The organism is Streptomyces sp. NPDC055239, assembly GCF_053606205.1.
In genome coordinates, this window is the sequence record NZ_JBSGRD010000005.1 from 114,470 (window position 1) to 170,269 (window position 55,800).

52 protein-coding genes (1 of these 52 running past the window's edge) are annotated in these 55,800 nt (G+C 70.1%); 27 read left to right on the top strand and 25 right to left on the bottom strand.

Annotation, left to right across the window (positions count from 1 at the left end; genetic code table 11):
- Window position 1: 1 nt before the first annotated feature.
- Window positions 2–997, bottom strand: coding sequence for a helix-turn-helix transcriptional regulator (locus ACWFRJ_RS18705; RefSeq protein WP_453531489.1), 996 nt, complete (start codon window positions 995–997; stop codon window positions 2–4).
- Between the two features lie 107 nt (window positions 998–1,104).
- Between ACWFRJ_RS18705 and ACWFRJ_RS18710 the strand changes: the two genes are divergently transcribed.
- Window positions 1,105–1,533 carry a VOC family protein gene (locus tag ACWFRJ_RS18710; RefSeq protein WP_453531492.1) on the top strand — a complete coding sequence of 143 codons (429 nt, stop codon included), beginning with the start codon at window positions 1,105–1,107 and terminating at the stop codon, window positions 1,531–1,533.
- 74 nt (window positions 1,534–1,607) lie between these two features.
- Here ACWFRJ_RS18710 and ACWFRJ_RS18715 read toward each other — a convergent pair whose 3' ends face one another.
- Complete coding sequence (locus tag ACWFRJ_RS18715; protein ID WP_453531495.1) at window positions 1,608–2,297, bottom strand: response regulator; 690 nt, start codon at window positions 2,295–2,297, stop codon at window positions 1,608–1,610.
- Window positions 2,297–3,286, bottom strand: a complete 990-nt coding sequence (locus ACWFRJ_RS18720) for a HAMP domain-containing sensor histidine kinase (RefSeq protein WP_453531498.1) — start codon at window positions 3,284–3,286, stop codon at window positions 2,297–2,299. The genes ACWFRJ_RS18715 and ACWFRJ_RS18720 overlap by 1 nt, the downstream gene beginning before the upstream one ends.
- Window positions 3,287–3,613: 327 nt before the next feature.
- On the opposite strand from ACWFRJ_RS18720, the gene ACWFRJ_RS18725 reads away from it, so the two are divergent.
- Genes ACWFRJ_RS18725 through ACWFRJ_RS18740 form a run of 4 tightly spaced genes read left to right on the top strand, consistent with a single transcriptional unit; the run spans window position 3,614 to window position 5,765 of the window.
- Window positions 3,614–3,967 (top strand): TraR/DksA family transcriptional regulator, encoded by a 354-nt coding sequence (locus tag ACWFRJ_RS18725; protein WP_453531501.1) that lies wholly within the window; start codon window positions 3,614–3,616, stop codon window positions 3,965–3,967.
- A 31-nt stretch (window positions 3,968–3,998) separates the two neighbouring features.
- Window positions 3,999–4,355, top strand: coding sequence for a TraR/DksA family transcriptional regulator (locus ACWFRJ_RS18730; RefSeq protein WP_453531504.1), 357 nt, complete (start codon window positions 3,999–4,001; stop codon window positions 4,353–4,355).
- The gene (locus tag ACWFRJ_RS18735; protein ID WP_453531507.1) at window positions 4,352–5,107 is read left to right on the top strand and encodes a rod shape-determining protein; all 756 of its coding nucleotides are present in this window, start codon (window positions 4,352–4,354) and stop codon (window positions 5,105–5,107) included. Before ACWFRJ_RS18730 ends, ACWFRJ_RS18735 begins: the two co-directional genes overlap by 4 nt.
- Before the next feature lie 52 nt (window positions 5,108–5,159).
- On the top strand, window positions 5,160–5,765 hold the full coding sequence (locus tag ACWFRJ_RS18740; protein WP_453531510.1) for an Rv1733c family protein: 606 nt from the start codon (window positions 5,160–5,162) through the stop codon (window positions 5,763–5,765).
- Here ACWFRJ_RS18740 and ACWFRJ_RS18745 read toward each other — a convergent pair.
- From ACWFRJ_RS18745 to ku, 3 genes are all read right to left on the bottom strand, one after another.
- Window positions 5,762–7,117: a DUF1254 domain-containing protein gene (locus ACWFRJ_RS18745; protein WP_453531513.1), complete on the bottom strand. Its 1,356-nt coding sequence runs from the start codon at window positions 7,115–7,117 to the stop codon at window positions 5,762–5,764. The genes ACWFRJ_RS18740 and ACWFRJ_RS18745 overlap by 4 nt on opposite strands.
- 136 nt (window positions 7,118–7,253) lie before the next feature.
- Window positions 7,254–7,541: a type B 50S ribosomal protein L31 gene (locus ACWFRJ_RS18750; protein ID WP_453531516.1), complete on the bottom strand. Its 288-nt coding sequence runs from the start codon at window positions 7,539–7,541 to the stop codon at window positions 7,254–7,256.
- A 179-nt stretch (window positions 7,542–7,720) separates the two neighbouring features.
- Window positions 7,721–8,710, bottom strand: coding sequence for a non-homologous end joining protein Ku (gene ku / locus ACWFRJ_RS18755; protein WP_453531519.1), 990 nt, complete (start codon window positions 8,708–8,710; stop codon window positions 7,721–7,723).
- A gap of 73 nt (window positions 8,711–8,783) precedes the next feature.
- Here ku and ligD point away from each other — a divergent pair, with 73 nt between their 5' ends.
- The 3 genes from ligD to ACWFRJ_RS18770 all read left to right on the top strand — a co-directional run bounded on the left by ligD (window position 8,784) and on the right by ACWFRJ_RS18770 (window position 11,068).
- Window positions 8,784–9,686, top strand: a complete 903-nt coding sequence (gene ligD, locus ACWFRJ_RS18760) for a non-homologous end-joining DNA ligase (RefSeq protein ID WP_453531522.1) — start codon at window positions 8,784–8,786, stop codon at window positions 9,684–9,686.
- On the top strand, window positions 9,683–10,573 hold the full coding sequence (locus ACWFRJ_RS18765; RefSeq protein WP_453531525.1) for an ATP-dependent DNA ligase: 891 nt from the start codon (window positions 9,683–9,685) through the stop codon (window positions 10,571–10,573). The genes ligD and ACWFRJ_RS18765 overlap by 4 nt, the downstream gene beginning before the upstream one ends.
- Window positions 10,574–10,639: 66 nt before the next feature.
- Window positions 10,640–11,068, top strand: a complete 429-nt coding sequence (locus tag ACWFRJ_RS18770) for a nuclear transport factor 2 family protein (protein WP_453531528.1) — start codon at window positions 10,640–10,642, stop codon at window positions 11,066–11,068.
- A gap of 27 nt (window positions 11,069–11,095) precedes the next feature.
- Here ACWFRJ_RS18770 and ACWFRJ_RS18775 read toward each other — a convergent pair whose 3' ends face one another.
- Window positions 11,096–11,899, bottom strand: a complete 804-nt coding sequence (locus ACWFRJ_RS18775) for a nuclease-related domain-containing protein (protein WP_453531531.1) — start codon at window positions 11,897–11,899, stop codon at window positions 11,096–11,098.
- Window positions 11,900–12,168: 269 nt separating this feature from the next.
- Here ACWFRJ_RS18775 and ACWFRJ_RS18780 point away from each other — a divergent pair, with 269 nt between their 5' ends.
- The 7 genes from ACWFRJ_RS18780 (at window position 12,169) to ACWFRJ_RS18810 (ending at window position 18,785) form a co-directional block, all read left to right on the top strand.
- Window positions 12,169–12,540, top strand: a complete 372-nt coding sequence (locus tag ACWFRJ_RS18780) for a hypothetical protein (protein ID WP_453531533.1) — start codon at window positions 12,169–12,171, stop codon at window positions 12,538–12,540.
- Between the two features lie 79 nt (window positions 12,541–12,619).
- Window positions 12,620–13,243, top strand: a complete 624-nt coding sequence (locus ACWFRJ_RS18785) for a class F sortase (RefSeq protein WP_453531536.1) — start codon at window positions 12,620–12,622, stop codon at window positions 13,241–13,243.
- Between the two features lie 42 nt (window positions 13,244–13,285).
- Window positions 13,286–14,041, top strand: a complete 756-nt coding sequence (locus tag ACWFRJ_RS18790; RefSeq protein WP_453531539.1) for a hypothetical protein — start codon at window positions 13,286–13,288, stop codon at window positions 14,039–14,041.
- Complete coding sequence (locus ACWFRJ_RS18795; RefSeq protein WP_453531542.1) at window positions 14,038–15,339, top strand: ATP-binding protein; 1,302 nt, start codon at window positions 14,038–14,040, stop codon at window positions 15,337–15,339. Before ACWFRJ_RS18790 ends, ACWFRJ_RS18795 begins: the two co-directional genes overlap by 4 nt.
- Before the next feature lie 153 nt (window positions 15,340–15,492).
- The gene (locus tag ACWFRJ_RS18800) at window positions 15,493–15,876 is read left to right on the top strand and encodes an SH3 domain-containing protein (protein WP_453531545.1); all 384 of its coding nucleotides are present in this window, start codon (window positions 15,493–15,495) and stop codon (window positions 15,874–15,876) included.
- A gap of 63 nt (window positions 15,877–15,939) precedes the next feature.
- The gene (locus tag ACWFRJ_RS18805; protein WP_453531548.1) at window positions 15,940–17,328 is read left to right on the top strand and encodes an FtsW/RodA/SpoVE family cell cycle protein; all 1,389 of its coding nucleotides are present in this window, start codon (window positions 15,940–15,942) and stop codon (window positions 17,326–17,328) included.
- On the top strand, window positions 17,325–18,785 hold the full coding sequence (locus tag ACWFRJ_RS18810; RefSeq protein ID WP_453531551.1) for a penicillin-binding transpeptidase domain-containing protein: 1,461 nt from the start codon (window positions 17,325–17,327) through the stop codon (window positions 18,783–18,785). The genes ACWFRJ_RS18805 and ACWFRJ_RS18810 overlap by 4 nt, the downstream gene beginning before the upstream one ends.
- A 24-nt stretch (window positions 18,786–18,809) precedes the next feature.
- Here ACWFRJ_RS18810 and ACWFRJ_RS18815 read toward each other — a convergent pair whose 3' ends face one another.
- Window positions 18,810–19,922, bottom strand: coding sequence for a ferritin-like domain-containing protein (locus ACWFRJ_RS18815; RefSeq protein ID WP_453531554.1), 1,113 nt, complete (start codon window positions 19,920–19,922; stop codon window positions 18,810–18,812).
- 218 nt (window positions 19,923–20,140) lie between these two features.
- On the opposite strand from ACWFRJ_RS18815, the gene ACWFRJ_RS18820 reads away from it, so the two are divergent.
- The 4 genes from ACWFRJ_RS18820 (at window position 20,141) to ACWFRJ_RS18835 (ending at window position 23,540) form a co-directional block, all read left to right on the top strand.
- The gene (locus ACWFRJ_RS18820; RefSeq protein ID WP_453531556.1) at window positions 20,141–21,079 is read left to right on the top strand and encodes an AurF N-oxygenase family protein; all 939 of its coding nucleotides are present in this window, start codon (window positions 20,141–20,143) and stop codon (window positions 21,077–21,079) included.
- 95 nt (window positions 21,080–21,174) lie between these two features.
- Entirely contained in the window at window positions 21,175–21,903 is a 729-nt protein-coding gene (locus tag ACWFRJ_RS18825; protein ID WP_453531559.1) for a TetR/AcrR family transcriptional regulator, read from the top strand.
- 24 nt (window positions 21,904–21,927) lie between these two features.
- Window positions 21,928–22,206, top strand: a complete 279-nt coding sequence (locus tag ACWFRJ_RS18830; protein WP_453531562.1) for a hypothetical protein — start codon at window positions 21,928–21,930, stop codon at window positions 22,204–22,206.
- Window positions 22,207–22,355: 149 nt separating this feature from the next.
- The gene (locus tag ACWFRJ_RS18835; protein WP_453531565.1) at window positions 22,356–23,540 is read left to right on the top strand and encodes an NlpC/P60 family protein; all 1,185 of its coding nucleotides are present in this window, start codon (window positions 22,356–22,358) and stop codon (window positions 23,538–23,540) included.
- A gap of 27 nt (window positions 23,541–23,567) precedes the next feature.
- On the opposite strand, the gene ACWFRJ_RS18840 is transcribed toward ACWFRJ_RS18835, so the two are convergent.
- Both ACWFRJ_RS18840 and ACWFRJ_RS18845 read right to left on the bottom strand, forming a co-directional pair.
- Entirely contained in the window at window positions 23,568–23,834 is a 267-nt protein-coding gene (locus ACWFRJ_RS18840) for a DUF7848 domain-containing protein (protein WP_453531568.1), read from the bottom strand.
- On the bottom strand, window positions 23,831–24,181 hold the full coding sequence (locus tag ACWFRJ_RS18845) for a hypothetical protein (RefSeq protein WP_453531571.1): 351 nt from the start codon (window positions 24,179–24,181) through the stop codon (window positions 23,831–23,833). The genes ACWFRJ_RS18840 and ACWFRJ_RS18845 overlap by 4 nt, the downstream gene beginning before the upstream one ends.
- Window positions 24,182–24,479: 298 nt before the next feature.
- On the opposite strand from ACWFRJ_RS18845, the gene ACWFRJ_RS18850 reads away from it, so the two are divergent.
- Window positions 24,480–25,814, top strand: a complete 1,335-nt coding sequence (locus ACWFRJ_RS18850) for an XRE family transcriptional regulator (RefSeq protein ID WP_453531573.1) — start codon at window positions 24,480–24,482, stop codon at window positions 25,812–25,814.
- Between the two features lie 4 nt (window positions 25,815–25,818).
- Here the strand turns inward: ACWFRJ_RS18850 and cutA are convergent, their stop codons facing one another.
- From cutA to ACWFRJ_RS18865, 3 genes are all read right to left on the bottom strand, one after another.
- Window positions 25,819–26,151, bottom strand: a complete 333-nt coding sequence (gene cutA, locus ACWFRJ_RS18855; RefSeq protein WP_453531576.1) for a divalent-cation tolerance protein CutA — start codon at window positions 26,149–26,151, stop codon at window positions 25,819–25,821.
- A gap of 495 nt (window positions 26,152–26,646) precedes the next feature.
- The gene (locus tag ACWFRJ_RS18860) at window positions 26,647–27,129 is read right to left on the bottom strand and encodes a DUF4231 domain-containing protein (protein WP_453531578.1); all 483 of its coding nucleotides are present in this window, start codon (window positions 27,127–27,129) and stop codon (window positions 26,647–26,649) included.
- A 45-nt stretch (window positions 27,130–27,174) separates the two neighbouring features.
- A complete protein-coding gene (locus tag ACWFRJ_RS18865; RefSeq protein ID WP_453531581.1) occupies window positions 27,175–28,227 on the bottom strand; it encodes an HNH endonuclease in 1,053 nt (350 codons plus the stop codon).
- Window positions 28,228–28,731: 504 nt separating this feature from the next.
- On the opposite strand from ACWFRJ_RS18865, the gene ACWFRJ_RS18870 reads away from it, so the two are divergent.
- Window positions 28,732–28,917 (top strand): hypothetical protein, encoded by a 186-nt coding sequence (locus tag ACWFRJ_RS18870; RefSeq protein ID WP_453531584.1) that lies wholly within the window; start codon window positions 28,732–28,734, stop codon window positions 28,915–28,917.
- A gap of 267 nt (window positions 28,918–29,184) precedes the next feature.
- Here the strand turns inward: ACWFRJ_RS18870 and ACWFRJ_RS18875 are convergent, their stop codons facing one another.
- Genes ACWFRJ_RS18875 through ACWFRJ_RS18895 form a run of 5 tightly spaced genes read right to left on the bottom strand, consistent with a single transcriptional unit; the run spans window position 29,185 to window position 34,949 of the window.
- Complete coding sequence (locus tag ACWFRJ_RS18875) at window positions 29,185–30,420, bottom strand: styrene monooxygenase/indole monooxygenase family protein (protein ID WP_453531587.1); 1,236 nt, start codon at window positions 30,418–30,420, stop codon at window positions 29,185–29,187.
- Window positions 30,421–30,459: 39 nt separating this feature from the next.
- Window positions 30,460–31,089 (bottom strand): GTP-binding protein, encoded by a 630-nt coding sequence (locus ACWFRJ_RS18880; protein ID WP_453531590.1) that lies wholly within the window; start codon window positions 31,087–31,089, stop codon window positions 30,460–30,462.
- Window positions 31,070–31,474 carry a DUF742 domain-containing protein gene (locus tag ACWFRJ_RS18885; RefSeq protein WP_389903243.1) on the bottom strand — a complete coding sequence of 135 codons (405 nt, stop codon included), beginning with the start codon at window positions 31,472–31,474 and terminating at the stop codon, window positions 31,070–31,072. Before ACWFRJ_RS18885 ends, ACWFRJ_RS18880 begins: the two co-directional genes overlap by 20 nt.
- The gene (locus ACWFRJ_RS18890; protein ID WP_453531593.1) at window positions 31,471–32,007 is read right to left on the bottom strand and encodes a roadblock/LC7 domain-containing protein; all 537 of its coding nucleotides are present in this window, start codon (window positions 32,005–32,007) and stop codon (window positions 31,471–31,473) included. Before ACWFRJ_RS18890 ends, ACWFRJ_RS18885 begins: the two co-directional genes overlap by 4 nt.
- Window positions 32,004–34,949, bottom strand: a complete 2,946-nt coding sequence (locus ACWFRJ_RS18895; protein WP_453531596.1) for a nitrate- and nitrite sensing domain-containing protein — start codon at window positions 34,947–34,949, stop codon at window positions 32,004–32,006. The genes ACWFRJ_RS18890 and ACWFRJ_RS18895 overlap by 4 nt, the downstream gene beginning before the upstream one ends.
- Before the next feature lie 356 nt (window positions 34,950–35,305).
- Here ACWFRJ_RS18895 and ACWFRJ_RS18900 point away from each other — a divergent pair, with 356 nt between their 5' ends.
- A complete protein-coding gene (locus ACWFRJ_RS18900; protein WP_453531599.1) occupies window positions 35,306–36,151 on the top strand; it encodes a protein phosphatase 2C domain-containing protein in 846 nt (281 codons plus the stop codon).
- A gap of 110 nt (window positions 36,152–36,261) precedes the next feature.
- Here the strand turns inward: ACWFRJ_RS18900 and ACWFRJ_RS18905 are convergent, their stop codons facing one another.
- Window positions 36,262–36,786 (bottom strand): MarR family winged helix-turn-helix transcriptional regulator, encoded by a 525-nt coding sequence (locus ACWFRJ_RS18905; RefSeq protein ID WP_453531602.1) that lies wholly within the window; start codon window positions 36,784–36,786, stop codon window positions 36,262–36,264.
- 247 nt (window positions 36,787–37,033) lie between these two features.
- Here ACWFRJ_RS18905 and ACWFRJ_RS18910 point away from each other — a divergent pair, with 247 nt between their 5' ends.
- On the top strand, window positions 37,034–37,876 hold the full coding sequence (locus ACWFRJ_RS18910; protein WP_453531605.1) for a lysozyme: 843 nt from the start codon (window positions 37,034–37,036) through the stop codon (window positions 37,874–37,876).
- Between the two features lie 70 nt (window positions 37,877–37,946).
- Here the strand turns inward: ACWFRJ_RS18910 and lon are convergent, their stop codons facing one another.
- Entirely contained in the window at window positions 37,947–40,361 is a 2,415-nt protein-coding gene (lon, locus tag ACWFRJ_RS18915) for an endopeptidase La (protein WP_453531608.1), read from the bottom strand.
- A 137-nt stretch (window positions 40,362–40,498) separates the two neighbouring features.
- The gene (locus ACWFRJ_RS18920; RefSeq protein WP_453531611.1) at window positions 40,499–41,326 is read right to left on the bottom strand and encodes a rhomboid-like protein; all 828 of its coding nucleotides are present in this window, start codon (window positions 41,324–41,326) and stop codon (window positions 40,499–40,501) included.
- Between the two features lie 180 nt (window positions 41,327–41,506).
- Between ACWFRJ_RS18920 and ACWFRJ_RS18925 the strand changes: the two genes are divergently transcribed.
- The 4 genes from ACWFRJ_RS18925 to ACWFRJ_RS18940 all read left to right on the top strand — a co-directional run bounded on the left by ACWFRJ_RS18925 (window position 41,507) and on the right by ACWFRJ_RS18940 (window position 48,167).
- On the top strand, window positions 41,507–42,211 hold the full coding sequence (locus ACWFRJ_RS18925) for a spermidine synthase (protein ID WP_453531614.1): 705 nt from the start codon (window positions 41,507–41,509) through the stop codon (window positions 42,209–42,211).
- 65 nt (window positions 42,212–42,276) lie between these two features.
- Window positions 42,277–43,017, top strand: coding sequence for a response regulator transcription factor (locus ACWFRJ_RS18930; protein ID WP_383269477.1), 741 nt, complete (start codon window positions 42,277–42,279; stop codon window positions 43,015–43,017).
- A 13-nt stretch (window positions 43,018–43,030) separates the two neighbouring features.
- Complete coding sequence (locus tag ACWFRJ_RS18935; RefSeq protein ID WP_389903260.1) at window positions 43,031–44,116, top strand: HAMP domain-containing sensor histidine kinase; 1,086 nt, start codon at window positions 43,031–43,033, stop codon at window positions 44,114–44,116.
- Between the two features lie 259 nt (window positions 44,117–44,375).
- Window positions 44,376–48,167 (top strand): multifunctional oxoglutarate decarboxylase/oxoglutarate dehydrogenase thiamine pyrophosphate-binding subunit/dihydrolipoyllysine-residue succinyltransferase subunit, encoded by a 3,792-nt coding sequence (locus ACWFRJ_RS18940; protein WP_453531618.1) that lies wholly within the window; start codon window positions 44,376–44,378, stop codon window positions 48,165–48,167.
- Between the two features lie 91 nt (window positions 48,168–48,258).
- Here ACWFRJ_RS18940 and fxsT read toward each other — a convergent pair whose 3' ends face one another.
- From fxsT to ACWFRJ_RS18960, 4 genes are all read right to left on the bottom strand, one after another.
- Complete coding sequence (fxsT, locus tag ACWFRJ_RS18945) at window positions 48,259–51,291, bottom strand: FxSxx-COOH system tetratricopeptide repeat protein (RefSeq protein ID WP_453531621.1); 3,033 nt, start codon at window positions 51,289–51,291, stop codon at window positions 48,259–48,261.
- Between the two features lie 53 nt (window positions 51,292–51,344).
- The gene (locus tag ACWFRJ_RS18950; RefSeq protein WP_453531624.1) at window positions 51,345–52,598 is read right to left on the bottom strand and encodes an aKG-HExxH-type peptide beta-hydroxylase; all 1,254 of its coding nucleotides are present in this window, start codon (window positions 52,596–52,598) and stop codon (window positions 51,345–51,347) included.
- An 11-nt stretch (window positions 52,599–52,609) separates the two neighbouring features.
- Window positions 52,610–52,912 (bottom strand): hypothetical protein, encoded by a 303-nt coding sequence (locus ACWFRJ_RS18955; RefSeq protein WP_453531627.1) that lies wholly within the window; start codon window positions 52,910–52,912, stop codon window positions 52,610–52,612.
- Window positions 52,913–52,984: 72 nt separating this feature from the next.
- Window positions 52,985–55,800 carry the 3' portion of an SAV_2336 N-terminal domain-related protein gene (locus ACWFRJ_RS18960; RefSeq protein ID WP_453531629.1) on the bottom strand. Its footprint extends 334 nt past the window's final position, so only the last 2,816 of its 3,150 coding nucleotides appear in the window; its start codon lies off the right edge, out of view; its stop codon occupies window positions 52,985–52,987.

Consider the following 55,800-nt stretch of genomic DNA (forward strand, 5'->3'; position numbering starts at 1 on the left):
GCTAGCGAGTCGGGGGTGGCGCGCCCGCAGCCTTGGCGTAGCGCTCGGCCAGTTCGGCGAACGCGCTGGTCAGTTGGGGTGGGCCGATGACTTGGATGTCGGTGTCGAAGCGGCCGATGGTTGCGGCGAGGCCGGTCCACGACCAGGAGCCGAGCGTGAGGCGGCAGCGGTCGGGGGCGAGTTCCTCGACGATTCCGTCCTGCACGAAGGGGGCCACGGCCCGCGCCGGGAGGTTGAGGAGGACTTCGCCCCGGCAGGGCCAGTCGGCAGTGGCGCCGTCGGTTCCTCGGAATCGGCCGGTGACGAACGCGGCCACGTCGTCGCCGGGGAGGTCCCGTGGGGTGAAGCGCGGGCCCGTGGGGGTGCGGGGGCGTATGCGGTCGGTGCGGAAGGTGCGCCAGTCGTCACGGTCCAGGTCCCAGGCGATCAGGTACCAGTGGCCGTGCCAGGTGATGAGGTGGTGGGGTTGCGTCCTGCGGGGGTGCTCGGCGGGAGTGGGGGGCGCGTCTTCCAAGTGGCCGTAGTCGAAGCGCAGTTCCTCGTGCGCGTGGATGACTCGGCTCAGTTCCATGAGGAGCTGTGTGCCCATCGGAGGTGCGTTGCCGGGCTCGGGTGGGTGGACGGCCGTCACCTGCAGCATTTCTATGCGCTGGCGCAGACGGGGCGGCATGACCTGGCGAACCGTGGACAGGGCCCGTACGGCATCTTCGCCGATCGCGCTGTTGGTGGCCACGGACTGCAGCGCGAGAGCCAGGGCGACGGCTTGGCCGTCGTCGAACAGGAGCGGGGGCAGTTGCGATCCTGCGTCCAGGCGGTAGCCACCGAAGGGGCCCTTGAAGGCTCGGATCGGGTAGCCCAGTTCCCGTAGGCGGTCGACGTCTCGGCGCACCGTGCGCGGGGTGATGTCGAGCCGCTCGGCCAGGTCGTCACCCGACCAGTCGCGATGCGCCTGGAGCAGGGAGAGCAGCGCGAGCAGCCGTGAGGACGTCTTCTGCATACGTACCACTCTGCCTGAAGTACAGGACACAACCTGTCCGCTACCCCTGGAATGGTGCGTTTCAGATCAAGATCCCGATCTGCCAGACCGCACACAAGGAGTAGGCCATGTCCGTCACGACCACCACCCACCTGAACTTCCGGGGCGACGCACGGGCGGCGCTGGACTACTACCAGTCCGTCTTCGGCGGGCGCGTCACCGCCGTCACGTACAAGGACATGGGCAACACGCAGAACGAGGATGAGGCTGACTGGGTGGTGTGGGGCGAGGTCGTGGGCGACAACGGCTTCCATGTCATGGCCTACGACGTGCCGTCCCAACTCCCCTGGGACCAGGGCAGCAACCCGTTCTTCGTCTCCGTGCGCGGTGACGACACGGACGAGATCAGTGCCCTGTGGCAGAAGCTGGCGGCGGGCGAGGGATCGACCGTGGTGCAGCCCCTGGCGGCGTCGCAGTGGGCGCCCTTGTACGGCATGCTCACCGACCGCTTCGGCGTGACCTGGGTGCTTGACGTGGCGGCGCCCTACAACGGCTGATCGGCTACAACGGCTGATCGACCACGGCGTCTGATCGGCGGGATCCGGGCGGGATCCGACCCCCGTCCGGGTCCTCAGGGTTCGATGAGGCCCGCTCGGATCGCGTAGCGCGTGAGCTCCAGGCGGTTGCGCAGGCCCAGTTTGTGCAGCAGGTTCGCGCGGTGCCTGTGGACCGTCTTGATGCTGATGAAGAGCATCTCGGCGATCTCCTTGGAGGAGTGGCCCTCCGCCACGAGCTTGAGCACCTCCTCCTCGCGCGCCGTGAGGACCTGGTCGGGCGGCTCCTCGCCGTGGTGGACGCGGTCGAGGTAGTTGCGGATGAGGGCCGTGACCGCTCCCGGGTACAGGAACGGCTCGTCCCGCATCGCCGCTCGGCAGGCGGCCACCAGGTCCCGGTCGGCCACCGACTTCAGTACGTATCCGCTGGCGCCCGCCTTCAGCGCCTGGAAGAAGTACTGCTCGTTGTCGTGCATCGTCAGCATCAGGACGCGTACGCCCGGCTTCAGGGCGGCGAGTTCGCGTGCGGCCTGCAGGCCGGTCATCCGGGGCATCGCGATGTCCAGGACGGCCAGGTCGACCTCGTGCGTGCGGGCCAGGGCGACGGCCTCCGCGCCGTCGCCCGCCTCGGCGACGACCTCGAGGTCCCGCTCGCCGTCGAGGATCAGCCGTACTCCGCGACGTACCAGCGCGTGGTCGTCGGCGAGGAGGATGCGGGTCTTGTTCGACTGCGGCTTCGACTTCGACGTGTCGGCGGCTGTACTCATCAGTGCTTCCCGGGCGTGAGGGTGGGGGCGATGCGGTCAGGGGCGGGGGCCGGGAGCGGGACCGTCAGCCGGACCCGCGTACCGGTCCGCGCCTCCGACGTGACGTCCAGCGTCGCCCCGATGAACAGGGCCCGTTCCCGCATCCCGCGGATTCCCGCGCCCTCGTGCGCGACCCCGGTCCCGCGGCCGTCGTCCACGACGGTCAGCGCGACCGCGCCGTCGGTGCGGCAGAGGCTGAGCTCGACCTTGCCGGCATCGGCGTGGCGGGCCGCGTTGGTCAGTGCCTCCTGGGCCACCCGGTACAGGACGAGTTCCGCCTGCTCGTCGAGTGGCGGCAGGTCCGGGTCGTAACGGCGCACCACCCGCAGTCCGGCATGCGTGGCGAACTCGGTGGTCAGCGACGTCAGGGCGCTGATCAGACCGAGGTCGTCCAGTACGCCGGGGCGCAGCCTGCGCACCAGGCGGCGTACTTCGTCCAGGCTCCCCCGGGTGATCTCCTGCGCCTGCTGGAGCTCGCCGCGCAGGGGTTCGTCCGCCTCGTCCGACGCCCTCTTCAGGGCGAGCAGGACCGCGGTCATGGTCTGGCCGACCTCGTCGTGGAGTTCCTGGGCGATGCGGCGCCGCTCGGATTCCTGCGCGAGGAGGACGCGGGCGCTGCTGGCGGCCCGTTCCTGCTCGAGCCGCTCCAGCATGGCGTTGAAGGTGCGGATGAGCTCGGCGGTCTCGCCGCGGCCCTTTTCCGGCAGGCGGTGTCCTGGGCGCAGCAGGTCGACGGTGGTCATCAGGCGGGTGAGCCGTTCCAGCGGGGCGAGGCCGATCCGGAGCAGGGCCGCGTTGGCGACCAGCATGACGGCCATGCCGACCACGAGGATGACCGCCTCGGTGAGCACCACCGGGACGGACACCGTCACCGGCGCCCACAGCAGCAGCGCGGTGGCGCTTCCCAGCACTACCGCGTTGAGCGCGAAGATCCGCCAGAACAGGGACAACGGGTGGCGCCTTTCTCGTGCGTGCTTGCGTGCGTGCTCTCGTACGCGCGTGCGCTCGCTTGTTCTCGTACGCGCGTGATCTTGACCGGTTTGCCGTCAAGACTGCCCGTTTCCCTTCCGTCCGTCGATGGGGCCCAATGCCCATTTTCCGACTTCGGGCCGCCCACGCCGCAATGGGGTCCCGGGGACGTCAGAGATGGGTATCGCGCCCGATGGGTTTCGCGCGGCGTACCGGTGATGGTGGGGGCGAAAGCCTGTTGGAAATCCGTTGAAGGCCTGTTGGTCCGTTGAAGGCCTGTTGAAGGCCTGTTGAAGGAAGGGTCCGCCATGTCGCTCGACACCCGCACTCCCCCGGTCGAGGCCCGCCCCGAGCGTGTGACCCCGCGCGAGGCCCGCCGACTGCTGGAACACGAACGTGCCTCCCGGCTCACGCAGCTCCAGGCCATCGGCGATGCCAGGCAGGAGGCGCGGGCGGTGGAGGAGGCCGATGAGGCGCAGGTGATGGCGGCGCAGAAGGACACCATCGAGCGGGTGCTCATCGAGATCGAGGACGCGCTCGGCCGCGTCAAGGACGGCAGCTACGGAACCTGCCCGGGCTGCTCCAAGCCCATCCCCGTCGAGCGCCTGGAGATCCTGCCGTACACGCAGTTCTGTGTTCCCTGCCAGCGCAAGGTCGGCTGACCGGCGCACGCCGCGCCCGAGGGGTGAAGTGATGAACCATCAGCTCATCGACCTGTCGGCCGACGACCTCGCCGCGCTCCGCGAGAACCTGCACGAGCAGTTCCTGTTCCGCCGGGAACAACTGCAGCAGCTCTCCGCGTCCGCGATGACCCGCGCGGACACGCGCCTCGACCGGCACAGCGCCGCGAGGACCGAGGTCCGCGTCAAGCTCGCCGCCTCCGCCCGCATGGTCCTCGCCGACGTCGAGGCCGCGTTGGGGCGCATGGACAGCGGCGACTACGGCGCCTGCCACCTGTGCCGGCGGCCCATCGCCCGCGAGCGCCTGATGATCGTGCCGCAGGCCTGCTTCTGCGCCCGCTGCCAGCAGGTCCGAGGGGCCGACCGATGACCGGCATCGCCCTCGACCTGGGCAGCACGCGGACCCGTGCCTGGACGTCCGGACGCCGGATGATCCTCGACGTTCCCACGGTGACCTTCCACGGCGGCGGTGCCGTGTACCCCATCCGGCGCGGTGCCATCGTCGACACCCCCGGGACCGCCCGCATGCTCGACCGGCTGCTCGGCCACCGCCTGCCCCGCTTCGGCCGACCTCTGCTCATCCTGACGGCACCCGTACTGGGCGGCGTCGCCTACCGTGCCGAAGCCCGCGTCGCCGTCGAGGTCCTGCGTCCGCGCACCGTCCTGACCATCCCCACCGCACGAGCCGTGGCCGCCGCCGCGGACGCCGATCTGACCCGTCCCCTGCTCGTCGTGGACATCGGCGCGCACCTCACCGAGGTCGCGCTCCTCGCCGACGGCGCGGTGATCGACGCCCGCCACACCACCCTGGGAACGAGCGACGTGGACGACGTGACCTCGTCCCCGCCCGCCCCGATCATCGACTGTGTCGTCGCGATGGTGACCGCGATGCTCGAACAGGACCGCACGTCCCGGACCCTCGAAGCCCTCCGGCGAGGCGCGCTGCTCGCCGGTGGGGGCGCGCTGCTCCCCGACCTGAGCTACGGCCTCACCGGGCAACTGCACGCTCCCGTCCAGTTGGTGCCCGCCCCGCATACCGCCGCGGTGCGTGGCGCCGCGAAGCTTCTCCGGGCGGCGCGCGCCCATCCCTCCGCCACCGGAGGCACCGCGTACACCTACTAGGCCACCAGGCCCCGCCCCATCACCCGCGCTCACGCGCTCAAGGAGAGATCCCGTGGCCGGCCCCGTACCCCCGGCACAGCCGCCCCCGCGCAAACCGCACACCCTGTCGTGGCGCTGGCGTCGCAATCCAATGCGCCGCCCTACCGACCTCGTGCAGGCGTGGATCGCCGTCGGTCTGTTCCTCGCCGTCCTGATCGCCACCCCGGCCGCCGTCGTCCTGGTCGGCGACGCGGCCCGCCGGCACACCGAACAGACCGCCCGGCAGCAGGCCGAAACCCGGCACCGCACCGACGCCGTCCTCGTCCATGACGCGCCCCGGCACCCCAAGCCCTGGTCGGCAGAGGTGCAGAAGGCCCGGTACCCGGCCACCGTCCGCTTCACCGACCGCCACGGACACATCCGCACCGCGGAAGCGGACGTCGAACCCGCCCTGCCCGCCGGGAACACCGTCCCCGTATGGGTCAGCGACGAAGGAGAACTCACCGACCCGCCCCTGACCAAGGACGAGGTCCGCGACCACACCAAGGGCTACGTCGTCCTGACAGCCATCGCCGTCCCCCTCATCGGCACCGCCGCCTATGTCTGCGCGCACCGCAGGCTCGAGCGGCGCAACCTCGCCCAATGGGGAGCGGCCTGGGCCCGTACCGGAAGGCCCTAGCTCCGGCGGATCGGCGGCAGTTCGTACGTTCCGTCGAAGATCGCGGCGCGCGGTGTGTACATCCGCAGGACCGGGCGGAAGCGTCCGGCGGGGGTGGGCAGCCAGTTCGCGGCCGTCTTGTCGTCGGTGGGGCGTTGCGGCTGGAGGCGGAGGGTGAGGGAGCCGTCGTCGTCGTAGCTCAGGCCCGGGGTGCGGTCGCCGACGGAGTAGCGGTCGGCGGGGTTCGCTACCAGGTGCCGGTCCGGCAGGTCGTAGACCGTGACCGACCAGAACGCGTCCACGGGCGGCGGCTTCTCGAAGCGCAGGGTGTAGGACTGCTCGCCCTCCAGGGGGCTGCCGTCGCCGTCCTCCCACGCCATCGCGTACGCCGCTTCGTAGCCGTGCTTGCCCCAGAGCGCGGCGTGGGCCGTCGTGGCGCGCAGCATGCGGCCCAACTCCCTGTCGGCGCAGATCCATTGGGGGTTCTTCAGTGTGCCCACCTCAAAGTGGTCGGCGTTGTAGTCGAAGGCGTGGTAGCTGAGCTTCCAGCCGTTCTGCTCGGCGCTGTCCGCGTGGGTGGTGGAAGTCTGCTCGATCTTCTCTTTGCCCGCGGCGAACCCCGCGCGCAGCGCTTCGGCGAGGTCCGGGGCAGGCTGCGTGTAGGGGCTCTGTGCGTCCAACAGGCCCAGTCGGGCGAACCGTTGCTGGTACGTCAGGTCCGCCTGCGCGGGCGGGAAGGCCGCCATCCGGATCCGCAGCTTCTCGTAGAAGAGCAGTTCCGGTTCGTCGTCGGGGATGTACGTGTGGGTCGGCAGGCCGCGTGCCTCGCCGGAGGCCGTCCAGTACGGCTCCAGGAGTGTGTCCTCCTGGAGGGCTTGCACCGCCGCCACGTCGTCCTGCCCCGTGCAGGCCCACCGCCCGATGACCGTCGCCACCTCGGTCGGCGCGGCGATGCGGGTGGCGCCCAGCGGGACCTCCTCGTCCCAGCCGGGCGGCGTGAGGAGGTAGCTGGCCGCGCCGGTGCCGGTGGCGCGGCGGCCCACGTACGCGAAGTTGTTGGTCCACGCGTCCACGAACTGCAGGACGTAGTAGCGATCGCCGGTGTCCGGGACGGTCAGGAGCAGGGCGCCGCCGGACAGGTCAAGCTGAGCGATCGAGTAGACGGTGTCGTGGTTGGCGTCCGGGGAGGGGTCGGGGTCGTCGGGGCCCGCGAGCCTGGTGCCGTGGCTGAACTCGTTGAACGGCGCGGGGGCCACCGAGCCCATGCCCTTGCGGGAGAAGCGGTCGACTTCGTCGAGGTTGAGCACCATCGGGCAGCCGTAGATGTACGCCTCTGCCGCCAGCGCCTGGAGATCGATCGTGCCGTCGGTCATGCCCGCCGCCTTCTCGTGATCAAGCTCGTTCGTCGTTCGTGATCAACGTTGTACGGACATCGTCGGGCCGCCGTGGTCCTCCTGCCACTCCTGCGGGTTCTGCGGCGTGGCGCGGGCCGGGCGGGGGGGCTGCTCGTCACTCCGGTGTGGCCGGGGGGTCCTGATCGCCGTAGCGGCGTTCGAACTTGGCCACCTGGCCCTCGGAGTCCACCACTCGGGCCCTGCCGGTGTAGAAGGGGTGACTCTCGGAGGAGATTTCCACCTCCACCAGGGGGTACGTCTCGCCGTCGTCCCACTCGATGGTCTGGTCGCTCTCCGCTGTGGAGCGGGTGAGGAAGGCGTAGCCCGCGGAGCGGTCCCGGAAGACCACGGGGCGGTAGTTGTTGTCCTCGGCCTTGTCGCTGTTCTTCTTGTCCTGAGTCATTTCTCAAGGTTCGCCGGGTACGGGCGCGGGGGCGAGCCCGGGGGCTCCACGCGGGGGTATTTCAGGTACCGAACGGGCCTCTCCCACCCACCCGATTGCCGCGTGTCATCAGCGTGGGTGGGCGGAGTGGGCGGGGAGCGTGGGTGGATGGGTGCGGGGCAACATGGCCGAGAGTCGGCCTACGCCGAGGACGCCCGCTTCTTCGCGGGGGTCTTCTTCGCCGGGGACTTCTTCGCCGGCGTCTTCTTCGCCGTCGCCGTCGACGTCGACTTCTTCGGCTCCGCCTTCTTCGATGCCGAGGACTTCTTCGCCGTCGACTTCTTGCCCCCCACATCCTTCGGCGCCGCCGCAGTCCGCTTCAGCGGCGTCACCTTCGCCTCCCTCTCCCCCGTCTTCTTCGCCGCGCGCACGCTGTTCTCCAGCGCGGCCATCAAGTCGATCACCTTGCCCCCACCGTCCCCTTCGGCCTCCCCGGTCGGCTCCGCCGGGCTCGTGCCGTCGGTCTTGGCGGTGATGAGTTCCTCCACCGCCGTGCGGTAGTCGTCGTGGAGGGAGGACAGTTCGACCTCCCCCAGCGTGTTCATCAGGGCGTCCGCGAGGTCCAGCTCCGCGTCCCGCACCTTGACCCGGGAATCCGGGGCCACCCCGTCCGACGTACGGATCTCGTCCGGCCACAGCAGCCCGTGCATCGCGATCACGTCGTCCACCACCCGCAGCATTCCAAGACGCTCCCGCCCCCGCAGCGCGAACTTGGCCACCGCCACCTTCTCGCTCCGCTTCAGCGCCTCCCGCAGCAGCGTGTACGGCTTTGTCGCGGGCACCCCGTTGGCCGACAAGTAGTACGCCGTGTCCATCTGCATCGGATCGATCCGGTCCGCCGGCACGAAGGCGACGATCTCGATCGTCTTGGCCGTCGGAATCGGCAGGGCCGCCAGGTCCTCGTCCGTGATCGGGATGATCGAGCCGTCCACGTCCTCGTACCCCTTGCCGATCTCGGCGGACGTCACCTCCCGCTCCTCCAGCTCGCACACCTTGCGATAGCGGATCCGGCCCCCGTCCTCCGTATGGATCTGCCGGAAGGAGACCGAGTGGTTCTCGGTGGCGTTCACGAGCTTGATCGGGATGCTGACCAAGCCGAAGGAGATCGCACCGTTCCATATGGATCGCACGTCAGGCACCTCTCAGCAGCAGCCGAGCGTCGATATTCGGGTGGTTCGTCACCATTCGTGGGATTCTCATCGTATGACGCCGATCACCGACGTGGAGGGGCGGCGGCTGGCCCTCAGCAACCTCGACAAGGTTCTGTACACCGCGTCCGGCTTCACCAAGGGCGAGATGCTGCACTACTACGCCAGTACGGCCGGACCCCTTCTCACCCATCTCCGCAATCGGCCCCTCTCCTTCCTGCGCTTCCCCGACGGGCCGGACGGCCAGCACTTCTTCGCCAAGAACGTGCCGCCCGGCACCCCCACCTGGGTGCACACCGCCGAAGTACCGCGCTCACGCTCGGACGGAAACGCCCGGCAAGTCGTCGTGAACGATCTCGCCGGCCTGATGTGGGCCGCCAACCTCGTGACCGAGTTCCACACACCCCAGTGGCAGGCCGACGCCCCCGCTATGGCCGACCGGCTCGTCCTGGACCTGGACCCCGGCGCCCCAGCCACCATCGTCGAGTGCTGCCGTGCGGGCCTCTGGCTGCGCGAGCGCCTCCAGGCCGACGGCCTGCACGTCTACGCAAAGACCTCGGGTTCCAAGGGCCTGCATCTGCTCTGCCCCCTGGAGCCGACGCCCTCCGAGCAGGTCACCGCGTACGCGAAAGGCCTCGCCAAGGAGGCCGAGGCCGAGCTGCCCGACCTCGTCGTCCACCGCATGACGCGCAGCCTGCGCCCCGGCAAGGTCTTCGTCGACTTCAGCCAGAACGCCGCCGCGAAGACGACCGCCACTCCCTACACCCTCCGCGCCCGCCAGGAACCCACCGTCTCGACCCCCGTGACCTGGGAGGAGGTCGAGGCGTGCGGCACCCCGGCGGACCTCGTCTTCCTGGCCGGCGACATCGCTCCCCGCCTCAAGGAGTACGGGGATCTCCTGGGCCCGCTCACCGACCCGGACCGGGCCAGGCCCCTCCCCCGCACGGCCGTTTCATGATCACCCCGCCCCTCCGGGTCGCCCTCGCAGACTCCGTCACCGCGCTGCCGCAGGGCGGCGGCTGGGCCTACGAGCCCAAATTCGACGGCCACCGCCTGGTCGTCTTCGCCGACGGCCACCGCGTGCGGCTACAGGCCCGCTCGGGCCGTCTCGTCACCACCGCGTTCCCCGATCTCGCCGAGGCCGCGAAGCAGCTGCCCGCCGGGACCGTGCTCGACGGCGAGGTGGTCGTCTGGGCCGACGGCCGCATCGACTTCGGCGCCGTCCAGCAACGTGCCGCCGCCACCCGCTCGCACGCCACACGCCTCGCGCGCACGCTCCCCGCTTCGTACGCCGCCTTCGATCTGCTCGCCGAGCAGGGCGAGGACTGCCGCGCCCTGCCCTACGAGGAACGGCGCGCCCGCCTCGTACGCATCCTCGAACCACTCGGCCCACCGCTGCAGGCCGTACCGATGACGACCGACCGCGAAACGGCCCTGACCTGGTACGAGACCCTGCCCGCCACCGGCATCGAAGGTCTTGTGGTCAAGCGGCTCGACGGGGCCTACCGGGGTGCGGCGCGCGCGTGGCTGAAGCTGCGGCACAGCGACACCCGGGACGCTGTCGTGGTCGGGTTCACCGGGAGCAGGGGGCGCCCGCAGGCGCTCGTGCTCGTCCTGCCCGGGGACGGCACTCCCGTGGTGTCGTCCCCGCTCACCCCCGCGCTACGGACGGCGGCCGTCGCCGCGCTGCCCGAGGCGAAGGGCGAAGGGACCGCGATCGCCATCGGGATCGGCGAGGTCACCTATGCCGCCCTGCCGACGGAGCCGCCCGTGACGGTGGAGGTGCGGCAGAACACGACCCGGCACGCGACCGCCGTGGTCGTTCGCTTCCGTAATCAAGTTTGACTAGTAAGGGGATCGGGCATACCTTTCCTCGCGTAGCGAAGTAGTCAAACTTGATCAGGAGTGTGCATGACCGTTCTGCCCGAGACCGGATACGTCCCGACCGACGAGGACCGCGCGAGCCTGGCCGCCTGGTTCGCCGAGTACGACGCACACAGCGCGAAGCGCGATGTGGAGCGCATGGCCGACCTGGCCGTCTTCCCGCTCAACCTGGTCAGCGACGACTCCATGGGCGACGGGCGCTCCGCGCAGTGGGACCGCGAGCAGTTCGTCGCGACCATGACGCACGTGATGGGCGACGGGAGCGCGGACATCACCTTCGAGTCCACGCGCACGCCCGTCTTCCTCTCCCCCGCCATGGCCGTGGTCTTCACCGACTCGGTGATGACCGCGAACGGCGAGACGCAGCAGCTGCGGTACGCCGACATCCTGCTGAAGCGGGGCGGGGCCTGGGCGTTCCAGACCATGATCCAGGGCGGCTGGGGCGACAACCTCTGACGCCCCGGAGGCGAACACGGGGAAGGACTAGACCCTCAGCCACGTACGCCGGTCGCGCGCCATCGCGTGCAGCGCCTCGACATCGGCCGGTTTCAGTACGCCGCCGACGCTCGCGATGGCCGCCACCTCCACGTCGCGCACGATCCGCACGTCACGCGGCGGCCCTGTGACGTCGAGGTCCGTCGACCCGGAGAGTGCGAGGACCGGACGGATCTCGGCCGTCAGCGCGAAGGACGCCCGGTCCGCGTCGGCGCGGATCTCCCTCACGAGTGGACGCGGGTCCGCGCGGCCGACCGTCACCATCGGATCGGCGACGCGGACCCGCTGCTTGCGGGCGGCGAGCGTGTGCACGCTGAACAGACCGCCCGGGCCGATCAGGAGGTGGTGGATACGGGCGCCGCCCGGCAGCGGCACCGAGTGCAGCGTGTGCCAGCCCGCGCCTTCGAGGCCGTCGAGCACATCACCGATGGCCTGCTCGGCGACGAGCGCCCGCTGCCTCGGATCGGCGCGTAATCGGCGGGCGGGGGCCGGGTCACGGTCCAGGGCGATCAGGACGGCCTCGCCGGGGCGGTTCGGGGCCAGGTCGTCGTCCGGGTGGAGGGCGAGGCGGGCCAGCTCTGCGGGGGTGGGGACGGGCGGCGGGCCGACGGAGTAGCCACCGGTAAGGAAGGGGGCGAGGACCCGCAGGACCGCATCCCTGTGCTCCTCGCTCAGCAGATTCACGCGGGACGACTGCCTCTCGTACCACGCGAGGCTCCTGCCGTCCGCGAGGCAGACGTACAGCCGCTCCTGCCCGTGCCGCCAGGCCGGTATGACGCGCAATCCGCTCATGCACCATCACCCCACCGCCCATGGGAGCAGCAAGGACATGCCTGGGGCAAGAAGCTGTGCGGTGCGGACGGAAGCGCGGACGGAAGTTGAGCCATCCGTAACGGCACCGCCTCCACAGTTATGGCCCGCTGTTACATAGTCGACGAATCGCCGCAATGACGCACATCTAGCTTCAGAGGTGCCCCTTTCGCCGCTCCCCCGTGGCGACCAGCCGCCGACGCGCCGACCACTGGCCGTCAGCTGCTGACCGTCAGCCGTTAGGACCGCCCGTGAGCATCCGTCGCCGCCGCGCCATCCTGCGCACCGCCACACTCCGCACCGCCGCCCTGACCGCCGTCGCCGCAAGCGCGCTCCTCATGCCGGCCGTCTCCGCCGTGGCCGCCGCCCCGGACTCACCGGTGCACGGCGAAGCCACGAACGGCACGCGGGACACGCGGGACACGCAGGGCACGCAGGGCACGAAGAACCTCGCGCCCGTCGCGCCCGTCACCCAGGTCGCGCCCAAGGGAAGCGTCAAGGCGGGCACTGAAGGGTTCAACGGCGGCGACCCCGTGTTCATCGCCGCCGGTGGCGCCATGGCGGCGGCCGGTGCGGCCGGTCTCGGGTACTCGATGCTGCGCCGCGGCCGCACAGACGCCTGAGCCCCCCTCTCCCCCCCCTTTCCCCCACCCCGTCCTCCCCCGCAGCACGGCACCGCAAGGGCCACACTCAGGAGCCCCCGTGAGCACCCCCACCAAGCGCCGCCACCCCACCCGCATCGCAGCCGCCGCCGCTCTGACCGCCGCCCTCGGCGTCGGCCTGATCGCCTGCGGCCAGGGTTCCGGCGACCCCGCGCCCGACGTCAAGGTCGACAACGCCGCCGCCGCGCCCGCCGCCGACCCCCACGCCCCGCTGGAGAAGTCCCGGCCCACAGGCCTGCGGATACCCGCTGCCGGTGTCGACGCCACGTCGATGCTCGACCTCGGTCTGGGCGCGGACGGCGCGCTCGACGTGCCGCCCGCGGACAAGGCGAACGAGCCGGGCTGGTGGACCGGCGGCGTCACCCCGGGCGAGAAGGGGACGGCGGTCCTGGTCGCGCACTACGACACCGCTGAGGGGCCCGCGCTGATGAAGAACGTGGCAAAGGTGAGAATGGGGGACAAGATCGAGGTGCCGAGGGCGGACGGGAGTACCGCGACGTTCAAGGTGCGCGAGATCGAACAGGTGGACAAAAAGAACTTTCCCACCCATAAGGTGTACGGGGCGGCCGATCGACCCGAGCTGCGCCTGCTGACCTGCGGTGGCCCGATCAAGGACGGCCACCGCACCGACAACATCATTCTCTACGCCGACCTCGCGCCGTAGCCGAGCAGCCCCTGGGGCGCTCCGCCGGCAGGCAGGAGTGCAGTGCACCGCAGCCGTACAGCGCTCGCCGCGGGCCTCGTCGTGTCCGGGGTCCTGCTGGCCGGTGGCTGCGGCGACCCGGGTGAGCTGCGCAGCGCGGGATCGACGCCCACCGCGGAGGCGCCCACGCGCCTGTGGCCGAAGCTGCCGCCTCCATCAGCGCCCGCCGAGGACTACGGCACGATGGAGAGCGTGCCGGTCAAGGGCGTGGACGTACCGGGCGGGCACCTGCGCAAGGTGGATCCGGTCACCGTCGCCAAGGCCGATTTCGCCAAGAATCCGGGGATGTACAGCCGTTCGGACGCGGTCTACAAGGAGACCGCCCGGCAGCTGGACGCGTGCGACAGCGGCCACACCGGCGACGACGAGTGCCCGGTGCTCAACTCCTACTACCGCGATCTCACCGGCGACGGCAAGGACGACCTGATCGTCGGCATCCGGCTGGCGAAGGGGCACGCCGAGAACCTCGACATCCGCGCCTACGCCCTGGAGAAGGGGCAACTCACGCAGATCATGGAGATGGGGGACGCGGTGCTCGGCGTCGAGCTGGCCGGGCACGAGGTGATAGTCCGCGCCGTGTCCGGCATGCAGGGATACGAGTACCGCACGGTCTGGTCCTGGGACTCCCACCAGAAGACCATGCTGCCGACGACCGACGAGATCGTGCGTTCCCCGGACGCTCCGTCGGGCAAGCCGTCCCGCAAGCCCGAGCCCGCGGGCAGCGTCCGTCCCGCCCCCTCCCCGAGCGAGAGCCGATGAGCCACCGGCTGCCGCGCGGGCTCCGGCCCCCCGCCTGGACGGCGACGCTGACCTGGAAGGCCGCGGTCTTCATCACCGTCATGTGCTGCGCGCTCGCCGCGCTGCTCGGCGCGCTCGTCCATGTCTCGGTGACCAACCAGACCGTGGGCCAGGCCCGTAACCACGCCCTCACCCGGCTCGACGACGCCACCGAGGCGTACGAGGCGGGCGACGACCTCGGCCCCGACGCGGGGGTCGACCCGGCGGGCCTTCCCGTACGGCTGCGGCATCTCGCGGTGGGCGGGGAGCGCGGGACGATGGTCGACACCCAGGAGTCCCGGCCGACGATGTGGGCCGCCGGGCCCACCACGGACCGGCGCGCCATCGCCGTCCAGGTCGACTACTCCCAGGGCGCCCGCACCATCGACGGACTCGACCGGGCCATCCTCGGCTCGTCGGCGCTCGCGATCGGGGCGACGCTCCTGGTCGGGGCGTTCGCGGTGACGCGTGTGACGCGGCGCCTGCACCAGACGGCGAGGGTGGCGCGCCGGATCAGCACGGGCGACCTCGACGCCCGCGTGAACGACCCGCGCACCCGCGAGCCCGACCGCCGCCAGGACGAGGTGGCGGCGGTCTCCGGCGCCCTCGACACGATGGCGTCCTCGTTGCAGGGCAAGCTCCAGAGCGAGCAGCGGTTCACCGCGGACGTGGCGCACGAGCTGCGTACGCCGCTGACCGGTCTGCACGCGGCGGCCGAGCTGTTGCCGCCGGGGCGTCCCACGGAGCTGGTGCGCGACCGGGTCGCCGCCCTTCGCACCCTCACCGAGGACCTTCTGGAGATCTCCCGGCTCGACGCGAAGAGCGAGCGCGTCGACCTGGACGACCACCGTCTCGCCCCACTGGCCGAGCGCGCGGCGCGGGGTTCGGGAGTCGGTGCCGAACTGGTCGTCGTACGCGACGTCTGTGTGGTGACCGACCGGCGGCGCCTTGAGCGGGTGCTCGGGAATCTCATCGCCAACGCGGACAAGCACGGGCGGCGGCCCGTCGTCCTCACCGTCGACGGGCCGGTGGTCTCGGTGCGCGACCACGGCGACGGATACCCGGACTACCTGGTGGAACACGGGCCGCAGCGGTTCCGTACGGAGGGCACGTCCCGGGGGCACGGGCTCGGTCTGACGATCGCGCTCGGCCAGACGGCGGTCCTCGGCGGGCGGCTCACGTTCGAGAACGCGGCGGACGGCGGGGCGGTCGCGACGCTGACGCTGCCGTACGACGAGTCGGCTCAGAGCGATGCCGGAGACGCCGACGGGGCGGCTTGAGGGCACGTTCAGGGGCGCCTGACGCCGTGTGACCTTTTGCGCGCACAGCGTGCCGATTTTAATGTGAATTGCGGCCTATGCCCCGAGTTTCACGACCTTCAAGGCCTCAGGGCATCGACGTCGCATCGCATCCGCCTCCCAGAGGAGACCCCGATGTCCCTTCGGCCCACCGCGACCGGCACCCGGCTCGGCATACTCGTCGCCGGCAGCGCGCTCGCCGCCCTGACCCTCACCGCCCCCGCCGCCACCGCGGCCGACAACGCCAGCGCCAGCGCCAACGCCAGCGCCAACGCCAACCCGCGCATCTACAAGGGCCGCGTCACCGCCAAGAGCGGGCTGCTCCTTCGCACCGCCCCCACCCGGGGCAGCCGCGTGGTCCGCAGCGTGCCGTACGGCAGGGTCGTCTCCATCTACTGCAAGACGACCGGCGACTACGTGAGCAACAACAACCGCTGGTACCTGCTCACCAACGGCACCTGGGCATGGGGCGCCGCGCACTACATCTCCAACATCGGGCCCGCGCCGCGCTGGTGCTGACGCACCCCCAGCACACGGTGACATAAACGGACATCCGGGCCTATCGCTTGCTACGTTCCGGGCATGACCGGAACAGCAGCGGCGCCCCCGTCCGTACCCGCTGTCCGCGTACCCCGGCGCCGTGGCACCGAAGTCGCCCTGACCGTCATGGCCGTCCTGCTCTCGGTCTACGGCTACTGCGACGTCGGCCTCGCCAAGAACGGCACCGTCCCGCCCGGCGCCGCCGGTTACGGCGCCGGGCTCGGCGTGCTCGCGCTCCTGGCGCATCTCGCGGTCCGCTTCCGCGCCCCGTACGCCGATCCGCTGCTCCTGCCGATCGCCGTGCTCCTCAACGGCCTGGGCCTCGTCCTGATCTACCGGCTCGACCTGGAGACCCCCGGCGACGAGGCGGCGCTCACGCAACTCGTCTGGTCCACTGTCGGCGTGGCGCTCTTCATCGGCGTCGTGCTCATCCTGCGCGACCACAGGGTCCTCCAGCGGTACGCGTACATCTGCGTCGTCGCCGCCCTCGTCCTGATGATCGTGCCGATCTTCTTCCCTGCCGTGAACGGCGCCCGGATCTGGATCAGGGTCGGCGGATTCTCCATCCAGCCGGGCGAGTTCGCGAAGATCCTGCTCGCGATCTTCTTCGCCAGCTACCTGGCCGCCAACCGCAACGCGCTGGCCTACACCGGCCGTACGGTCTGGAGACTGACGAAGCTCCAGCTGCCGACCGGGCGCGTGCTCGGGCCCATCGTCGCCATCTGGCTGCTCAGCGTCGGGGTCCTCGTCCTCGAACGGGACCTCGGCACCTCACTGCTCTTCTTCGGGCTCTTCGTGGTCATGCTGTACGTCGCCACGGGGCGCACCGGGTGGATCGCGGTCGGCCTGGTGCTCGCCGGGGTCGGCGCGTTCGCGGTGGGCTCGCTCGAACCCCACGTACACAGCCGTGTCGAGGACTGGCTGCATCCCTTCGCCTCCATCGACGCGGGCGAGGGCCCCAACCAACTGGCTCAGTCCCTCTTCGCGTTCGCGGCAGGCGGGATGCTCGGGACCGGGCTCGGGGCCGGGCACTCCATCCTCATCGGTTTCGCCGCCAAGTCCGACTTCATCCTGGCGACGGCGGGCGAGGAGCTCGGCCTCGCGGGTCTCGCGGCGATCTTCCTCCTCTACGCGCTCCTGGTGGAGCGCGGCTACCGGGCCGGGCTCGCCCTGCGGGACTCCTTCGGACGGCTGCTCGCGGTGGGGCTCGCCTCGATCGTCGCGCTCCAGGTGTTCGTGATCGCGGGCGGAGTGAGCGGGCTCATTCCGCTGACCGGTATGGCGATGCCCTTCCTGGCGCAGGGCGGTTCGTCGGTCGTCACCAACTGGATCATCGTGGCGCTGCTCATCCGGATCAGCGATTCGGCGCGCGGCCAGCTCACGGGGCCCTTGAATGCAGGGCCCCTGAAGCCCCGGAAGGAGGACGCGTGACCCGGTACATCCGCCATGCCGCCGCGTTCTGCGCGCTGCTCCTGATCGCCCTGCTCGTGAACGCGACCCGCGTCCAGGTCGTCCAGGCCGGGCGTTTCGACGACAACCCCGCCAACCGCCGCCAGGCCATCACCCGCTTCGGTCAGCCGCGCGGCGACATCATGGTCGACGGCCGCCCGGTCACCGGGTCCAAGGACACCGGGGAGCAGCTCCGCTACGAACGGACGTACACGAACGGCCCGTTGTACGCACCGGTGACCGGTTACGCCTCGCAGGTCTACGGCACCACCCTCCTGGAGAACGCCGAGGACGACATCCTCTCCGGCACCGATCCGATGCTGGCGCCGCTCCCGCTGTGGAACGACATCAGCCGTACCCAGAACCCGGGCGGCCAGGTGCGGACCACGATCAAGGCGGCGGCGCAGCAGGCCGCGTACGCCGGGCTCGGCGGCAAGAAGGGGGCGGTGGCCGCGATCGAGCCGTCGACGGGGAAGATCCTCGCCCTGGTCAGCACCCCTTCGTACGATCCCGGGCGGCTCTCCGGCACCAGTGGGTCGGTGGCGGAGTCCTGGGCCTCGCTGAACGGCAGCTCGAGCAAGCCGATGCTGAACCGGGCGATCCGCCAGACGTACCCGCCGGGCTCCACGTTCAAGGTGGTGACGGCCGCGGCGGCGCTCGACGCGGGCACGGTCACGGACCTGGACGCCGCCACCAAGTCCCCCAACCCCTACACGCTGCCCGGCACGAGCACGCAGCTGACGAACGAGGTCGACGGCTGCACGAACGCACCCCTGCGCTACGCCTTCGAGTGGTCCTGCAACACGGTCTTCGCCAAGCTGGGCGCGGACACCGGCCTGAGCGACATGCTGGGCACGGCACGGAACTTCGGCTTCAACGACACCGGCCTGAAGATCCCCTCGTCGGTGGCGGCGAGCAACTTCGACACGTCGATGGACGACGCGCAGCTCGCGCTCTCCTCGATCGGCCAGTACGACACGAGGGCGACGCCGCTGCAGATGGCGATGGTGTCGGCGGCGGTGGCCAACGGCGGCCAGGTCGAGTCCCCGCACCTGGTGGACGAGACCACGACCGACGACGGCGACGTGGTGGAGAGCACCGGCGCCGAATCCCTCCACCAGGCGATGAACCCGGCCACGGCGATGCAGCTGCGGGAGCTGATGACGGACGTGGTGGAGGAAGGAACGGGCGGCAACGCGGCGATCCCCGGCGCGACGGTCGGCGGCAAGACGGGCACGGCACAGCACGGCATCGACAACTCCGGCACGCCGTACGCCTGGTTCATCTCCTGGGCCCAGAAATCCGGCGAAGGACAGCCGTCGGTGGCGGTGGCGGTGGTGGTCGAGGACGCGGCGGCGGACCGGGGCGACATCAGCGGCGGCGGGAGCGCGGCGCCGGTGGCGAAGGCGGTGATGGAGGCGGTGCTCGGGGGGTCGTAGAGCGGGACCCCCCGTCACCCGGTGTCAGGGGTTCGGAGCGCCGCCCGAGGCGATCATGTTCTCGACCTCCGCCACCCGCTCCCCCTCCTCCGCCGCGAACCGCTCCGCGTCCAGTTTCTCGGCGATCTCCTCGTCCTGGGCCATCAGCTGGTCGAGGTTGGCGTTGCCCATGTCGAAGACACCCATGTCGACGTACGCCTCCTGGAGCCGCTTGCCCCACAGGCCGATGTCCTTGACGCACGGCACGATGCGGCTGAAGAGCAACTGCCGGAAGAGGGCGAGGAATTCGGAGTTCTCGCTGCACTCCTCGGCCTCCGCCTTGGGGATGCCGAAGTTCTCCAGGACCTCGACGCCGCGCAGGCGGTCGCGCATCAAGTAGCAGCCCTCGATGACGAATTCCTCACGCTCGCGCAGTTCAGCGTCGGAGAGCTGCTTGTAGTAGTCGCGCAGGGCCATGCGGCCGAAGGCCACGTGACGGGCCTCGTCCTGCATGACGTACGCGAGGATCTGTTTCGGCAGCGGCTTGTCCGTCGTGTCGCGGATCATGCCGAAGGCGGCGAGCGCGAGGCCCTCGATGAGGACCTGCATGCCGAGGTAGGGCATGTCCCAGCGGGAGTCGCGCAGGGTGTCGCCGAGCAGCGACTGAAGGTTGTCGTTGATCGGATAGAGCATGCCGATCTTGTCGTGCAGGAAGCGGCCGTAGACCTCTGCGTGCCGTGCCTCGTCCATGGTCTGGGTCGCCGAGTAGAACTTGGCGTCCAGGTCGGGGACGGACTCCACGATGCGGGCCGCGCACACCATCGCGCCCTGCTCGCCGTGCAGGAACTGGCTGAACTGCCAGGAGGCGTAGTGCTTGCGCAGCTCGCCCTTGTCGCGGTCGGTCATCTTGTCCCAGTGGCGGGTTCCGTAGAGCGACATGGACTCGTCGGGGGTGCCCAGGGGGTCGTACGGGTCGACCTCCAGATCCCAGGCGATGCGCTTGGCACCGTCCCACTGCTTGTCCTTGCCCTTCTGGTAGAGGGCGAGCAGCCGGGCGCGGCCCTCGTCGTACTCCCAGCTGAAGCGGGCCGCGCCGCTCGCCGGTATCTGCCAGATGTTCTCGTCCGGGGCGTGCGTGTACAGCTCGTGCGTCGACACTGACGGCTCCTAAGAATTGGCCTCGGTCTTCTCCGTAATCGCCTGGTGTTGCCGTGGTACTGCTTTCGACTGCCTTGTACTGCTTGGTAATTGGCAGGCTCACACGTTCGTAGACGCGAGGTCAACAAGTCGTGCGCAAGGGATTGACGGCCTTGCTGACAGGCAGTCTCATAATTCGTGACCGCCGGTAACTCTGACGACGAGGCAGGGGCAGAGCCATGACGACCATCACGGAGGACGCGGCGATCGAAGGGCTGCGGGACGCGCTGGGACTGCTCAAGGACCGGGAGCAGGTGGCCGAGCGGCTGCTCGATTCCTCCGCCAAGCACTCCTTCGACCCCGACAAGGAACTTGACTGGGAGGCGCCGTTCGAGGAGGGCAAGTGGTTCTGGCCCCCGGAGCTGCTCTCCCTGTACGGCACGCCGATGTGGCAGCGGATGAGCGAGGAGCAGCGCATCGCGCTCTCCCAGCACGAGGCCGCCGCGCTCGCCTCGCTCGGCATCTGGTTCGAACTGATCCTGATGCAGCTGCTCGTACGCCACATCTACGACAAGCCCGCCACCAGCTCCCACGTGCGCTACGCGCTGACGGAGATCGAGGACGAGTGCCGACACTCGAAGATGTTCGCGCGCCTGATCACCCGCGGGGACACCCCGTACTACCCGGTCAGCACCGTGCACCGGAACCTCGGCCGCCTCTTCAAGACCATCTCGACGACACCCGGTTCGTTCACGGCGACGCTGCTCGGCGAGGAGATCCTCGACTGGATGCAGCGCCTCACGTTTCCGGACGAGCGCGTCCAGACCCTCGTGCGCGGGGTCACGCGGATCCACGTCGTGGAGGAGGCGCGCCACGTCCGGTACGCCCGTGAGGAGCTACGGCGCCAGATGGTGACGGCGCCGCGCTGGTCCCAGGAGTTCACGCGCCTCACCTCCGGCGAGTTCGCGCGCGTCTTCTCCATCGCCTTCATCAACCCCGAGGTCTACACGAACGTGGGCCTGGACAGGCGGGAGGCCATGGCGCAGGTCAAGGCGAGTGCGCACCGCCGCGAGATCATGCAGACCGGAGCCAAGCGCCTGACGGACTTCCTGGACGACATCGGGGTGCTGCGGGGCGCCGGGCGGCGGCTGTGGAAGAGCTCGGGGCTGCTCGCGTAGCTGTCGTCGCTGTGGTCCCCGCCACAGCTGTCGCGGTGAAGGGGGTACGCAGGGTTCCGGCGCGTTTGTTCGACAGGGCGGATACGCTGCGAGGCATGACCTCGCCTGCTCCCACCCGCGCGTACCGGCGCCTCAGTGTCGAAGAGCGGCAGCGGCAGCTCAAGGAGGCCGCCCTGTCCCTCTTCGCGGTGCGCGCACCCGACGAGGTCTCCCTCGACGACGTCGCGGAGGCGGCCGGAGTCTCCCGGCCGCTCGTCTACCGCTACTTCCCGGGCGGCAAGCAGCAGTTGTACGAGGCCGCGCTGCGCTCCGCCGCCGACGAGCTGGAGCAGTGCTTCGACGAGCCGCCGGAGGGCCCGCTCACGCAGCGCCTCGCGAACGCCCTCGACCGCTACCTCGCCTTCGTCGACCAGCACGACGCGGGCTTCAGCGCGCTCCTCCAGGGCGGCAGCGTCGTGGAGACCTCGCGGACGACCGCCATCGTGGACGAGGTGCGCAGGACGGCCGCCGATCACATCCTGCGCCACCTGGAGGTCGTGGGCGCCACGGGCCCGCGCCTGAAGATGACCGTGCGGATGTGGATCACCTCCGTCGAGGCGGCGTCCCTGATCTGGCTCGACGAGGAGAAGCAGCCGTCGCTCGACGAACTGCGGGACTGGCTCGTCGAGCAGTTCATGGCGGTCCTGGTGGCCTCCGCGGGCCGCGACCCGCAGACCGCGGAGGCGGTACGGGGCGCACTGGCCATGGAGACGGCGGACGGCCCCGCGGGCTCGCTCGCCCGGCGGGTCCTTCCGGTGGTGAGCGACGCGGCGCACCTGCTGTGACGCTGGTCCTGTGACACTGATCAGGTGAAGAGCGAAGACACCCCTTTCGTGGGTGGCCCCCTGGACGGCCGCGTACTGCCCATCCTGCTCGGCCCGACAGGGCATCCCCCGAAGGTGTACCGGGTCCCGGTGCCGGACGAGGCGGGCGGCCCTGCGACGGTGCTGGTGTACCGCCGGGTGGCCAAGGCGCCGGGCAGGCGGCTCGGGCTGCACCAGGGCTGGAAGTACGAGTACGACCCCGAGGGCGACAAGGCCGGGTCAGGGCTGAAGTGGCCGTGGTCGAAGCCGGGCGGGGCGGCATAAGTCCCTCCGGGGCAAGGGCGGCGCGCCGTGGGGCCCTGGACGAGTGACCGCATTGCGCCGCCCGCGCACCTTCCGGAGGCGGGCCGCGCCGGGGCGGCCGATGCTCGCGGTGCGGGGCGGACCTACCGCCGCGCGCCGGAGGTGATGGCATGTCAGGCAGGCTGCTGCGGTGGGTCGGTACGGGAACTGCGGTCGGGGCGTTGCTGGCGACGGCGTCTCCGGCATACGCGGTCCCGGAACCCGACGCCGCCACGGCGCGCCCGGTCTCCGAACTCCTGACAGACCTTCAGGGGCTTTACCGGAAGGCCGAGGAGTCGACGGAGACGTACAACGCGACGGCGGAGAAGCTCAAGGAGCAGCGCGCCGAGGTCACCCGCCTGAACGGCAGCCTGGCCCGCGCCCGCACTTCGGTGCACGCCGGCAAGGGCGCGGCGGGCCGCTTCGCACGGCAGCAGTACCAAGGCACCACGGAAATCTCCCCCTACGTACGCCTCCTCCTGGCCCGCGACCCGCAGCAGGCCCTCGACCAGGGGCATGTGATCGGCCGGGTGGCGGCGGAGCGGGCGGCGACGGTGCGGCGCCTCGTCGGCGGCGAGAAGAAAGCATCCACGCTCGCGGCCACGGCCAAGAGCGCCTTGGCCTCCCAAGTCGCCCTCGCCGCCCAGCAGAAGGAGGAGCGGAACACGGTCAAGGGGCAGCTGAAGGAGGTCGAGGAACTGCTCGCCTCGCTGAGCACGGAGCAGTTGGCGGACCTGGCGCGGGCGGAGGAGGAGGGGATGGCGGACGCGCAGCGCAAGTTCCTGGATTCGGGCTCACTGAGCGGCACTCCGGAATCTGCGGGCTCTCCGGGAGCTGCGGGCTCCGCCCCGTCCCGACCGCCGTCCAAGCGAGGGGATTCGGCGCTTGACTACGCGGTGCGGCAGATCGGCAAGCCGTACAAGTGGGGCGCGGAGGGCCCCAAGTCCTTCGACTGCTCGGGGCTCACGTCGCAGGCATGGGCGAAGGCCGGAAAGACGATCCCGCGTACGTCGCAGGAGCAGTGGGCGCAACTTCGGCGAGTCTCTCTCCGCAAGCTGCGGCCGGGAGACCTGATCGTCTACTTCCCCAAGGCCACGCACGTGGCGATCTACCTGGGCGACGGCATGGTGATCCAGGCCCCCCGGCCCGGTTCACGGGTAAAGGTCTCCCCCATCGCGGCGAACCCCCTGCTGGGGGCGGTACGTCCGGACCCCTCGGCGGACTCCATGAAGGGCTACACCCCACCGAAGCTGCCTCGCGGGGCGATGAAGGGCGGGGACGCGGGCTACAGCCGAGCGGGGGCGCCCCCGGCGTAGGTGCCGGTTGCGTCCCCACCCCCCGCTCTATGCCGGCAGGCTGCTCTCACCCACCACAGGATCAGTGATCCTGGCGGAGAAGAACTGGAACGCCGACATCTCATAGCCGGGATGCCGGGTCATGCCCGCGTGCCTGAGGCACCACAGCTGTGCCTCATCCGGATCGGCCGTGTCCGTCGAGTGCTCACCGCACGTCAAGCACTTGCCGACGTGGCGCACGCGCAGGGTGGGCATGGCCGTCAGCGTCCACTCGACCGGCAGGAATCGGCCCCGGTGTGAGCTGCCCGCGCTCACCCGAACGCCTCCGCCGCAAGCTGCGGACCGCCGTCGTCACCGTCGTCCGCATCGGCATAGTCGACTTCGGACAAGCGATCTCCCCGGCTCTCCGCGATCCGCCGAACCTCTCGCAGCGATTCCGTCAGCCGGGCGGCCACGAATCGGACTTCCTCAGGCGTGACCCTGGGGTTGGCGAGCATGTCGCCCGCGTGCCTCAGAAGGACGCCCGCCATACCGAGTTGGACGCTCTCGATGTTGTCAGCCACCTTGGACAGGCGACCGGTGGCACTCCCCACCAGATAGCAGGGGTTACCGTCCACCGTCGACCACGGCAACAGCCGCGCCCTCTGCATGTGAGAGGTCATACCGTCACCTCCACCCCATGAATCAGGCGAGGCCGGCGAGGCCGGTGGTGCCCCGGCCGAGGCACCAGGAGCCGCAACAGGGGCTCGAAGATCTGGGCGATACAGTCCGGCATGTCGACCTGCGCTCTCAGGTAGGCCATGCCCCCGGACCGGTCGCTCGGTCGCGGGGGTCTGATCGCTCCAACCGTCCTGCAGGATGAGGCTGTTGCCTTCCCGCCCGTGGGTATCCCCATGATGGGTAGGCTGATTGTTCGGCCGATGCGACACGCTGTCACCAATAGGCGCGACGGGGCATCTCATGACCGGTTACGAACCCATGACCGCGCTACCGCGCGAACTCCTGGATCACGCGGGGATGAGCTCTGCGATCGCAGCCCACGACTTCGGCGAGGTGTTCCGCCTCGCGCGGAGCGAGGCAGGAATCAGCTACTCGAAGATCGCAGCCGAATGCGACATCAAGCCGGAGCGCGTTGGAGCCTTGGCGCGCGGTCTTGGCAGTGTCACGACGTTCGAGAAGATCGCGCAGATCGCCGATGCCCTGCGCATTCCCGGAGCGGCTCTGGGCCTCGCTCCACGGAAGTGGGAGACCCCGGGCGCCCCAAGCCGTGAACTGCCCCTGCCTGTACATGCCACCGCCACCCACAGAGACGGAGACGAAGTGCGGCGTAGGGAGTTCATCAAGGCATCGACATTCACGGGGTTGGCAGTTGGCATGCCCGACCTCACTCGACCGGTCACCGGACGCCGAGTGAGTAAGGAATTCCCCCAGCAGCTACGCGAGCGCACGGCACGTCTGCGCCGCCTCGACGACGTACTGGGCGGTGGGGACACTTACCGCGTCTATCTCGGCGAGTACCAGGCCACGAAGGCCCTGCTCCGTGACTGCACCTACAACGAGGAGACCGGCAGATCATTGCTCTCCGTGCTCGCCGAGCAGGCACAGCAAGCCGGTTGGGCCGCATTCGACGGGGGCAAGCACCACGACGCCACCAGCCTGTACGAGGACAGCCACACAGCGGCGGTCGACGCAAAGGACACCGCCCTTGCGGGCAACGCGCTCGCCTTCCTCGCCTACCAGGCGGTGAACGGAGACCGAGCAGCCGGAATCCAAATAGCCGCCCGCGCATGCGACACGGCCGGACCCGGCGCCGCCCCCGGAGTCCGCGCGCTGCTGCACGAGCGCCGCTCATGGGCCTACGCGTTGGCAGGGCTCCCGGCTGAGACCGAACGTGCCCTCGTCGCGGCAGAATCAGCACTGGACGAGATCGATGGATCTCCCCAACCAGACTGGGTCGCGTGGGTCGACCAGAACGAGCTGCAGATCATGAGCGGCCGATGCTGGACGGAACTACGGCGCCCGCTGCGCGCTGTCCCCACGCTGGAAGCGGCACTCGCGAAGTACGACGACACGCATGCGCGGGACAAGAGCCTGTACCTGTCGTGGCTGGCCGACTCGTACCTCACCGCAGGCGAGGTGGAACAGTCCGCCAAGGCCACCAGCCGAGCCCTGGACCTGTCCGCCGGGGTGGCGTCGGTCCGCCCACGGCAGCGCCTCACTCCGGTCCTGCGGCGTCTCGGCGACCACCGAACACTTCCCGAGGTCGCCGATGTGCTGGAGAAGGCGAGGGCCTGAGACGCTACTCGGAAGGGAGCGGGCCGGTAGTAGTGGCCACCCATCGCAGATAGGCATCCGCCCCGGCAACGATCGGAACGGCCGATACCTCAGGGTTCTTCCACGGGTGGTGCTCCAGCAGGTGAGCTTCCAACTCGGCGTACCGGTCGGCGTGCGTCTTCAACAGAAGCTGCCACTCCTCCCCGGTACCGAACTCCCCCGCGTGCCAGAAGACGGAGACCACCGGCCCCACGATCTGCGCCCCGGCGGCAAGCCGATCCGCCACCACCGACCGAGCCAGAGCCACTGCCTGATCACGGGTCTCGGTCGCCGTCGACACCTGCATGAAGTCAGCCATGTCGCCGAGCCTAGCCTCAAGAATTCGACGATGAGCTTTCGCACGTAGCTGACGGACCCAGCAGTCGTGGCGATCCTCACCCCGGCGTCCCGCACGGTTCTCTAGCTCCTGCACAGTTCGAAGAAGCGCCGGAAGGGCCGCGACTAAGTTGCCGAGCCGCCCGCCCAGGTAGTCGAGATTCCTCGGCGGGGTTGAAGAGGTACGCCAGCAACGGGCAACAACTCTGCGGGATGCCCGTGACCTCGAACAGATGCAGAAGACGGCTGAGCTGGCGCGCATAGCGCAAATCGACGTTCAGTCGGCTCTCGGCCGACTGAACGAGCTGGAGCGCAAGACGCACGGCCGGAGCTAACCAACCTTTGCCGGGCCGCCTGTGGGCCGCCCGAGGGTGCCTCAGGCCGACCAACAACGACCAGTATCGACCACTCCTTCGCTGGTCATCGGCATAAGAGGCCCTCCAATCGATCCAGCCCGCGGCGAGTATCGGAGCAGGAGCTAGGTACTAGGAGGCGACGCCGGTTCCCGGCGATGCTCTAGCCAAGTTCGACTCAGATCATCCCAAATCATCTGGTATCTATTAAAAATAGCCTCAATATTGTCATGCGTCAGATCCCCTGCGGCCGTCGATGCCACGAGGTATTCCAGGTCATCGGCGAGACGCTGGAACCGGTACTGCGTTTCCTCCATCAGCACCCACCGGGAGCGCCAGTTGAAGAACGGCTCGACGGCTCCCAGCAACGTCCCTAGGGCCACCAAGGCAAAGGCAAGGCCAGCCCACGTGTTGAGGTTCTGCAGACCCAGGATGATGGTGGACGCAGCGGACAGTGCCATCGTCACCATTCTGATCACCGAGGCGCTTCGGCGAAACCGCTGTTTCCTGTCGCGGGCATAGCCGTTGCCTTGACGAATCTTGCCCAGCAGGAGGGCCGCTGTCTCCGTAGGGCTAAGGCCCACGCCCAACTCACCGTTCGACTGCACGCCGCCCCCTAACGCCCCTCGCCACCTCGTGGCTCGCCCCGAACATCACGCTCCAGCCGGTTCTGTCACCGGGCGGGGCACAGGCAGCAGCCCTGCTCCGCTCTTGCTCGTCTGCTCTTGGACCAGCACGCGCAGCTCGGCCGGCGTGGGCCACGGCGCACTGCGGTGAATCATGCGATGGCAGTTCGAGCAGATCAGCGCGAGATCGGCCAGTCTCGTGGTGCCCTCACCGGCCACGTGGAGCGGCACCACGTGATGACACTCGATGTAGCCCTCGCCCCGCTCGCCGTACACCTTGGCGAAGTCGAAGCCGCACGCTTCGCACGACAGAGTGCCGCCCTGCTTGAGGACTGAGGCGATCTTCCTCTTGCGAAGAGCCTTGTTGCGCTCGCGTGTGCGGTGACGGCGATACAGCACACGCCCCTCAGGCGCGCTGACGTCATCGTCCAACTCCTCGTCCTCAGGCAGCGGTACAGGCTGAAGGTCACCAGAGCGCAGTCCTTCACGCAGTAGCTCAGCTGCCCGCGCCATGTCTGCCGGGCGGTCCAGGAAGTCCTGCAGCACCTCGCGGTCCAGTTGCCCGCCGTTCGTAGGCTGGCCCTTGTAGTCAGGGTGGAAGCTGGCGATGTTGAGCGTCTTGTATGCCGCGCCGTTGCGATTGCCGTACTCGGCCGCGCGCTGCTCCGGCGGGTAGGCGGAGAGCAACTGCAGAAGGTCGGACAGCTCTGCCACTCGCGGGTCTGAGGCTGAGAGGCCCTGCCAGCCGTTCCGGGCAACGACATCGCAGGCCAGCACCAGCTCGTCACGGGTCCACTTGGGACTACGTGACACCCCGATCCGGAAACCCTCACGCTTCAGCCAGTCGACGGCATGGCCCACGCCGCCGCTCAGTTCCCGCCAGGTGAGCGCCCTGCCCTGGGAGTGCTTGTGCGCTACTCCTGCCACGGCCTTGGAGTCGTACTCCCTGCCCTCGTGCAGGATGAGGAACTTCCGGGCTGGCTTGAACTCGTACAGCTCCAGGAACCTCTCGGCTCCCAGATCGTCGTACTCCTGCATGGTCTTCAGGATGTCTTCGCGCGAGATGGCCCCTTTTCCCATGCGTGGAGACTACGGGGCAGGTACGACAGGGCACTTGCCCTCCCAACGGCTCGCGACCGTCAGCCAACCAGTCCAGCGCGAACGGACGAGCTGCGGCTCCGCCTGTACGTTCGACCGCCCCGCCTTGCTGAATCTTTACCTTTGCAGTGTGACGGTCGAAGGCGTAACACACGGTGACGGTATTTAACTCGCACTGCCAAGCGCATCCACCTACGCCTATACACGGAGCGTGATCGGTGCAGGCCCCCTCGCTGCGCCACAAAGCCCACCCACCCACCCGGCCGCCCGGCCGGGTAACCGCAGGTCACGGGCTTGCGTGTATGACATTTCCTTCGGAAATCGCGAACGTCGAGACGCAAGACGACGGTCGCGTACGGTGATGAACGTCGCCCGAACGGGCGAGATCCAGCGGGGTGCCGACTTGAGGCGGCACCCCGCTGATCCCCTACAGCGGTCGGCGCTCCCTACCAAAAGAAGCCGACCGCACTCCCAGAGGAGGTACCAATGAGCATTGCACAGCCCAATCCGCCTACCGGGCCGGTGGCCCTAAGTCCGACGCGCATCTACGCGACTGGTGGCGTCGCGCTCGTGACCAGCCTTGCGGCACCCGAGGAGCCGCAGTGGCTTCGCCCCGTCGCCGCAGTCAGCATCTACGCCCTCGGTGCAGTGAAGGTCGTCCTGCGTAAGTAGCTGCCAGCCATTGGCAGTCGGGAGCCGCTCCGCCCCCTGAGGGCACAACAGCTTCAGGCGGGTTCAACGGCAACCAACGCCAGCAAACGCCGTTTTGCCTGCTCAGCGGCTTAGCTTGACAGTCTCCGCAGAGAATGCCCGAAGGGGCAGCACCCCCGCACAGGGTGCTGCCCCTTCGTGGTGATCCGGAGCCGACGCCGCACGGCCAGCTTCGAGGCAAGCCCCGGGCCCCAGAACGGGGAGCAGGAGCCGCAGGTCGGGCGACCGTCAGGCCCCGGAGAGCGAGCTCAGGTACGCGCCCGTCTTCTTCGGGTCGTAGAAGAAGTTCTCGAAGTCCGTCGGGTCGTTGAAGCCGTTCGCGAAACGATCCGCCACCGGCTGCAGTTGGCCCGCCGCGCCGATCAGGTTCAGGATGTGCTCCGGCGGCGGCGACAGCATCGCGTTCGTCCACTTCGTGGTGTGCTGGGCCGTCTCCCAGTAGCCGTCGAACGTGGACTGCATCCACTCCTCGTCGAACGGCTTGTCGCCGTGCGAGACGATGGAGGAGAGGTACGACGCCGCGCACTTCGACGCCGAGTTGGAGCCCTGACCCGTGATCGGGTCGTTGGCGACCACCACGTCCGCGACGCCGAGGACGAGACCGCCGCTCGGCAGCCGCCCGATCGGCTTGCGGACCGTCGGCGCATAGCGGCCGGACAGCGTGCCGCCCGCATCCGTCAGTTCGACCTTGGTCGCCCGCGCGTACTCCCACGGCGTGAACTTCTCCATGAGCTCCAGCGTCAGCGCCAGGTGCTCGGAGGGGTCCTTGACCCCCTGGAAGACGTCGAGGGGGCCGCCGGGCAGGCCCTCCCAGAAGAGGATGTCCGCGCGCCCGGACGTCGTCAGCGTCGGCATGACGAAGAGCTCGCCCACGCCCGGCACCAGGTTGCACCGCACCGCATCGAACTCGGGGTGCTCGGGCCGCACGCCCATCCCGTGGACGTAGGAGACGGCGAGGGCGCGCTGCGGCGTGTCGTAAGGAGAGCGCGAGGCGTCCCGCTCGAACATCGAGACGAGCTCGCCCTTGCCCGCGGCGACGAGCACCAGGTCGTACGTGCGCGAGAAGTAGTCGAGGTCCGAGACCGCCGCACCGTGGATGACCAGCTGGCCGCCCCGCTGCGCGAACGTCTCCATCCAGCCCGCCATCTTCACGCGCTGGTCGACGGACTGGGCGAACCCGTCCAGCTTGCCGACCCAGTCGATCACGCGGGAGGAGTCGGGCCCTGCCACCGAGACGCCTGCGCCCTCGATCTTCGGGGCCTGCGACTCCCAGAAGTTCAGCTGGAGGTCGCGCTCGTGCTGCAGCGCGGTGTGGAACATGCACTGCGTGGACATGACACGGCCGGACCTGACCTCGTCCGCCGTGCGGTTGGACATCAGGGTGACCTCGTACCCCTGTGACTGGAGTCCGAGAGCGATCTGGAGCCCGGCCTGACCAGCTCCGACGACGAGTATCTTCCGCATGCGGCTACTTCTCCTACGTACTGGTAAAACCAGAAAGAGCTATTCGGGGGTTGTTTCGAGGGCGTGGCCGACCAGCGAGAGCAGAGCCTCGATCGCCGAGATCCGCTGCCTCGCGTCCATGATCAGCACCGGTATGTGCGCGGGGACCGTCAGTGCGTCGCGGACGTCCGCGGGCTCGAACTCCTCGGTGCCGTCGAAGTGGTTGACGGCCACGATGTACGGCAGACCACAGCTCTCGAAGTAGTCGAGCGCGGGGAAGCAGTCGGCGAGCCTGCGGGTGTCGGCGAGGACGACGGCGCCGATCGCGCCGCGCACCAGGTCGTCCCACATGAACCAGAAGCGCTGCTGCCCCGGCGTACCGAAGAGGTAGAGCACGAGGTCGTCGTCGAGCGTGATCCGGCCGAAGTCCATGGCGACCGTGGTCGTGGTCTTGTCCGGGGTCGACGTGAGGTCGTCCGTACCCTCGCTCGCCTGCGTCATCATCGCCTCCGTCTGGAGGGGCGTGATCTCGGAGACCGAGGTGACCAGGGTCGTCTTGCCGACGCCGAAACCGCCCGCCACCACGATCTTCGTCGCGATCGGGGCCCGGGTGCGGTCCGTCTGCCAGGCTTGCAGGTTCTCGTCCGGGTCGGGGCCCGGGTGGCGGAGGTCAGAGACGGCGGAGTCCACTCAGCACCCTTTCCAGCAGCGCGCGGTCCGGCTGTCCCGGGCCGTGGCCCGTCCCGTACACGCGGATCTTTCCCTGGTCTGCGAGGTCGCTGAGCAGCACGCGGACCACGCCGAGCGGCATCTTCAAAAGCGCGGCGATCTCCGCGACCGTACGCATACGGCGGCAGATCTCGACGATGGCCCGCATCTCCGGCATGACGCGGGCGATGGCGTCGCCCTGCGGCAGTTCGCGGCGCTCCTCGGGAGCCTCGAGCGCGGCCACGAACGTCTCGACGAGCAGGACGTGACCGAATCGGGTGCGCCCGCCGGTGAGCGAGTACGGGCGTACTCGGGCGGGTTTGCGATCGCCGCCCCGCTGGGGGAGCTTGCCGGGCTTACTGCTCATCGGACGCTCTCCATCGACTGGCGCAGTTCACTGCGGAGTTCGGGGGTGAGGACATGCCCGGCGCGGCCCACGAAGAGGGCCATGTGGTACGCGACGACGCTCATGTCGCAGTCCGGGGTGGCGTGCACACCGAGCAGCGAACCGTCGCTGATCGACATCACGAAGAGGCTGCCCTCCTCCATGGCGACGACCGTCTGCTTGACCGGCCCCGAGTCCATCAGCTTGGAGGCGCCGATGCAGAGGGAACCGACACCGGACACGATGGTGGCGAGGTCCGCGCTGGAGCCTTTGGGGCCCGAACTGTTGTCGACCGCCTGCTCGTTGTTGCGTGCGGGGTCGGAGGAGAGCAGGAGCAGTCCGTCGGAGGAGACCACGGCTACCGAGAGCAGCCCCGGCACGTCCTCGACGAGGTTGGTGAGCAGCCAGTGCAGGTTGCGTGCTTCGCTGCTCAGGCCGAACCCGGCGGTTCTCGCACCGCCGGTGGAAGTACTGCTTCCGGTGGATGAACCGGGTGAGCGCATGGGCGCAGTCAACTACTTGCCTCCTCGACTGTGTCCCCCATGGTTTCTTCGGTCCCTTTGCTCTCTTTGGTCTCGTTGGTGGTGTTGGACTCGTTGGTCTCGTTGGTCTCGTCGTTGCGGTCGTTCAGTTCGGCCTCTACGTCGCGACGGCCGCTTATCGCTCCCTGGTGGAAGCCCCCCAGGCGCTTGCGCAGCGCTTCGGCGTCCACGGAGCCGCTGCGCGCCTTGGGCACGGTGGGCTCGGGTGCGGTGATCTTGGGCGTGCGCTTGGGGAGCCCCTTGTCGGTGACGCGCTCCCACTTGGGGGCGGGAGCGTCGTCCTCGGGGGCCTCCGGGACCGGCGGAAGGACGAGCTCCATGGTCGTCTCGGGCGAAGCCTCGGGCTCGGGCTCAACCTGGACCTCGGGCTCGGGCTCAACCTCGGGCTCCGCTTCACGCACCGCCTGCTCCGCCGCCGCGATCAGCGGATCCGCGTCGGGGGCGGTCGCCACAGCCCCCGCCGTACGCCCCGGCAGCACATTGGAGTTCGCCTCGGCCTCGGAGCCGGGCAGATGCAGCGCGGGCGCAGCCCCGGCGACCGGAACACCCACCGGAGGCGTACCCACCGCGGGTGCCGCGGCGAGGATCGACTTCGGCAGGACCACGACGGCCGCGATGCCACCCTGCTTCTGCTCGCGCAGCCGGACGCGCGCACCGTGCCGCGCGGCGAGCCGGGCCACGACATAGAGGCCGAGCCCGAGCCCGTCCCCGCTCTCCTGGTCGTACGCGTCGTCCGGACGGAACTGAGCCAGGCGGGTGTTGAGCTCGTCCATGCGGTCCGGCGTGACCCCTATGCCCTCGTCCTGCACGGAGAGCATGACCTCGCCGCTCTCCAGGAGCCAGCCGGAGACCTCGACGGAGGCGTCCGGCGGCGAGAACGAGGTCGCGTTCTCCAGGAGCTCGGCGACCAGGTGGCTGATGTCGTCCGCGGCGAAGCCGGCGACGTGCGCGTGCGGCGGCAGCGTGGCGATACGCACCCGCTCGTACCGCTCGATCTCACTGACGGCGGCGCGTACGACGTCGACGAGCGGGACCGGGCCCGGGTGCTGGTGGCCGTGCTCGGCCCCGGCGAGGACCAGGAGGTTCTCGCTGTGGCGGCGCATGACCGTGGCGAAGTGGTCGAGCTTGAAGAGCGTGGCGAGGCGTTCGGGGTCCTGCTCGCGGTCCTCGAGGTTCTCGATGACCGCGAGCTGCCGCTCGACCAGGCCCAGGGTGCGCAGGGCCAGGTTGACGAACGTGCCGTGGATGGACTGCCGCACCCGCTCCAAGTGGGCGGCGGCCTCGGCCAGTTCGGCGCGCAGCTTCTCGCGCTCGTCGGCCATGGACGTGCGCTGGCCGATGAGGTGCTTGCGGTCCGCTTCGAGCGTGGTCAGGCGCTCGGTGAGGGCCGCCGCGTGCTCGTGCAGCGCGTTGACGGACCGTACGACCTGGGCGAACTCGTCGTCGCGGCCCGTGAAGCGGATCGGCTCCTGGGGCGCGGGCTCGGTGGCGAGGCGGGCCGAGCCGATGCGCAGGACGGCGAGGGGGCGGGTCAGGCTGCGGGCCATGCCCATGGAGACGCCGACCGCCACGAGCAGCGTGACGCCGATGAGCGCGACGCGGATCTCCAGTGCCGTCACGTCGTCGTCGCGCAGCTTGGCGAGGTCCTTGGTCCGCTGCACCGTGAGCGCGGACTCGGCGCCGCGCATCATCTCGATGCGGGCGGAGAGCGCGGTGTCCAGCTTCTTGCGGTCGTAGCCCTGCTCGGCGGTGGAGAGCGTGGGCTGGTCGGTGAGGCGGGAGAGGTACTGCTCCGCCGTCGTCACCTCGCTGCCCGTGACCGTCGAGTCGTACGTGCCGCGGGCACCGTCCGTGGCCGCGTCCCGGAAGTCGGCGATGGCCGCCTGTTCGCGCACGTGGGCCTGCTGGGCGGCGGCGCTGAGGCCGTCGCGGCGCTTGTTGTAGGCGGAGGTCGCGTCGTCGACCACCGTGGTGGGCAGGCCGGTGACGGGGTCGACGGCGGTGTTCGTCTCCGTGGAGCGCGGGACGGCGAGGGTGGCGAGGAGCAGGCCGCGGGCGCTTGCCGCCTGCTCGACGGCGTGGTCGAGGTCGGCGAGCGCGTAGGCGCCGGAGCCCGCGCGGGGTGGGGTCTTCTCAGCGAGTTCGCGGGTGACGCCATGCAGTTCGGTGATGGCCTTCGAGTACGCCGTGTGGGCTTCCAGAGCAGTGCTCTTGCCCGTGAGCGCCGCTCTGCGGACGGCGCCGATGTTGTCGAGTTCGCTGCGCAGGGACAGTGAGCCGCCGATCGTCCGCAGCTCGGCGACCTGACGGTCGACACGGGCGCTGCGGCTCTCGGAGAGCCCCTTGCCCTGCGGGCGGCCCGACGCGATGAACGAGGTGACCTCGTCGCGCTCGTCGGCCAGCGAGTGACCGAGGGACACGGCGTCCTGGGTGCGCTCGGCGAGGGTCACCAGGTTCTGCGCGTCGCTCAGTTGTCCGGAGGCGGCGACGATGGCGGGCGCTCCGGCGCCGGCGATCGCGGCGGCCACGACGGCGACGGCGACGATCAGCCGATTGCGTACGCGCTTGGTGGGCTTGGAGTTGACGGACTTCACCGGCTGTACGGGCTTCGCGGGCTGCTGCACGGACTGCGGCAGTGGCTTGGAAGCCTTCGCGGGGTCTGCGTCGACGGGCTCGGGGCGGCCTGCGCCGACGGGCTCGGGGCCTGCACCGACGGGCTGCGCGACAGGCTTCTCCGTCTCCGCGGAGTCCTGTCCGGCTACGTGCCCTGCCGCCGCGTTCTCAGCCGCGTCGCTCTCTCCCGCCGCATGCTCGGGCGAACGCTCCGTAGGGGTGGTCGCGCCCGGCGTGGCCCCTTCAGGAGCCGTCTGCTTGCCCTTGCGCCCAGGCCGCATCTTCTGCACCGGTGCTCGCATTCTTGTTCTTCGTCTGCCCATGAGCCCGGGTGACGATCCGTCAACACACGCGCCCCCCGGTACGGCTCCAGACCCTTCCAGTGCCGATGGGTGGCAGTCGTGCATCACATGCCTGGCCACCCGAAGGAGTGAACATCGGCGGGGAGTTGGCGAGCAAGTCCCGACGTGGACCGAAAGTACCGGCCACGGCGGGCCGGTTGGACGCCGACCGCAGGCTTTGGCAGGATGCGCCGCCACACGCCGACGGAAGTGATTATTCCGACCGAAATCCGGCGTCTGACCTGCTGGTCCGGGCCGATCCCCGCCTGTCTTCGACCGCCGGGTGACCTTGTGAAGGCCTCGTGCAGACTGACGGAATGCGTATCGAACTCGCCACCGAGCCCGGAGACCCCGCACGCCCCAACGAGGACTATGCCGCGGTCATGCTTCCCGCATCCGGACAGGGTGGATCGCTCGTCCTTCTCGACGGAGTGACTCCGCCTGCCGGAGATGACGGCTGTCTGCATTCCGTCCCTTGGTTCACGGCGCGACTCGGAGGCGCACTGGGGGAACTGTCCGTTTCGCGACGGGATATGACGCTCACTGAGGTCCTCGCGGCGGCGATCGTGCGCACCGCGGACGCCCATTGTCAAACCTGTGACCTTTCTCACTCACGTACACCTCAGGCGACCGTGGTTCTGGTGCGTTGGGACGACGAACGGGTCGAGCACCTCGTCCTGTCCGACTCCGCGCTCCTGCTCGCGGGCCCGGACGGCTCGGTCACGCCGGTGCTCGACGAGCGCCTCTCGGTACTGCCGCCGAGGGTCCGCGAGATGCGCGACGCCGTCCGCGCGCTGCCCCGCGGCTCCGCCGAACGCGAGGTCGCGGGCCGCGCGTACGGCGCCGCGGTCGAGGCCCTGCGGAACGCGGAGGGCGGTTTCTTCACGGCGGCGGCGGACCCGTCGGCGGCGGCACGCGCGATCACCGGCACGTCGCCCCGCGCGGAGGTGTCCGCGGTGGCGGCCCTGACGGACGGGGTCGGCCGCTGGGTCGAGACGTTCCGCGCGGGCGACTGGACGGAATGCTTCGAGCTGCTGCAGAAGGACGGGCCGCAGCGCCTGGTGGACCGGGTGCGGGAGTTGGAGCGCGCGGACGCCGATCGCGCGGCGTTCCCCCGAGGCAAGCGGCATGACGACGCGGCGGTCGTTTACGCGGAGTGGTGACCCGGGGTCCGCCCCGGCGAGAGCCCGGGTCTCGTCCGCGGGTACTTCGTGACTGGTCGCGCCCACGCGGCGAAGCCGCACATGTCAGAGCCTCGCGCCCTTTCGGGCGCTCAGGACTCCGCGGACTCGTTCAGCTGACGCAACAAGCGCGCAAGCTCCGCCACCTCCGCCCGGTCCCACCCGGAGAGCTGCCGCACGTACCGCTCCCTGCGCCCCGCCCGGACCTCGCGGAACCGCGTCCCGCCCTCCTCGGTGAGGTGGACGAGCCAGGCCCGGCCGTCGGCGGGGTCGGGCTCGCGGGCGACGAGGCCCAGTTCCTCCAGGGCCCGCAGCTGCCGGCTCATCGTCGCCTTGCCGACGCCGATGTACGCGGCGAGGTGCGTGGCCCGCTGCGGGCCCGAGTCGTCGAGGCAGACCAGGAGTCCGTACGCGGCGGGTTCCAGGTCGGGGTGGACCTGGCGCGCCATCTCGCCGGACGAGGCACGTGCCCGGCGCAGGAGCAGGGTCAGTTCCCGCTCCAGGGAGAGGAACTCGCGGTCGACCAGCCTCTCCACGCCCTGCCTGCCCATGCCGGCCCCACCATCGTTCACGTCGACTCGTCCGTCGTTCTCGCCCTCGTGCACTTCAGCACCCATGGCACGCTTTCTTTCCGGATCATGAGAATTTTCCATCGCCGCAGCTCGACCAGTATTTCGTAACGCCCTGTGGAACCACGCCGAGGACGCCGCCGCAGGAGTAGACCAACGGCAGGCACAAGAACCCCTTCCCAGCCACGGGTCTACGTGCGTAGCGTCGTACGTGACATGTTCACACCACGAACCTGTCGACAGGTCCCCCCACGAGCTCCATCGAGCTCAATCGAGGCCTAACGGAGGCACGCACATGCCCGTGCACAGACCCGGAACGCCCCGCCGCTCTCGTTGGTCAGCGGCCGGAATCCTGCTCTCAGTCCTCTCCGCCCTCTCCCTCCTCCTCACCCTGCCGGGCGCCGCACAGGCCGCCGGCGGTGACGACGTACCGGCCCGCGGCACGGCCCGCATGGGCCAGGGCGTCATCGAGCACGACGGGCAGGGCAGTCTCCCGCCCGGTCGCGACGCCGCACAGACCGAAGGCGTCGACGTCAGCAGCCACCAGGGCAACGTCGCCTGGGCGACGCTCTGGAACAGCGGCGTGAAGTGGTCCTATGTGAAGGCCACCGAAGGCACGTACTACAAGAACCCCTACTTCGCCCAGCAGTACAACGGTTCGTACAACGCGGGCATGATCCGCGGCTCCTACCACTTCGCGACGCCCGACACGACGAGCGGCGCCACCCAGGCCAACTACTTCGTGGACAACGGCGGCGGCTGGTCGCGGGACGGCAAGACGCTGCCTGGCGCGCTCGACATCGAGTGGAACCCGTACGGGGCGGCCTGCTTCGGCAAGTCCCAGTCCGCGATGGTCACCTGGATCCGTGACTTCCTGAACCAGTACAAGGCGCGCACCGGACGTGACGCCGTGATCTACACGGCCACCAGCTGGTGGAAGGACTGCACCGGCAACTACGGAGGCTTCGCAGCCAACAACCCGCTCTGGATCGCCCGTTACAACACTTCTCCGGGCGAGCTGCCCGCCGGGTGGGGCTTCCAGACGATGTGGCAGTACACCTCCACGGGCCCGACGGTCGGCGACCACAACAAGTTCAACGGCGCCCTGGACCGGGTGCAGGCACTCGCCAACGGCTGAGCCCCCCTGTGCGTGGGAGGGCCCGGAACCCCTTACAGGGTCCCGGGCCCTCACTCACCGGCCACCTCCGTCACGCAGCGGCCGGAACCCTCACCTCGGCCTCGGTCAGGGCCAGGTCGAGCACCTGGCGGACATCCGTCACCGGGTGCACGTCCAGCTTCTGCAGGATCTCGGCCGGTACGTCGTCCAGGTCGGCCTCGTTCCGCTTCGGGATGATCACCGTGGTGATCCCGGCGCGGTGCGCGGCGAGCAGCTTCTGCTTGACGCCGCCGATCGGCAGGACGCGCCCGGTCAGCGAGACCTCACCGGTCATGGCCACATCCGTACGGACGAGACGGCCGCTGAGCAGCGACGCGAGTGCGGTCGTCATGGTGACGCCCGCGCTCGGCCCGTCCTTGGGGACCGCGCCCGCCGGGAAGTGGATGTGCACGCCGCGTTCCTTCAGGTCGGCGACGGGCAGCTCCAGTTCGGCGCCGCGCGAGCGCAGGAAGGAGAGCGCGATCTGCGCGGACTCCTTCATCACGTCGCCGAGCTGACCGGTCAGGGTCAGTCCCGCGGCGCCGGTCTCCGGATCGGCGAGCGACGCCTCCACGAAGAGGACGTCACCTCCCGCGCCGGTGACCGCGAGCCCGGTCGCCACGCCCGGCACCGCCGTGCGCCGCTCGGCCGGGTCCTGCGCCGACTCGGGCACGTGGTGCGGGCGCCCGATGAGACCGCGCAGGTTGTCCTCGCCGACGGTGAACGGCAACTCCTGCTCGCCCAGTTCGTGCTTGGCCGCGACCTTGCGGAGCAGCCGCGCCACGGACCGCTCCAGGTTCCTTACGCCCGCTTCCCGGGTGTACTCCCCCGCGAGCTTGCGCAGCGCGCTCTCGTCCAGGGTCACCTCGTCCGTCTTCAGGCCCGCCCGCTCCAACTGGCGCGGGAGCAGGTGGTCGCGGGCGATGACGACCTTCTCGTCCTCGGTGTACCCGTCGAGGCGCACCAGCTCCATACGGTCGAGCAGCGCCTCGGGGATGGCCTCGATGACGTTCGCCGTGGCCAGGAACACCACGTCGCTCAGGTCGAGCTCGACCTCCAGGTAGTGGTCGCGGAAGGTGTGGTTCTGCGCCGGGTCGAGGACTTCGAGCAGGGCCGCCGCCGGGTCGCCGCGGAAGTCGGAGCCCACCTTGTCGATCTCGTCGAGGAGCACGACCGGGTTCATGGACCCGGCCTCCTTGATGGCCCGCACGATGCGTCCGGGCAGCGCGCCGACGTACGTACGACGGTGTCCGCGGATCTCCGCCTCGTCGCGTACGCCGCCGAGGGCGACCCGCACGAACTTGCGGCCCATGGCGTGCGCGACGGATTCACCGAGCGAGGTCTTGCCGACGCCGGGCGGACCGACGAGGGCGAGCACGGCGCCGCCACGACGGCCGCCCACGACCCCGAGTCCGCGGTCGGCACGCCGCTTGCGCACCGCGAGGTACTCGGTGATGCGCTCCTTCACGTCCTCGAGGCCCGCGTGCTCGGCGTCGAGGACGTTCTGGGCGCCCTTGATGTCGTACTCGTCCTCGGTCCGTTCGTTCCAGGGGAGTTCGAGGACGGTGTCGAGCCAGGTCCTGATCCAGGAGCCCTCGGGCGACTGGTCGCTTGAGCGCTCCAGCTTGTCGACTTCCTTGAGGGCGGCCTCGCGGACGTTCTCGGGGAGGTCGGCTGCCTCGACGCGCGTGCGGTAGTCGTCGGACTCCTCGCCGTCCTGCTCGCCGTTGATCTCGCGCAGTTCCTTGCGCACGGCGTCGAGCTGGCGCCGCAGCAGGAACTCGCGCTGCTGCTTGTCGACGCCTTCCTGTACGTCCTTGGCGATGGACTCGGCGACGTCCTGCTCGGCGAGGTGCTCGCGCAGCTGCTCGGTGGCGAGCTTGAGGCGGGCGGCCGGGTCGTCGGTCTCCAGGAGCTCGATCTTCTGCTGGGTGGAGAGGAAAGGTGAGTAGCCGGAATTGTCGGCGAGGGCGGAGACGTCCTCGATCTGCGTGACGCGGTCGACGACCTGCCAGGCGCCCCGCTTCTTCAGCCAGCTGGTGGCGAGGGCCTTGTACTCCTTGACCAGCTCGGCGACGGCGCCGGGCAGGGGATCGGGAACGGTCTCTTCGACCTTGATCCCCTCCACCCAGAGCGCGGCACCCGGCCCGGTCGTCCCTGCGCCGATCCGCACACGGGAACGGCCGCGGATGAGGGCGCCGGGGTCGCCGTCGGAGAGACGCCCGACCTGCTCGACGGTGCCGAGGACGCCGGTCGCGGCGTACGTCCCGTCGATGCGCGGAACAAGAAGGACCTGCGGCTTGCTGCTGCCAGTGGAGCGGGCCGCCGCCTGGGCGGCCTCGACGGCGGCGCGTACGTCGGCGTCGGACAGGTCGAACGGAACCACCATGCCGGGCAGGACAACCTCGTCGTCGAGCGGCAGCACGGGCAGCGTAAGTGGTGTGGACGCCTTGGACTCAGAAGTCATGATCTCCCCTTCGGCATTCAAGTTGAGCTATGTGGACTCAATGCTCGTGAGTCCTTGAATGTTCCCCAGGGGGTGTTCGCTGTGAGCGATCAGTTGTGAGCGGTCGGCTGTGGGCGGTCAGCTGTGAGCGGTCAGCTTCAAGCGCGCGGACGGCGCCGCAGCAGCGGCCACGTGGCGACACCGAGCGAGAGCGCGAGCAGGTGGCCCCAGTTCGTCATCGGGTCCGTGAACGCGATCAGGTCGTCGAGCAGCATGCCGCCGAACACGGCGAGCACGAGCCACCGCAGCCACGGCCTGAAAAGGCCCGCCAGCGCGCCGACGCTCGCCGCGACGCCGAAGCTGATGCCGTAGTCGAGCCGGTGCAGGGAACTGTCGGGCAGATGGCCCGCGAGGACCGAGAGACCGACCGGGACCTCGGTCGCGAGCGTGGCCACCATGTGGCCGAGCAGGAAGACGCCCGCCGTGCGCAGCGCGCCGATGCGGCGCTCCAGGGCCGTGAGGACCAGCAGGAAGCCGATCGCGTACGGCGACGTGATGCCGCCCGCGATCCACAGCGCGCTGGCCACCAGGACGAGGAACGGCTCCTGCGTCAGGTGCGCGACGTCCGTGCTGGAGTGCCGGTGCAGGGTCGAGATGAGGGACGGGTCCGCGTGCTGCGTCAGGAGTGACGTCGCGGCGAGGATCGCGGCGTAGCCGAACGTGAAGGGCGTGCCCGTGGGGGTCGGAAGCAGGCGCCAGGGGCGCAGGCGGCTCTGGCTCAGGCGTCTCAGGCGGGTCTGGCTCGGGCGTCTCAGGCCCAGGTGTCTCAGACGGCCCGGAGGGACAGCGTCGTTCGCCGCCCGAGGCCCAGGGGCAGCCGTCTCGACCGCCACGGGCCCGCGCTCCCGCTGGCACGGGATGCCGTCAAGGCCGGGCGGGGCGGTCTCCTCGGGTGCCGCGGGGGCAGCCGGCACACTGCGGTTCACGGTGAGGCGCTCCTTTTGTTCCGTTCCACCCTTGGCCGCTTTTCCGGGCGCTGTCTATGATCCGGGCCACGTGTAGCGCGAATCACATCAACCTCACAGGTCACAGATGCGTCCGCATCGGGCCGCGCCGCGTTCCGAGTCTCCCCACGAAGCCGGGCCCGCACTCATACGCTGGCGGGCATGCTCACCGACACCACCGCCCCCGTCGTCATCGACCGGCGCGAGGGGCCGTACGGCGAAGTCGTGCTGCGGCGTCACGGTGCGCTTCTGCAGATCATCGCCAACGGCTGTTTCCTCATGGACACCTCGGACGGCCGCTCGGAGCGGCTGCTCGTCGACGTGGCGCACGACGCCCTCGACGGCCGCCCGGAGCCCCGCCTCCTGATCGGCGGCCTCGGTGTCGGCTTCTCCCTCGCCCACGCCGCGGCCGACCGGCGCTGGGGCCGTATCACCGTGGTGGAGCGCGAGCGGGCCGTCATCGACTGGCACCGCTCGGGAGCGGATGCCCCGCTGGCCGAGCTCTCCGGCGCCGCGCTCGCCGATCCGCGTACGGAGATCCTGCACACAGACCTCGTGGGCCATCTGTCCGGTGCCGACTCCTGCGACAGCACCCGGAAAACGTACGACGCCCTCTGTCTGGACATCGACAACGGACCGGGCTGGACGGTCACGGAGGACAACAACTCCCTCTACTCTCCCGCCGGTCTGGCGGCCTGTCAGGCTCGCCTCAACCCCGGCGGAGTGCTCGCCGTGTGGTCCGCCCAGCCCTCGTCCGCTTTCGACGACGCTCTACGGAATGCCGGGTTCCAGGCGGTACGGACGGAAGAGATCCCCGTTGCCCGAGGCGTACCCGACGTGGTTCATCTCGGCGTAAGGGCTGCGTAGCCGAGGTGCCTTCGCGACCCGTACTCTGCTGACCGAACACAAGCGATCAGTGTCAGGGGCGGGCGATGGAGCAGACACACACCTCCCACAACGGTGCGACGGCGGCGATGCCAGGCGCCCAGCGCCGGGTTCTGGTGGTCGAGGACGACCCGACGATCGTCGACGCCATCGCTGCCCGGCTACGCGCCGAGGGTTTCGTTGTGCAAACGGCGGTGGACGGTCCTTCGGCGGTCGACACCGCACAGGCTTGGCAGCCCGATCTGCTGATCCTGGACATCATGCTGCCGGGCTTCGACGGGCTCGAAGTGTGCCGGCGGGTACAGGCCCAGCGGCCGGTTCCGGTCCTCATGCTGACGGCGCGCGACGACGAGACGGACATGCTGGTCGGGCTCGGCGTCGGCGCCGACGACTACATGACCAAGCCGTTCTCCATGCGGGAGCTGGCGGCCCGCGTGCACGTGCTGCTGCGCAGGGTCGAGCGGGCGGCGCTCGCCGCGACCACGCCGCGCAGCGGGATCCTGCGGCTCGGCGAGCTGGAGATCGACCACGCCCAGCGGCGGGTCAGGGTCCGCAGCGAGGACGTACATCTGACGCCGACGGAGTTCGACCTGCTCGTCTGCCTGGCCAATACGCCGCGTGCGGTGCTCTCGCGCGAGCAGCTGCTCGCCGAGGTGTGGGACTGGGCGGACGCGTCGGGCACCCGTACCGTCGACAGCCACATCAAGGCACTGCGCCGGAAGATCGGCGCCGAGCGGATCCGTACGGTGCACGGCGTGGGATACGCCCTGGAGACCCCGACCCCGTGAGGCGGGCCATTCGATGAGTGGACCCTTTGGCGGCCTGCGGCCGTTCTCCATCAAGACCAAGCTCGGCACCCTCGTGGTCGTCTCGGTCTTCATCACCACAGGTCTGCTGATGGTGGCGATGAAGACGGAGACGGAGCTGCGCTTCATCACCGTCTTCTCGGTGATCGCCACGCTGCTGATCACGCAGTTCGTGGCCCACAGCCTCACGGCGCCCCTGGACGAGATGAACTCCGTGGCGCGCGCCGTCTCGCACGGCGACTACACGCGCCGTGTGCGCGGCGCCGACCGCCGGGACGAGCTGGGCGACGTGGCCACCACGATCAACCGCATGGCGGACGATCTGGAGGCCCAGGACCAGCAGCGCAAGGAACTGGTCGCCAACGTCTCGCACGAGCTGCGCACCCCCATCGCGGGCCTGCGCGCCGTCCTGGAGAACGTCGTCGACGGAGTCTCCGCCGCCGACCCGGAGACCATGCGTACGGCCCTGAAGCAGACGGAGCGCCTGGGGCGGCTCGTGGAGACACTGCTTGACCTCTCCCGCCTGGACAACGGCGTCGTACCGCTGCGGGCCCGCCGCTTCGAGGTGTGGCCCTATCTGTCGGGCGTCCTGAAGGAGGCCAACATGGTGGCCTCGGCCCGCGCGGGCATCGCGTCGGGCTCCGGCAGCCATACGCGTACGGACGTGCATCTGCACCTGGACGTCACGCCGCCCGAGCTGACCGCGCACGCGGACGCCGAGCGGCTGCACCAGGTCGTGGCCAACCTCATCGACAACGCGGTCAAGCACAGCCCGCCGCACGGCCGCGTCACCGTGCGCGCCCGGCGCGGCCTCTACCCCGAGTCCCTGGACCTGGAGGTCCTCGACGAGGGCCCCGGCATCCCGGAGTCGGAGTGGCACCGGGTCTTCGAGCGCTTCAACCGCGGCAGCCATGCCAACACCCCGCCGCAGGGACCCGGCAGCGACGGCGGCACCGGACTCGGGCTCGCCATCGCGCGCTGGGCGGTCGATCTGCACGGCGGACACATCGGAGTGGCCGAATCCCCTCGCGGCTGCCGCATCCAGGTCACCCTTCCGGGCCAGCCCGAAGTGCGAAGTTGACGTAGGGTTCGAAAAGGAAGCGATTCGCGGGCGCATCGGAAGCGCGCTCGGGTGACGCAGCCGCGCCGGGCAGGGCCCGCGCGGCCATCTGGCGTTGCAGAACCTCGCTTGTTTCCCGCCATTTACGTCGCCGAAACCCTTCTTCCAATGTGACTTACGCGACGGATGACGGGGCCGGTCTGCACCTGGCGGCAATGGAGGCGTAGCCTTAATTCCCGCTGTCCATCACCTTGTGAAGCGGAAGAGGGCGGTTACCGCCGTGTCGTCACAGTCCCCCAGTAGCTCGAGCATCTCGACCGACCAAGACGGTCAGGGCAAGGACCCTGCTGCTGCCTTCGGTCCCAATGAGTGGCTCGTCGACGAGATCTATCAGCAGTACCTCCAGGACCCGAATTCGGTCGACCGAGCCTGGTGGGACTTCTTCGCCGACTACAAGCCAGGAGCGGGCGCCAGCGCCGTCCCGGCGAAGTCAGCGGGTGACGCGGCCGCGGGGGCCGCGACCACCCCGGCCGCAGAGGCGCCCAGCGCGCCTGCGGCACCGGCTGCCCCTGCCGCGCCAGCCACTCCGGCTGCCCCCGCGGCTCCTGCCGCGAAGCCCGCGGCAGCGGCTCCGGCCCCCGCTGCGAAGCCTGCGGCCGCAAAGCCCGCCGCCAAGGCGGAGCCCGCGGCAGAGGCCCCCGCAGGGCCCGAGTACGTGACGCTGCGCGGCCCGGCCGCCGCGGTCGCGAAGAACATGAACGCCTCGGTGGAGGTCCCGACGGCCACGTCGGTCCGCGCCGTCCCGGTGAAGCTGCTCTTCGACAACCGCATCGTCATCAACAACCACCTCAAGCGCGCCCGCGGCGGGAAGATCTCCTTCACGCACCTCATCGGGTACGCGATGGTGCAGGCCATCAAGGCCATGCCGTCGATGAACTACTCCTTCGTGCAGAAGGACGGCAAGCCGACCCTGGTCAAGCCGGAGCACGTGAACTTCGGCCTCGCGATCGACCTGGTGAAGCCCAACGGCGACCGCCAGCTGGTCGTCGCGGGCATCAAGAAGGCCGAGACGCTGAACTTCTTCGAGTTCTGGCAGGCCTACGAGGACATCGTCCGTCGCGCCCGCGACAACAAGCTGACGATGGACGACTTCACCGGCGTGACGGTCTCGCTGACCAACCCCGGCGGCCTCGGCACGGTCCACTCGGTCCCCCGCCTGATGCCCGGACAGTCGGTCATCATGGGCGTCGGCTCGATGGACTACCCCGCGGAGTTCCAGGGCACGTCCCAGGACACCCTGAACAAGCTCGGCATCTCGAAGGTCATGACGCTCACGTCGACCTACGACCACCGGGTCATCCAGGGCGCCGCCTCCGGCGAGTTCCTGCGCAACGTCGCGAACCTGCTGCTCGGCGACGCCGAGTTCTACGACGAGATCTTCAAGGCGCTTCGCATTCCTTACGAGCCGGTCCGCTGGCTCAAGGACATCGACGCGTCGCACGACGACGACGTCACGAAGGCCGCCCGCGTCTTCGAGCTGATCCACTCCTACCGCGTCCGCGGCCACGTCATGGCCGACACGGACCCGCTGGAGTACAAGCAGCGCAAGCACCCCGACCTGGACATCACCGAGCACGGCCTCACCCTGTGGGACCTGGAGCGCGAGTTCGCGGTCGGCGGCTTCGCCGGCAAGTCGATGATGAAGCTGCGCGACGTCCTCGGCGTCCTGCGCGACTCGTACTGCCGCACCACCGGCATCGAGTTCATGCACATCCAGGACCCCAAGCAGCGCAAGTGGCTCCAGGACCGCATCGAGCGCACGCACGCCACGAAGCCCGAGCGCGAGGAGCAGCTGCGCATCCTGCGCAGGCTGAACGCCGCCGAGGCCTTCGAGACGTTCCTGCAGACGAAGTACGTCGGCCAGAAGCGCTTCTCCCTGGAGGGCGGCGAGTCCGTCATCCCGCTGCTCGACGCCGTCATCGACAGCGCCGCGGAGTCCCGCCTGGACGAGGTCGTCATCGGCATGGCCCACCGCGGCCGTCTCAACGTCCTGGCGAACATCGTCGGCAAGTCGTACGCGCAGATCTTCCGCGAGTTCGAGGGCAACATGGACCCCAAGTCCATGCACGGCTCCGGCGACGTGAAGTACCACCTGGGCGCCGAGGGCACCTTCACCGGCCTGGACGGCGAGCAGATCAACGTCTCCCTCGCCGCGAACCCCTCCCACCTGGAGACGGTCGACCCGATCATCGAGGGCATCGTCCGCGCCAAGCAGGACATCATCAACAAGGGCGGCACGGACTTCACGGTCCTGCCCGTCGCCCTGCACGGTGACGCGGCCTTCGCGGGCCAGGGTGTGGTCGCCGAGACGCTCAACATGTCGCAGCTGCGCGGCTACCGCACGGGCGGCACGGTCCACATCGTCATCAACAACCAGGTCGGCTTCACCGCCGCCCCGGAGTCGTCGCGCTCCTCCATGTACGCCACCGACGTGGCCCGCATGATCGAGGCGCCGATCTTCCACGTGAACGGCGACGACCCCGAGGCCGTCGTGCGCATCGCGCGCCTGGCCTTCGAGTTCCGCCAGGCGTTCAACAAGGATGTGGTCATCGACCTCATCTGCTACCGCCGCCGCGGTCACAACGAGTCGGACAACCCGGCGTTCACGCAGCCGCTGATGTACGACCTGATCGACAAGAAGCGCTCGGTGCGCAAGCTCTACACCGAGTCCCTCATCGGTCGCGGCGACATCACCCTGGAAGAGGCCGAGCAGGCCCTGCAGGACTTCCAGGGGCAGCTGGAGAAGGTCTTCACGGAGGTCCGCGAGGCCATCTCGCAGCCCGCCGAGGCCGAGGTCCCGGCCCCGGAGGCCGAGTTCCCGGTGAAGGTCGACACCTCGATCTCCCAGGAGGTCGTGAAGCGGATCGCCGAGTCCCAGGTCAACATCCCCGACCGGGTCACCGTCCACCCGCGTCTGCTGCCGCAGTTGCAGCGCCGCATGTCGATGGTCGAGGAAGGCACGATCGACTGGGGCATGGGCGAGACCCTCGCCATCGGCTCGCTGCTGCTCGAGGGCACGCCGGTCCGTCTGTCGGGCCAGGACTCGCGCCGTGGCACGTTCGGCCAGCGTCACGCGGTCCTCATCGACCGTGAGACGGGCGAGGACTTCACGCCGCTCCTGTACCTCTCCGAGGACCAGGCGCGCTACAACGTCTACGACTCGCTCCTCTCCGAGTACGCGGTCATGGGCTTCGAGTACGGCTACTCGCTGGCCCGTCCCGAGTCCCTCGTCATGTGGGAAGCGCAGTTCGGCGACTTCGTCAACGGCGCGCAGACGGTGGTGGACGAGTACATCTCGGCCGCCGAGCAGAAGTGGAACCAGCACTCCGGCGTCACGCTGCTGCTGCCCCACGGCTACGAGGGCCAGGGACCGGACCACTCGTCCGCCCGTATCGAGCGCTTCCTCCAGCTGTGCGCGCAGAACAACATGACGGTCGCGATGCCGACTCTGCCGTCGAACTACTTCCACCTCCTGCGGTGGCAGGTGCACAACCCGCACCACAAGCCGCTGGTGGTCTTCACCCCGAAGTCGATGCTGCGCCTCAAGGCGGCGGCCTCGAAGACGGAGGAGTTCACGTCGGGTGGCTTCCGCCCGGTCATCGGCGACGACTCGGTCGAGGCGTCGGCGGTCCGCAAGGTCGTCTTCTGCTCCGGCAAGCTGTACTACGACCTCGAGGCCGACCGGAAGAAGCGCGAGGTCACGGACACCGCGATCATCCGCATCGAGCGCCTGTACCCGCTGCCGGGTGCCGAGCTCCAGGCGGAGATCGCGAAGTACCCGAACGCCGAGAAGTACCTGTGGGCGCAGGAGGAGCCGGCGAACCAGGGCGCATGGCCCTTCATCGCCCTCAACCTCATCGACCACCTCGACCTGGCGGTCGGCGCGGACATCCCGCACGGCGAGCGCCTGCGCCGCATCTCGCGGCCGCACGGCTCGTCCCCGGCGGTGGGTTCGAAGAAGCGGCACGAGCAGGAGCAGGAAGCGCTGCTGCGCGAGGTCTTCGAGGCCTGATCCAGCTGGTTCCGACCGTACGGATCTGAAAGGGCCCGGCATCCCCCAGGGGGTGCCGGGCCTTTCGGCGTCCGTTGGCCCAGGAACGCCTCTAGCCCAGGAACGCCTCGAAGTCCCAGTACGGGCGGGTGCGTTGGCGGGCCGAGAGGGTGTGGGGGTGCTGGGCGCCCAGTGTCCGGGTCAGGGCCAGGAGGCCGTCCTCCTCCAGCTTCTCGGCCTCCTCCCGCTCCCGCAGCGCCCGCAGGTCGGCGGCGAGCGCCACCTGACAGGACAGGGTCAGCGGATGCTCCCCGCCGAGTGTGTGGCGGGCCCGCCGCAGGGTCTCCCGGCTCAGCTCGGAGGCTTCCACGATGCGGCCGTTGAAGTTGCGCGCACCGGACGCGTTGAGCGCACAGCCGAGCACCCAGGGGTGGTCGGCGCCCAGCGTGGCCGTGAGTCCGCCGAGCGCGGACTCGAACATCGCCATGGCCTCGGCGCGTTCACCGGCCGCCTGCATGATCAGTCCGGTGTTGGCGACCATGCCGGTGGTGACGGGGTGTGCGGGACCGAGCAGGGCGCGGTAGCCGGACTCCGCCTCGGCGATCAGGTCTCTGGCCTGGCTCAGGTTCCCGTGCTCGCGCAGGTAGTTGCCGTAGTCCGTGATGAACGTCAGCGTGCGGTAGTGAGCCCGCCCGTGCACCTGCTCGAACTGATCGAGGAGGCCGGCCATCATGGCCCCCATGTCCTGCTGGAACCCGCCCTCGCGGCGTCGGCAGAGTGCCAGGTGGGCGCGGGCGGCCAGGGTCTGCGGGTGCTGCGGTCCGAGCACCTGCACATGGAGCCGCAGCACGGACTCCTGACGGGACACGGCGTCGCGGTACCGGCCGAGCAGCCGCAGGTCGTGGGCGCAGGCGTTGCCTGAGCTGAGGGTGTTGACGTGCCGGGCGCGCAGCACGCTCTCGCGCCGGGTGAGGGTCTCGACGTCGAGGTCGTACGCCTCTTGGTAGCGGCCCAGGAGCCGCAGGCCGACGCCGAGGTTGTGCCGGGCGATGAGCGTGACGAGCTCGTCCGGGCCAAGGATCCGACCGGCGCCCTCGAGCACCGCCCTCTGAAGCTCGTCGGACTCCTCGTACTGCCCGAGGGGGCGCAGGCTGGAGGCGATGTTGCTGTTGGTGAGCAGTTCGCCCAGCTCGTTGCGCGGCGTCGCACCGCGCAGTCGTTCCAGCTGGCCGCGGTCGAGGTCGTACGCCTCGCGGAAGCGGCCGCTCGCCCGCAGGATGCTGCCTTCCTGCGTGGTCAGGTCCATCATCGGCTGGGACAGCGGGTCCATGAATCCCGACCACCGGTGCCGGATCTGCTCGGCCAGTTCGAGCCCGGCCTTGAACTCACCGCTGCGGGCGCAGTAGCGCAGACAGTTGAGTACGGCCAGCTGGACCCTGTCGTGGGTGCTCTCGAGCGTGCCCGAGGGTTCCAGATGCGGCAGCAGCTCCGCGTAACGCGGCCAGTTCCTGCTGTCCATGGGGTTGCCGGGGTCCGCTTCGGCGAGCAGCCTGCGGACGGCCCTGCGATAGGTCTCGCGGCCCTCGTCGTCGGTGAGCCGGGTGACGATGTCGTGGACGAGCCGGTGCATGTGCACCGACTCCTGGTGCGGGCCCATGTCGGCATTGGCGGGGCCGCGGTTCTCGCGGCTGAGGACCGAGTAGTTGACGAGGGTGTCCAGGGCGCGTGTCCAGGCGGGCAGGTCCGTGGCCATCCAGCGCAGTTCCTCGGGCAGATCGGCCTGCGGGTAGGCGCGGATCAGGCCGAGCGGGATGCGGCCGGGGGCGAAGGACGTACACAGGTTGAGGACCTCGATGGCCTGCGGCTGGGAGCGGCGGAGCCGGTTGATCAGTATCGACCAGGAGGTCAGCGACGAGTGGGGCAGGCCGTCACCCGTGGAGAGCTCGTCGGCGGTGGAAAGGCGCCGCTCCCGCACCATCCGCAGGTACTCCGGCACCTCCATGCCCGATTCACCGAGCCACGAGGCTGCCTGGACCAGCGGGAGGGGTACGTCGCCGAACTCGGCGGCCACCTCGTCGGCCTGTGCCGCGGTCACGTGCGGGGCCCGGCGCATCAGATAGCCGGTGGACTCGGACCGGTCGAAGCTGGGCACGTCGAGCAGGTCGGTGTCCTCGCCCCAGCCGCGGTTGCGCGAGGTGATCAGGACGTGTCCGGGGCCGTTCGGCAGCAGGACGTTCGCGCCCTCGATGTCGTCCCAGCCGTCGAAGATGACGAGCCAGCGGGAGTGCGGTTCGCCGCGGCGCAGCGCGTCGCGCACGGCGCGGATGCGTTCGCCGGGCTCGTTTCCGCTGCTCAGACCGAGCGCGGTGGACAGCTCGCCGAGCCGGTCGCGCTGGACGTTGCGGTCGTCGGAGTTGACCCACCAGACGACGTCGTAGTCGGGGCGGAAGCGGTTGGCGTACTCGACGGCGATCTGTGTCTTGCCGATGCCGGACATGCCGACGAGGGTGCAGGCCGCGTTGCCCCGTTCGGCGTCGGTCAGCCGCTGGTGGAGTTCGAGGAGGAGGTCGTCGCGGCCGGTGAACCGGGCGTTGCGGCGCGGGACTTCGCCCCAGATCTCCGGCTGGGCCTCGGGGAAGCGGACACCGCGTCCTACGGTGGCCCGACGGGGAGCGGGACGGGGCTCGAGGCCGAGCCGGCTGAGGAGACGCTCCTCGGCCTCCTCCTCGCCCAGGCCCCACAGAGCCGCCGGCTCGAGGACGGCCGTGGCGGGCAGCAGCGGGCGGTTGGTGAGGTTGACGGCGGCGAACCGCTCGGCGTTGGCGGCGACGAAACCGCGCAGGACGTCGTTCCATTCGTTGGCCGGCCGCGGCCCCAGCTCGAAGAACCAGTCGTTCAGGACGAGGAGCACCCGCCCCCGGGCGAGCAACAGGTCACGGAGCATGTCCTCGAGCGGACCCTCACGGCGTGGATCCCAGCGCTGCAGGACGGCCGGGTGACCGTGGCTCTCGAGCCGGTGAGCGATCCAGGCGGCCCATGGCCGGTGGTAGCCGGGGAAGACCACCAGGAAACGCTCCGGCTCGGCAGCGCCGCCCCGGTCCGACTCCCGCCGTCCGGCGCCGCCGGACCGCCGTTCATCCGCCATCTGTACTCCCTATCGCCCGCACGTACGCGTGGTTCCTGCTTGCGGACACAGTGTCACTCGAGGAGCCGGGCGGTCCGGCCCAGGCTCGCGTGGTGTCTTTCCATCTCTCGGGTGAACTCCCGACCCTCAAAGGTCAGTTCATCCGATTCGAGCAGGATAGACAAGGCGCTTTCGACCTGTTCGCGGTACGCGTCGAACCGCTCTGCGGACCGGCGCCGCCACTGCCGGGGCGCGGCGGCCCCGGCGCCCGCGCGTCGCCACAGGTCGGTGAGTGCCAGATGGGCGTAGGCACCTTGGAGGACACTCGCCACGGGACGCGGGTCGGGGCGCCAGCCCACTCGGTACACGGCGCCCTGATCCGGCAGGCACAGCGGCATGAGTTCTTGGAGGACGGTCAGTTTCGTGTGGTGCACCTCGTGCACCAGCACCTCCGCCATCTCCGGTGCCCCGGCGGGCAGTTCGGTCAGGACCGCCCCGGGGGCGGACCGCATCGTGGCGCTCACCGGTTGCCGCACGCCGTGGCGGGCGTCGGGCCCGAGGGGGACCACTGCACGCAGCAGGGCCCTGGTCTCGGCGCCCCGGCCGGGGTCGGTGATCGCCAGGAGCCGCTGGGCGCCGCACCAGCGCTCCATCCAGGGCCGGTGCGGCGTACGGCGTCGTTCGGCGGCGGGCAGTGCGTCGGAGCCGACGCCGGAACGCGGTACGCGGTGGGGATCGAGGTCGTCCAGGACGACCGCGCCGTCGGACAGTTCCCGCATGCCGTTCCAGCGGCGGCCACCGCCACGGGGCCGCCTGCCCCCCGGCGGCACGTACAGGAGTGCGCCGCCGGGGTTTCCGGTGCCCTCGGCGCGCAGCAGACCGGCCCGGATGCGCAACCGGGCCCGGCCCGTCGGGCAGCGCAGCACGCCGATGCCCGGCAGCGCGAGCACTCCGGCGGACGCCTCGACGGTCATGGTCACGCGGCAGCCCGCGCGCACGGCGGCGGTCGCGGCGACGGCCCCCAGGTGCGCGAGATGCCGCTCGAACGCGGGCCCGTCGGGCGCGGCGAGGCTCTCGGCGAGCCAGGCGCCGGTCATTGGGTAGTCCAGGACGTCCCGGACGGCCGCCGGGCACCTCCGCTCGGACTGCTCAAGGACGTTCCAGTCGCGGTCCGCCCGTCGGCGTACTGCGGGATCCGTCCCGTCGATCCGGGCGAGAAGGGCCTTGAGGAGCACCAGGCGGCGGGTGTGCAGCCCGGCACGGAGTGCCGTCGTACCCCTGGGGTCGGGTCTGGTGCTCGCCACCTCCGCGAAGACCGCAGAGGACATCGGAGCCAGGGTCACCCTGCCCTTTCCCCACCGCGCGACCGGCCACTTACGGCCGGAAACATGCGGTCGAAGGGGTTCTCCTCGCCATTTCCGCCGCACCAGGATTCGCTGAGCTCCCGAGAGTGGCCGAGCACCCGCTCGACCGCCGCGTCGAGCCCCGGATCGTCCATGGCACGCAATGTCCGAAGGTCAATACGGGCCAGATCGGGTAGAACCGGCGCTCGCCCGGGGTCCATTTCGGGGCCGGTCACCCATTCCCCCTGCTCCGACACCATCAGCTCCTCTCCCACCCCGCCCGTGCCGACGGCCGTCACGGCTGCACGGTTCTTCCCGACACCGCTGAATTAGAAACCAGTTCCAGTTGACTCCGGCCATGTGCCCGCCTGTCACGCGGTGACCACGGCCCGTGCCCCGCCCCAGAGGAACCATGGTGGAGACACCCGGTCCCAGTCCTCGCCGGACAGCCCGTCGGTGCCGCCGGGAATCACCCTCCGGTCCGCTTCCGCTGCCGCAAGCCTCGCGCGCGTCAACTCGACTTCCTGCCAGTCGACTTCGCGCAGCACTCCGGTCAGCTGCCGCCACTCGTCGGCGGCCGACCGGTATGCGGTACGCGCCGCCGTGGAGCGGCCCATCAGTTCCAGTACGCCCCCCTGCCCGTGCAGCGCACGGGCAGCCGTCACCGACCCCGGTGCGCGACCGTAGGCGATGCGGGCTTCCTGTTCGGCGTGCTCGTAGGCCTGCAAGGCCTCGGCGAGTACCGGCGTGCCGGTACGGCGTCGCAACTCGACTATGACGCGGCCGAGTTGGAGTCGCCCCTCGGCGCGTACCCGCGCGTCGTGCGTGCCCCGGATCGCCTGCCCGAGCAGATGGCGGCTCTCGAACAGGTCGGGCAGGAAGCCGAGATGACGGAAGCGCTGGGCGAGCGCGCCGCCCACCAGGCCGAGCAGTCTGCCGCGGTCGGGGGCGCGCGCGGGCAACGCCGTGAGCGCCTCGCGCAGCACGTTCTCGGCGCGGTCGACGATCACCGCACCGGTGTCCGCCGCGGCGCGACGCAGGAGCGATTCGCCCCAGAGGGTGAGCAGTCCGCTGCGGCGGGCGCTGTCGGGCGGTGCGAGTCCGGCGGCGGCTTCGTAGGCGCGGTCGGCGCCCTGGTGGTCGCCGGTCGCTTCGTGGAAAGCCGCCTGAGCGGAGAGGCAGCGCAGGCGCAGTCCCGGGTCCGTGCCCGCGGCCTGCTCCGCCCTGGCGAACACGGCGGCGGTCGCTTCGGGCGTTTCGATGCCCCGCAGGGCCTCGGCCAGGTCGAGCAGGGCAGGGCAGCGGACGCCGTCAGGAGCACCCTCGGCATCCAGCAGGTCGCAGGCGACCCGGAGGTCACGGGCGGCGGCGGCCGGATTCCCGTCTGCGAGCAGAAGCCGCCCGCGGCGAAGGAGCAGGGCGCGGCGGCGGTCCGCGGGCCACTGTGCGGAATTCCCGGGCAGCGCGGCGAGCGCCTGCTGCAGAAAGTGCGCGTCCTGCGTGACATGCCACAACTCATGCTGTACCGCCGCGAGTTCGAGCGCGGCGTCGGCATGGGCCACGCTGCCGTCGGCAGCCGCGCCCAGGGCTTCGTCGAGTACGGCGGCGGCCTCGTGCAGCAGGGTGAGGCGGCGCCCGGCCCCGCGCGCGCGGGACGTGGTGGACTCGGCGCGCAGTACCCGGCCGAGGACGAGACGGGCCCGTACGCCCCTGTCGGCGTCCCCGGCGGCGGCGCCGCCGTGGAGCGCCACCTCGGCCTGCGTCCGCGCCCGGAGCAGTACGGAAGGGTCCGCCTGGTCGTGCCACCGGGCGAGGAGGCGCTCGGCCTCCAGGAGGGGCTCGGCGGCCGTCAGGTCCGGCTGGTAGAAGCGCAGTACGCGCGCGGGGACCGTGGCGAACAGCTCGGACTCGACTCCGGCGGGCGTCGTGGCCGTGCTGTCCTCGCCGACACCGACACCGGGGGCAGGGTCCGGGTCCCGGCCCTGCCCGTCCTGCCCGCCCTGACCGTCCTGGTCGCCCTGTCCGTCGAGCCGGGCCGCGGCGAGGGCGGCGAAGTTGCGGGTGCCCCGGTCGAAGTGGCGTTCCACGTAGGCGGAGCAGTGCTTGAGCACGAGTCCGGCGGCGGCCCGGCCCAGGGAGCTGAGGAGCAGTTCCTGGACGCGTGCGGGGTAGACGAAGCAGGGCCGGGCCTCGGTCCCGGGGAGCTGCCTGAGCAGCCCGCCGAGCAGGACCTCGGCCAGCTCCATGGGCCCGGTGTCGGGAAGCATCGTGCGCTGGACGAGCTGCATGACGGGCAGCGAGAGCGGGGCCGCCGCGAGACAGACGGCGAGCCGCAGAGCCCCGGGCGAGGCGGTGGCCCTGAAGGCCCGCAGCAGTTCGTCGTCGCTGCGCCCCGCGGGCGGCGCGGGGGCGAGCGGGGTGCCGGAGCCGTCGGACGCCGGTCCCACCCAGGCCGCCCAGCCACGCACCGGGCCTCCTTGGCCTGACAGCAGCCGCGCCCAGGCCGCGAACGCCTCGGGGGTCGGCTGCAGTACGGGGACCGCCTTGGCGCCCGCGGGCCGCGGCTCCCACGGCTCGTCGTCGGGGTCGAAGACCGTGCGACCGCCCGGTTCCGGCCTGCGCATGAGGAGTCCCGGCTCGGCGGGCAGTGCCGTACGCGTCCACAGCCGGGACGGCAGCGGCTGGACCACGGCGATCGGCGAGCCGACCGGCCAGGAGTGCAGCAGCCGCTGGACCGCGCCGCGCTGCCACAGCGGGCCCACGCAGTCGCTGACGATCAGTGTGAGGCGGCGGCCCGCGGGGTCGTGCAGCTGGTTGGCCGAGCGCAGGCGGGTGCGGCTGTGCGGTCCCGTGGTGGTGCCGACGAGCAGGCTGCCGTCTCCGTTGTCGTACAGCTGGTGGACCTGGACGTCGCGGAAGACACCCGACTGCTCGCAGGCCTGGCGCAGTTCCTCGACCAGCTGCTCCCACACGGCCATCGCGGGCCCGGTGTCCATCAGGAGCTGGATGTCGGCGTTCCGGTGGCGTGCGGCGCGCAGGACGGGGACGAGGAGGCCTGTCGCGGCGGAGCGTTCGGCGGTGGCTTCCTCGTCGATGCCGCCGTCGGCGGAGTGGTCGGGATACGGGGCGTAGCGGCGCAGGGGGCGCAGGGCCTGCTGCAAGGTGAGCAGTCCGGGCAGTGCGGCCG

Excerpts from the sequence above, each read along its gene's own strand:
- ACWFRJ_RS18905 (WP_453531602.1), bottom strand. The coding sequence starts at position 36,786 with ATGGGTGCTGAAGTGCACGAGGGCGAGAACGACGGACGAGTCGACGTG.
- ACWFRJ_RS18770 (WP_453531528.1), top strand. The coding sequence starts at position 10,640 with ATGACCGTTCTGCCCGAGACCGGATACGTCCCGACCGACGAGGACCGC.
- fxsT (WP_453531621.1), bottom strand. The coding sequence starts at position 51,291 with ATGGCGGATGAACGGCGGTCCGGCGGCGCCGGACGGCGGGAGTCGGAC.
- lon (WP_453531608.1), bottom strand. The coding sequence starts at position 40,361 with ATGACTTCTGAGTCCAAGGCGTCCACACCACTTACGCTGCCCGTGCTG.
- ACWFRJ_RS18730 (WP_453531504.1), top strand. The coding sequence starts at position 3,999 with ATGAACCATCAGCTCATCGACCTGTCGGCCGACGACCTCGCCGCGCTC.
- ACWFRJ_RS18925 (WP_453531614.1), top strand. The coding sequence starts at position 41,507 with ATGCTCACCGACACCACCGCCCCCGTCGTCATCGACCGGCGCGAGGGG.
- ACWFRJ_RS18795 (WP_453531542.1), top strand. The coding sequence starts at position 14,038 with ATGAGCCACCGGCTGCCGCGCGGGCTCCGGCCCCCCGCCTGGACGGCG.
- ACWFRJ_RS18820 (WP_453531556.1), top strand. The coding sequence starts at position 20,141 with ATGACGACCATCACGGAGGACGCGGCGATCGAAGGGCTGCGGGACGCG.
- cutA (WP_453531576.1), bottom strand. The coding sequence starts at position 26,151 with ATGGCTGACTTCATGCAGGTGTCGACGGCGACCGAGACCCGTGATCAG.
- ACWFRJ_RS18800 (WP_453531545.1), top strand. The coding sequence starts at position 15,493 with ATGTCCCTTCGGCCCACCGCGACCGGCACCCGGCTCGGCATACTCGTC.
- ACWFRJ_RS18750 (WP_453531516.1), bottom strand. The coding sequence starts at position 7,541 with ATGACTCAGGACAAGAAGAACAGCGACAAGGCCGAGGACAACAACTAC.
- ACWFRJ_RS18895 (WP_453531596.1), bottom strand. The coding sequence starts at position 34,949 with ATGCGAGCACCGGTGCAGAAGATGCGGCCTGGGCGCAAGGGCAAGCAG.
- ACWFRJ_RS18825 (WP_453531559.1), top strand. The coding sequence starts at position 21,175 with ATGACCTCGCCTGCTCCCACCCGCGCGTACCGGCGCCTCAGTGTCGAA.
- ACWFRJ_RS18805 (WP_453531548.1), top strand. The coding sequence starts at position 15,940 with ATGACCGGAACAGCAGCGGCGCCCCCGTCCGTACCCGCTGTCCGCGTA.
- ACWFRJ_RS18725 (WP_453531501.1), top strand. The coding sequence starts at position 3,614 with ATGTCGCTCGACACCCGCACTCCCCCGGTCGAGGCCCGCCCCGAGCGT.
- ACWFRJ_RS18950 (WP_453531624.1), bottom strand. The coding sequence starts at position 52,598 with ATGTCCTCTGCGGTCTTCGCGGAGGTGGCGAGCACCAGACCCGACCCC.
- ACWFRJ_RS18910 (WP_453531605.1), top strand. The coding sequence starts at position 37,034 with ATGCCCGTGCACAGACCCGGAACGCCCCGCCGCTCTCGTTGGTCAGCG.
- ACWFRJ_RS18900 (WP_453531599.1), top strand. The coding sequence starts at position 35,306 with ATGCGTATCGAACTCGCCACCGAGCCCGGAGACCCCGCACGCCCCAAC.
- ACWFRJ_RS18845 (WP_453531571.1), bottom strand. The coding sequence starts at position 24,181 with ATGACCTCTCACATGCAGAGGGCGCGGCTGTTGCCGTGGTCGACGGTG.
- ACWFRJ_RS18765 (WP_453531525.1), top strand. The coding sequence starts at position 9,683 with ATGATCACCCCGCCCCTCCGGGTCGCCCTCGCAGACTCCGTCACCGCG.
- ACWFRJ_RS18715 (WP_453531495.1), bottom strand. The coding sequence starts at position 2,297 with ATGAGTACAGCCGCCGACACGTCGAAGTCGAAGCCGCAGTCGAACAAG.
- ACWFRJ_RS18850 (WP_453531573.1), top strand. The coding sequence starts at position 24,480 with ATGACCGGTTACGAACCCATGACCGCGCTACCGCGCGAACTCCTGGAT.
- ligD (WP_453531522.1), top strand. The coding sequence starts at position 8,784 with ATGACGCCGATCACCGACGTGGAGGGGCGGCGGCTGGCCCTCAGCAAC.
- ACWFRJ_RS18875 (WP_453531587.1), bottom strand. The coding sequence starts at position 30,420 with ATGCGGAAGATACTCGTCGTCGGAGCTGGTCAGGCCGGGCTCCAGATC.
- ACWFRJ_RS18705 (WP_453531489.1), bottom strand. The coding sequence starts at position 997 with ATGCAGAAGACGTCCTCACGGCTGCTCGCGCTGCTCTCCCTGCTCCAG.
- ACWFRJ_RS18930 (WP_383269477.1), top strand. The coding sequence starts at position 42,277 with ATGGAGCAGACACACACCTCCCACAACGGTGCGACGGCGGCGATGCCA.
- ACWFRJ_RS18865 (WP_453531581.1), bottom strand. The coding sequence starts at position 28,227 with ATGGGAAAAGGGGCCATCTCGCGCGAAGACATCCTGAAGACCATGCAG.
- ACWFRJ_RS18885 (WP_389903243.1), bottom strand. The coding sequence starts at position 31,474 with ATGAGCAGTAAGCCCGGCAAGCTCCCCCAGCGGGGCGGCGATCGCAAA.
- ACWFRJ_RS18935 (WP_389903260.1), top strand. The coding sequence starts at position 43,031 with ATGAGTGGACCCTTTGGCGGCCTGCGGCCGTTCTCCATCAAGACCAAG.
- ACWFRJ_RS18775 (WP_453531531.1), bottom strand. The coding sequence starts at position 11,899 with ATGAGCGGATTGCGCGTCATACCGGCCTGGCGGCACGGGCAGGAGCGG.
- ACWFRJ_RS18735 (WP_453531507.1), top strand. The coding sequence starts at position 4,352 with ATGACCGGCATCGCCCTCGACCTGGGCAGCACGCGGACCCGTGCCTGG.
- ACWFRJ_RS18835 (WP_453531565.1), top strand. The coding sequence starts at position 22,356 with ATGTCAGGCAGGCTGCTGCGGTGGGTCGGTACGGGAACTGCGGTCGGG.
- ACWFRJ_RS18870 (WP_453531584.1), top strand. The coding sequence starts at position 28,732 with ATGAGCATTGCACAGCCCAATCCGCCTACCGGGCCGGTGGCCCTAAGT.
- ACWFRJ_RS18745 (WP_453531513.1), bottom strand. The coding sequence starts at position 7,117 with ATGACCGACGGCACGATCGATCTCCAGGCGCTGGCGGCAGAGGCGTAC.
- ACWFRJ_RS18710 (WP_453531492.1), top strand. The coding sequence starts at position 1,105 with ATGTCCGTCACGACCACCACCCACCTGAACTTCCGGGGCGACGCACGG.